Annotated in this window: 52 protein-coding genes (2 of these 52 only partly in view); 23 read left to right on the plus strand and 29 right to left on the minus strand. The window is 65.8% G+C overall.

Annotation, left to right across the window (positions count from 1 at the left end):
* Nucleotides 1-46, plus strand: partial view of an ABC transporter substrate-binding protein gene (locus HL671_RS00405; RefSeq protein ID WP_172235301.1) — the final stretch only. The gene continues 1142 nt to the left of window position 1, outside the view; 46 of the gene's 1188 nt are visible here — the last part of the coding sequence; its start codon lies beyond the left edge, outside the window; its stop codon occupies nt 44-46.
* Between the two features lie 57 nt (nt 47-103).
* On the opposite strand, the gene HL671_RS00410 is transcribed toward HL671_RS00405, so the two are convergent.
* From HL671_RS00410 to HL671_RS00425, 4 genes are read right to left on the minus strand one after another with little or no spacing between them, the layout of a single operon-like run.
* Nucleotides 104-496 carry an MAPEG family protein gene (locus tag HL671_RS00410; RefSeq protein ID WP_012041002.1) on the minus strand — a complete coding sequence of 131 codons (393 nt, stop codon included), beginning with the start codon at nt 494-496 and terminating at the stop codon, nt 104-106.
* A gap of 24 nt (nt 497-520) precedes the next feature.
* Nucleotides 521-1603 carry a lipocalin-like domain-containing protein gene (locus HL671_RS00415; protein WP_172235302.1) on the minus strand — a complete coding sequence of 361 codons (1083 nt, stop codon included), beginning with the start codon at nt 1601-1603 and terminating at the stop codon, nt 521-523.
* Nucleotides 1593-4055 (minus strand): ABC transporter permease, encoded by a 2463-nt coding sequence (locus HL671_RS00420; protein WP_172235303.1) that lies wholly within the window; start codon nt 4053-4055, stop codon nt 1593-1595. The genes HL671_RS00415 and HL671_RS00420 overlap by 11 nt, the downstream gene beginning before the upstream one ends.
* Nucleotides 4052-4705 (minus strand): ABC transporter ATP-binding protein, encoded by a 654-nt coding sequence (locus HL671_RS00425; RefSeq protein ID WP_041750290.1) that lies wholly within the window; start codon nt 4703-4705, stop codon nt 4052-4054. The genes HL671_RS00420 and HL671_RS00425 overlap by 4 nt, the downstream gene beginning before the upstream one ends.
* Nucleotides 4706-4969: 264 nt before the next feature.
* On the opposite strand from HL671_RS00425, the gene HL671_RS00430 reads away from it, so the two are divergent.
* The gene (locus tag HL671_RS00430; RefSeq protein ID WP_012041006.1) at nt 4970-6280 is read left to right on the plus strand and encodes an MFS transporter; all 1311 of its coding nucleotides are present in this window, start codon (nt 4970-4972) and stop codon (nt 6278-6280) included.
* A 297-nt stretch (nt 6281-6577) separates the two neighbouring features.
* Here HL671_RS00430 and HL671_RS00435 read toward each other — a convergent pair whose 3' ends face one another.
* The 9 genes from HL671_RS00435 to soxX form a co-directional block, all read right to left on the minus strand.
* Entirely contained in the window at nt 6578-8296 is a 1719-nt protein-coding gene (locus HL671_RS00435; protein ID WP_172235304.1) for an N-acyl-D-amino-acid deacylase family protein, read from the minus strand.
* A gap of 147 nt (nt 8297-8443) precedes the next feature.
* A complete protein-coding gene (locus HL671_RS00440; RefSeq protein ID WP_172235305.1) occupies nt 8444-9667 on the minus strand; it encodes an MFS transporter in 1224 nt (407 codons plus the stop codon).
* 442 nt (nt 9668-10109) lie between these two features.
* Nucleotides 10110-11147 carry an MBL fold metallo-hydrolase gene (locus HL671_RS00445; RefSeq protein WP_172235306.1) on the minus strand — a complete coding sequence of 346 codons (1038 nt, stop codon included), beginning with the start codon at nt 11145-11147 and terminating at the stop codon, nt 10110-10112.
* A 102-nt stretch (nt 11148-11249) separates the two neighbouring features.
* Nucleotides 11250-13001, minus strand: a complete 1752-nt coding sequence (gene soxB / locus HL671_RS00450) for a thiosulfohydrolase SoxB (RefSeq protein ID WP_172235307.1) — start codon at nt 12999-13001, stop codon at nt 11250-11252.
* Between the two features lie 10 nt (nt 13002-13011).
* Nucleotides 13012-13314 carry a hypothetical protein gene (locus tag HL671_RS00455; RefSeq protein WP_041750291.1) on the minus strand — a complete coding sequence of 101 codons (303 nt, stop codon included), beginning with the start codon at nt 13312-13314 and terminating at the stop codon, nt 13012-13014.
* Between the two features lie 35 nt (nt 13315-13349).
* Nucleotides 13350-14198, minus strand: a complete 849-nt coding sequence (gene soxA, locus HL671_RS00460) for a sulfur oxidation c-type cytochrome SoxA (RefSeq protein WP_012041012.1) — start codon at nt 14196-14198, stop codon at nt 13350-13352.
* Nucleotides 14195-14506: a thiosulfate oxidation carrier complex protein SoxZ gene (soxZ, locus tag HL671_RS00465; RefSeq protein ID WP_012041013.1), complete on the minus strand. Its 312-nt coding sequence runs from the start codon at nt 14504-14506 to the stop codon at nt 14195-14197. Before soxZ ends, soxA begins: the two co-directional genes overlap by 4 nt.
* A 15-nt stretch (nt 14507-14521) precedes the next feature.
* On the minus strand, nt 14522-15016 hold the full coding sequence (gene soxY, locus HL671_RS00470) for a thiosulfate oxidation carrier protein SoxY (protein WP_012041014.1): 495 nt from the start codon (nt 15014-15016) through the stop codon (nt 14522-14524).
* 23 nt (nt 15017-15039) lie between these two features.
* Nucleotides 15040-15333: a sulfur oxidation c-type cytochrome SoxX gene (soxX, locus tag HL671_RS00475; RefSeq protein WP_012041015.1), complete on the minus strand. Its 294-nt coding sequence runs from the start codon at nt 15331-15333 to the stop codon at nt 15040-15042.
* A 189-nt stretch (nt 15334-15522) separates the two neighbouring features.
* On the opposite strand from soxX, the gene HL671_RS00480 reads away from it, so the two are divergent.
* Nucleotides 15523-16200, plus strand: a complete 678-nt coding sequence (locus HL671_RS00480; RefSeq protein WP_172235309.1) for a DUF938 domain-containing protein — start codon at nt 15523-15525, stop codon at nt 16198-16200.
* A gap of 104 nt (nt 16201-16304) precedes the next feature.
* Here the strand turns inward: HL671_RS00480 and HL671_RS00485 are convergent, their stop codons facing one another.
* A complete protein-coding gene (locus tag HL671_RS00485) occupies nt 16305-18371 on the minus strand; it encodes a prolyl oligopeptidase family serine peptidase (protein ID WP_172235310.1) in 2067 nt (688 codons plus the stop codon).
* Nucleotides 18372-18564: 193 nt separating this feature from the next.
* Here HL671_RS00485 and HL671_RS00490 point away from each other — a divergent pair, with 193 nt between their 5' ends.
* Entirely contained in the window at nt 18565-19794 is a 1230-nt protein-coding gene (locus HL671_RS00490; RefSeq protein WP_172235311.1) for an MFS transporter, read from the plus strand.
* A gap of 106 nt (nt 19795-19900) precedes the next feature.
* Here the strand turns inward: HL671_RS00490 and HL671_RS00495 are convergent, their stop codons facing one another.
* On the minus strand, nt 19901-20446 hold the full coding sequence (locus HL671_RS00495; protein ID WP_012041019.1) for a carboxymuconolactone decarboxylase family protein: 546 nt from the start codon (nt 20444-20446) through the stop codon (nt 19901-19903).
* A gap of 159 nt (nt 20447-20605) precedes the next feature.
* On the opposite strand from HL671_RS00495, the gene HL671_RS00500 reads away from it, so the two are divergent.
* On the plus strand, nt 20606-21790 hold the full coding sequence (locus tag HL671_RS00500) for an acyl-CoA dehydrogenase family protein (protein WP_012041020.1): 1185 nt from the start codon (nt 20606-20608) through the stop codon (nt 21788-21790).
* A gap of 146 nt (nt 21791-21936) precedes the next feature.
* The gene (locus HL671_RS00505; RefSeq protein ID WP_012041021.1) at nt 21937-23076 is read left to right on the plus strand and encodes an acyl-CoA dehydrogenase family protein; all 1140 of its coding nucleotides are present in this window, start codon (nt 21937-21939) and stop codon (nt 23074-23076) included.
* Between the two features lie 193 nt (nt 23077-23269).
* Here HL671_RS00505 and HL671_RS00510 read toward each other — a convergent pair whose 3' ends face one another.
* From HL671_RS00510 to HL671_RS00555, 10 genes are all read right to left on the minus strand, one after another.
* Nucleotides 23270-23782 carry a fasciclin domain-containing protein gene (locus HL671_RS00510; RefSeq protein WP_172235312.1) on the minus strand — a complete coding sequence of 171 codons (513 nt, stop codon included), beginning with the start codon at nt 23780-23782 and terminating at the stop codon, nt 23270-23272.
* 898 nt (nt 23783-24680) lie between these two features.
* The gene (locus tag HL671_RS00515) at nt 24681-25718 is read right to left on the minus strand and encodes an amino acid ABC transporter substrate-binding protein (protein WP_172235313.1); all 1038 of its coding nucleotides are present in this window, start codon (nt 25716-25718) and stop codon (nt 24681-24683) included.
* Nucleotides 25719-25784: 66 nt separating this feature from the next.
* Nucleotides 25785-26378 carry a L,D-transpeptidase gene (locus HL671_RS00520; RefSeq protein ID WP_012041024.1) on the minus strand — a complete coding sequence of 198 codons (594 nt, stop codon included), beginning with the start codon at nt 26376-26378 and terminating at the stop codon, nt 25785-25787.
* Between the two features lie 109 nt (nt 26379-26487).
* A complete protein-coding gene (locus HL671_RS00525; RefSeq protein WP_085972577.1) occupies nt 26488-26619 on the minus strand; it encodes a DUF2474 domain-containing protein in 132 nt (43 codons plus the stop codon).
* Entirely contained in the window at nt 26619-27629 is a 1011-nt protein-coding gene (gene cydB / locus HL671_RS00530) for a cytochrome d ubiquinol oxidase subunit II (RefSeq protein WP_172235314.1), read from the minus strand. Before cydB ends, HL671_RS00525 begins: the two co-directional genes overlap by 1 nt.
* Nucleotides 27626-29032, minus strand: a complete 1407-nt coding sequence (locus HL671_RS00535) for a cytochrome ubiquinol oxidase subunit I (protein ID WP_172235315.1) — start codon at nt 29030-29032, stop codon at nt 27626-27628. The genes cydB and HL671_RS00535 overlap by 4 nt, the downstream gene beginning before the upstream one ends.
* Before the next feature lie 373 nt (nt 29033-29405).
* Nucleotides 29406-30017, minus strand: coding sequence for a sigma-70 family RNA polymerase sigma factor (locus tag HL671_RS00540; protein ID WP_012041027.1), 612 nt, complete (start codon nt 30015-30017; stop codon nt 29406-29408).
* A 219-nt stretch (nt 30018-30236) separates the two neighbouring features.
* Nucleotides 30237-30983 carry a response regulator gene (locus HL671_RS00545; RefSeq protein WP_012041028.1) on the minus strand — a complete coding sequence of 249 codons (747 nt, stop codon included), beginning with the start codon at nt 30981-30983 and terminating at the stop codon, nt 30237-30239.
* Nucleotides 30980-32725 (minus strand): ATP-binding response regulator, encoded by a 1746-nt coding sequence (locus HL671_RS00550; RefSeq protein ID WP_012041029.1) that lies wholly within the window; start codon nt 32723-32725, stop codon nt 30980-30982. The genes HL671_RS00545 and HL671_RS00550 overlap by 4 nt, the downstream gene beginning before the upstream one ends.
* Nucleotides 32695-34686 carry a sensor histidine kinase gene (locus tag HL671_RS00555; RefSeq protein WP_049795464.1) on the minus strand — a complete coding sequence of 664 codons (1992 nt, stop codon included), beginning with the start codon at nt 34684-34686 and terminating at the stop codon, nt 32695-32697. The genes HL671_RS00550 and HL671_RS00555 overlap by 31 nt, the downstream gene beginning before the upstream one ends.
* 537 nt (nt 34687-35223) lie before the next feature.
* Here HL671_RS00555 and ugpB point away from each other — a divergent pair.
* From ugpB to HL671_RS00610, 11 genes are all read left to right on the plus strand, one after another.
* A complete protein-coding gene (gene ugpB / locus HL671_RS00560) occupies nt 35224-36549 on the plus strand; it encodes a sn-glycerol-3-phosphate ABC transporter substrate-binding protein UgpB (RefSeq protein ID WP_172235316.1) in 1326 nt (441 codons plus the stop codon).
* Complete coding sequence (locus tag HL671_RS00565) at nt 36549-37502, plus strand: aminoglycoside phosphotransferase family protein (protein WP_172235317.1); 954 nt, start codon at nt 36549-36551, stop codon at nt 37500-37502. The genes ugpB and HL671_RS00565 overlap by 1 nt, the downstream gene beginning before the upstream one ends.
* A gap of 233 nt (nt 37503-37735) precedes the next feature.
* Nucleotides 37736-39358 (plus strand): ABC transporter substrate-binding protein, encoded by a 1623-nt coding sequence (locus tag HL671_RS00570; protein ID WP_041750294.1) that lies wholly within the window; start codon nt 37736-37738, stop codon nt 39356-39358.
* A 147-nt stretch (nt 39359-39505) separates the two neighbouring features.
* Entirely contained in the window at nt 39506-40519 is a 1014-nt protein-coding gene (locus HL671_RS00575) for an ABC transporter permease (protein ID WP_012041034.1), read from the plus strand.
* Nucleotides 40516-41412: an ABC transporter permease gene (locus HL671_RS00580; protein ID WP_012041035.1), complete on the plus strand. Its 897-nt coding sequence runs from the start codon at nt 40516-40518 to the stop codon at nt 41410-41412. The genes HL671_RS00575 and HL671_RS00580 overlap by 4 nt, the downstream gene beginning before the upstream one ends.
* A 4-nt stretch (nt 41413-41416) precedes the next feature.
* Nucleotides 41417-41557 carry a hypothetical protein gene (locus tag HL671_RS00585; RefSeq protein ID WP_168167859.1) on the plus strand — a complete coding sequence of 47 codons (141 nt, stop codon included), beginning with the start codon at nt 41417-41419 and terminating at the stop codon, nt 41555-41557.
* Nucleotides 41554-43380 carry a dipeptide ABC transporter ATP-binding protein gene (locus tag HL671_RS00590; RefSeq protein WP_172235318.1) on the plus strand — a complete coding sequence of 609 codons (1827 nt, stop codon included), beginning with the start codon at nt 41554-41556 and terminating at the stop codon, nt 43378-43380. The genes HL671_RS00585 and HL671_RS00590 overlap by 4 nt, the downstream gene beginning before the upstream one ends.
* Nucleotides 43381-43392: 12 nt before the next feature.
* Nucleotides 43393-43572, plus strand: coding sequence for a DUF4089 domain-containing protein (locus tag HL671_RS00595; protein ID WP_012041037.1), 180 nt, complete (start codon nt 43393-43395; stop codon nt 43570-43572).
* A gap of 10 nt (nt 43573-43582) precedes the next feature.
* On the plus strand, nt 43583-44983 hold the full coding sequence (locus tag HL671_RS00600; protein ID WP_041750295.1) for an AtzE family amidohydrolase: 1401 nt from the start codon (nt 43583-43585) through the stop codon (nt 44981-44983).
* A complete protein-coding gene (hpxZ, locus tag HL671_RS00605) occupies nt 44964-45356 on the plus strand; it encodes an oxalurate catabolism protein HpxZ (RefSeq protein ID WP_012041039.1) in 393 nt (130 codons plus the stop codon). Before HL671_RS00600 ends, hpxZ begins: the two co-directional genes overlap by 20 nt.
* Before the next feature lie 3 nt (nt 45357-45359).
* On the plus strand, nt 45360-46091 hold the full coding sequence (locus tag HL671_RS00610) for a GntR family transcriptional regulator (protein WP_012041040.1): 732 nt from the start codon (nt 45360-45362) through the stop codon (nt 46089-46091).
* Between the two features lie 39 nt (nt 46092-46130).
* On the opposite strand, the gene atzF is transcribed toward HL671_RS00610, so the two are convergent.
* From atzF to HL671_RS00630, 4 genes are all read right to left on the minus strand, one after another.
* Nucleotides 46131-47921: an allophanate hydrolase gene (gene atzF, locus HL671_RS00615; RefSeq protein WP_172235319.1), complete on the minus strand. Its 1791-nt coding sequence runs from the start codon at nt 47919-47921 to the stop codon at nt 46131-46133.
* Nucleotides 47922-48146: 225 nt separating this feature from the next.
* On the minus strand, nt 48147-49421 hold the full coding sequence (locus HL671_RS00620) for an NAD(P)/FAD-dependent oxidoreductase (protein WP_012041042.1): 1275 nt from the start codon (nt 49419-49421) through the stop codon (nt 48147-48149).
* Nucleotides 49422-49533: 112 nt separating this feature from the next.
* Nucleotides 49534-50067, minus strand: a complete 534-nt coding sequence (locus HL671_RS00625) for a DUF805 domain-containing protein (RefSeq protein WP_041751208.1) — start codon at nt 50065-50067, stop codon at nt 49534-49536.
* A gap of 327 nt (nt 50068-50394) precedes the next feature.
* Nucleotides 50395-50901 carry a MarR family winged helix-turn-helix transcriptional regulator gene (locus HL671_RS00630; protein ID WP_172235320.1) on the minus strand — a complete coding sequence of 169 codons (507 nt, stop codon included), beginning with the start codon at nt 50899-50901 and terminating at the stop codon, nt 50395-50397.
* 77 nt (nt 50902-50978) lie between these two features.
* On the opposite strand from HL671_RS00630, the gene HL671_RS00635 reads away from it, so the two are divergent.
* The 6 genes from HL671_RS00635 to HL671_RS00660 form a co-directional block, all read left to right on the plus strand.
* Entirely contained in the window at nt 50979-52208 is a 1230-nt protein-coding gene (locus tag HL671_RS00635; protein ID WP_012041045.1) for a cytochrome P450, read from the plus strand.
* A gap of 8 nt (nt 52209-52216) precedes the next feature.
* Complete coding sequence (locus tag HL671_RS00640) at nt 52217-52540, plus strand: 2Fe-2S iron-sulfur cluster-binding protein (RefSeq protein ID WP_012041046.1); 324 nt, start codon at nt 52217-52219, stop codon at nt 52538-52540.
* Between the two features lie 51 nt (nt 52541-52591).
* Complete coding sequence (locus HL671_RS00645) at nt 52592-53809, plus strand: ABC transporter substrate-binding protein (protein WP_012041047.1); 1218 nt, start codon at nt 52592-52594, stop codon at nt 53807-53809.
* A 398-nt stretch (nt 53810-54207) separates the two neighbouring features.
* A complete protein-coding gene (locus HL671_RS00650; RefSeq protein WP_012041048.1) occupies nt 54208-55380 on the plus strand; it encodes an ABC transporter substrate-binding protein in 1173 nt (390 codons plus the stop codon).
* Nucleotides 55381-55522: 142 nt separating this feature from the next.
* A complete protein-coding gene (locus tag HL671_RS00655) occupies nt 55523-56440 on the plus strand; it encodes a branched-chain amino acid ABC transporter permease (protein ID WP_012041049.1) in 918 nt (305 codons plus the stop codon).
* Nucleotides 56437-57130, plus strand: the 5' portion of a protein-coding gene (locus tag HL671_RS00660; protein ID WP_012041050.1) for a branched-chain amino acid ABC transporter permease. 254 nt of this gene lie beyond the right edge of the window; only the first 694 of its 948 coding nucleotides appear in the window; the start codon lies at nt 56437-56439; its stop codon lies off the right edge, out of view. Before HL671_RS00655 ends, HL671_RS00660 begins: the two co-directional genes overlap by 4 nt.

Here is a 57130-nt window from a genome sequence, read left to right on the forward strand (position 1 = left end):
GGCGTTCTTCTCCGCCAAGGACAGCGGCTGCCCGCTGACGAAGTAAGCCGCCTCGCCCCGCTGTCGTCCCGGCGAATGTCGGGACGGCAGCCGTGTGTGGCAATCAGCCCTGCAGCATCCGCCAGACGATGGCGATCAGCGCGCCCACCAGGAGCGCCAAGGCGGCGAGCGCCTGCACGCCGAAGCCGGTGCCGCGCTTCTCCGCAGCCTTGGCGTAGGAAGTCATGTACATCGCGCGGCCGACGATCCAGGCCAGGCCGAGCAGCGCCGCGATCGCGTCGCTGACATAGATCGCGAACAGCCACAGCGCCGGCAGGAAGATCGGCAGCCATTCCAGCGTGTTCATGTGGATGCGGAAGACGCGCTCGAACTCGGCATTGCCGGTCGTGGCCGGCGCCTTGATGCCGAACTTGCCGCGGGCCTGCCCGACCAGGATCGACATGTAGAAGTACAGCAGCAGCGCGAGCACGGTGACGATCGCGGTGAAGTGGTACATGCTTGTTTCCCCCGTTAAGCCTTCTCAATATCCGGTCAGCTCGAGATAGCCCACCCCGCTGTGGCTGCCCCTGAAGCTGATCGGCCCCTCCCAATACGGAACGCGCGTGCCCATCCAGGCCTTCGGATTGAGCGGGGCGGTGTCGATCGCAATGCCGAGCGCCGCAATCTCGACGCGCCAGCCGACCGGCAGTTTGCGCTCGCCGATCGCGACCGTCTCCGTCGGCCTCATCGCGATGCCGTCGGGACCGAGCTGACGCGCGGCGCCGTCGGCGGTGATCCAGGTGCCCGACGTGTAGTCGCCGTTTCCCTGCCGCATCCGGTACAGCATCAACTTCTCGCCGCCCGCAAAATGCAGCGCGAACCAGTCCCAGCCGCTCTGGTCGGACGCCAACGGCTGGCTGCTCCATTCGCGGTCGAGCCAGGCCATCCCTGTGACCTCGACCGGCGTGTCGTCGAAGATGATGCGGCCGCGCGCGCGATAGAAGGGTTGGCTGTAATAGTAGGACGCCTGGCCGCGCTCGGATTTGCGGCTGTAGCCGCCGATGCCCTGCAGCACGACCGGACGGCCCGCCTCCAGATGCAGCGCATAGGAGAAGTCGGCCGTACTCGCCGTCATGTCGAGGGGGGCCAGCGTCTGATCATCAGTTGCGCCGGTGCCGCGCAGCTGCCAGTCGTCGATCCAGGCCTGGAACGGCTTGCCCTCGACGCCGGCCTGGCCGATGCCGCCGCGCGCGAATTTCTCGGTCGAGCGGTGGCTGTCGGCGCGCGTCACCGCCGCATGCGCCATCCAGAGCTGCTGATTGTCGAAGCCTTCGGCCTGCGGCCCGGGCCGCGCCGCTGAGCGGAACAGCGTCCATTGCAGGCCGTAGGCCCTGCCGCCGGCGTCGCTGAGATTGGCGGTGACGTACCACCATTCGATGCGGAAATCGTCATGCGGAGCGTGGTCGGCGGGGAAGCTGAAGGCCTTGCCCGGCGTGACCGGCGTAAAGCCGTCCGCGCTATCGCTCAGACCCGCAAAGCCCTGTGCCCGCGCAAGGCGCGGCAGCGCCAGCAGGCCGAGCCCGCCGATCAGGTGGCGTCGCGTCAAGGTGGCTCTAGCGCTCAATGGTGAAGGTCCTGACCAGTTGGGCCGGCTGCATCCGCGCCAGCCGCAGCACCGGCAGCAGCGAGGCGATCAGCGCCGCGACCAGCGTGACGATCAACAGCCGGATCAGCTGCAGCGGAAACACGTCGAATGGCAGCCGCCAGCCGAACGCCTTCACATTGACGATGGCGATCAGGCACCATGCCACCATAAGCCCGAGCGGCAGCGCCAGCAGCGCGGTGAGGCCGGCGAGCGACAGCGTCTTCAGCAGTTCCACCTCGGCCAGGCGCCGGCGCGTCAGCCCGATCGCCCAGAGCGGCGCGAGCTGTGGCAGCCGCGAGTTGGCGAGGGTCAGCAGGCTGGTCAGCAGCGCGATCGCAGCGACGCCGAGCGTGAAGGTGTTGAGCGCGCCGGTCACCGCAAAGGTGCGGTTGAAGATCTGCTTCGATTCCTGCTTCACGGTGGCCTGATCGACGACGTTGCGGCCATCGAGGCCGAACCTGTCGGTCAGCGCCGCGATCAGCCCCGGCACGTCGGCCGGCGCCGCACGCACCGCCATGCGGGTGATCGGCGTCGCCGGGAAGCGCCGCGTGAGCGCGGCGACGTTCACCGTGACCTGTCCCTTCGGATTGCCATAATCAGCATAGATGCCCGCGACGTTGATGCGCCAATCGCCGGTCGGCGCGGGAATGTCGATCCAGTCGCCGATCGCGAGATGCAGCCGACGCGCAAGCTGCTCGCTGACGAAGCCGCCGTCGCCGCGCACCAGCTGTTTCCAGGCGTCGCTGCCGGCCTGCAGCAGCGGCCAATGCTCACGGTAGGTGTCGTGATCGGGCAGGCCGAGCACGTCGATCGGGGCGCCGGCGAGCTGGATCTCGGCGCGGCCGCCCGGCAGCACCGCCCGCACCTCGGGCCGCGTGCGCAGCCAGGCCTGGATGTCGCGCGCCTGCGCTTCGTCGGCCGCGCTGATATAGACGTCGGCCGCGAGCCGGCCATCGAGCCAGACCAGGAAGGTGCGGCTGAAGGTCTCCACCATGGTGGCCACGCCGACATTGACGGCGAGCGCCAGCAGCAGCGCCATCAGCGCCAGCGACAGGCCCGAAATCTGCTGGCGGCTGTCGGCCCAGAACCATTGCGCCAGTGCGGCGCGTGCGCCGCGCTCGCCGAGCCGCAGCACGATCTCCAGGATCGCCGGCAGCAGCAGAGCGGCGCCGAGCATCAGCGCCGCGAGCACGCCGAAGCCGGCCAGCAATGACTGACCGAGCCACAGCAGCAGGCCGGCAGCCACGAAGAAGGCGAGCGCCGCGGCGCTCTGCAGCTTGAGCCAGCGCCGCTGCGCCTCCTGCCAGGCATAGGGTTGCGCGGTCGACAGGATCGGCAGCCGCATCGCCTTGATCAGGCTTGTCGTTGCGGCGGCGAGCGCGCCGACGACGCTGATCACGAGGCCGGCCACCCACCATTCCGGCCGCAAGCTGAGCTCGCCAGGCACCTGCGCGCCATAGAGACCGCGCAGCGACGCGGCGACATTCGGCAGCAGCGCCGCGGCGATGATGTAGCCGCACACCAGGCCGACAAGACCTGCGACGAGCGCGAAGGCGACGAGCTCGCCGATCAGCACGCTGTTGAGCTGCCGGGCCGAGACGCCGCAGGCGCGCAAGGTGCGCAGCACCGGCAGCCGCTGCTCGAAGGCGAGGCCGATCGCGGAGTTGACGATGAAGAGACCGACCACGAAGGACAGCAGCCCGAAGGCGGTGAGGTTGAGGTGGAAGCTGTCGGTCAGCCGTTCCAGATCGGTCTCGGCCTCGGGCTGCACCAGTTGCAGCCGGCCGCCTGCGAAGCTCTTCAGCGGCTCCCGCTTGCCCGGTGTTTGACCGACGAGGAGCCGGGAGATCTGGCCCTGTTTGCCGAGCAGCCGCTGCGCGTCGCCGATGTCGACGACGAGCACGCCGGGCGCGAGCTGCTGCTGCGCCATCAGCGGCGGCAGCAGGGCGTCGTTGCTCAGCCGCGGCGCCGTGCCCTCCTTCAGTCCGAAATCCGCCAGCGTCTCCGGCGAGATCAGGGTGCGATGCGGCGGCGTCAGAAACGCCTCGAGCTCGCTGCGTCCGACCCTCGGCGCGTCGCCGACCTCGCGGGGAATGCTGAACGGCTCGATCCCGAGCAATCGGATGGAATGTCCATCGAACTGCACGCGGCCCTCGACGACCGGCGACACCGGCCAGCCGGCGCGGCGCAACTCGGCGAACACGCTCTGCGGCAGCATCTTGCCGTCGCTTGCGACCAGCATCGGCGTGCGCGCGCCGCCGAAGATCGCTGCCGCCCGGTCATAGGAATTGCGCGCCTGCTGGTTCAACGCCTGCACACCGCTCCACAGCGCCGTCGCCGAGATCAATCCGATCAGCAGCGTCGCGAGCTGCATCGGATGCCGGCGCCAATGACTGAGCAGCACGGCAAGAATCCACAATGCGCGTCTCATGCGACGCGTCCGGCATGCAGGTGAACCTGGCGGTCGAGCATCGCCGCCAGCCGTGCGCTATGCGTCACCATCAGGAAGCCGCAGCCGGTGCGCGCGACGAGGTCGCGCGTCAGCGCCATCACCTCGTCGGCGGTGTCCTCGTCGAGATTGCCGGTCGGCTCGTCCGCGAGCAGCAGGCTGGGCCTGACCGCCAGCGCGCGGCCGATCGCGACGCGCTGCTGCTGGCCGCCCGACAATTGCTCCGGATAACGCTTGAGCAATGGCTTGAGCCCGAGCCGCTCAACCAGCTCGGTGTGCCAGGCGGGATCGTGGCGTCCGGCGAGCCGGGCCTGAAAGTTGAGATTGTCTGCCACCGACAGGCTCGGCACCAGATTGAACTGCTGGAACACGAGGCCGAGCCGTTCGCGTCGGATCGCTGCGCGCGCCGCGTCGTCCAGCGTGCCGATCGAGGCGCCTTCGAGCAGGATGTCGCCGCCATCGGCGGCGTCGAGCCCGGCGATCAGATGCAGCAGCGTGCTCTTGCCGGAGCCGGATTCCCCCGTCAGCGCCACGCGCTCGCCCGCGGCGACCGTGAGGTCGACGCCGCGCAGGACTTTGACCGGCTCGCCGCCGGATCGATAGGACTTGGTAAGATGGCGGATGTTGAGCACGAGCCTGATCGCGGTTGTTGCGTCACAACATAACAAGGGCCAACGCGAACATCATCCGCTCGTTCTTGGCAACGCCCATGATGTGATGGCAGCTCGCTCGTGACCAGGTTGCGCAAGTTCCCCTGCGCAGCCCCAGAGGGATGATTCTTGCGTTGCAGCAACAACTTAGCTCGCGAGCTGGTTGCTTGTGGCGCCGCTTCGTGGGTAGCATCGGCAAAACGCCCGAACAACAGGGGCGGATCATAACAATGACGGGGAAGAAACATGGCCGCGCCGACGACGCTTCAAGGCACATCCCGTACGAGACCGGCAGCGACGCCGAAGGGAGCCTGGAAGGTCACCTTCCTGCTGTTCCTGTTCATGCTGGTGAATTTCGCCGACAAGATCGTGGTCGGCCTCGCTGGCGTGCCGATCATGACCGAGCTCAACCTCTCAGCCGAGCAGTTCGGACTGCTGGGCTCCTCCTTCTTCTTTCTGTTTTCGATCTCGGCCATCGTCGTCGGTTTCATCGTCAACAAGGTGCCGACGCGCTGGGTCCTGCTCGTGCTGGCGCTGGTCTGGGCGGTGGCGCAGTTTCCGATGGTCGGCAGCGTCGGCTTCACCACGCTCCTGATCTGCCGAATCATTCTCGGCGCCGGCGAGGGGCCCGCGGCCTCGGTGGCCGTCCACGCGATCTACAAATGGTTTCCCGACGAGAAGCGGGCGATGCCGACCGCGATCCTGTCGCAGGGCTCCGCCTTCGGCGTCATTCTCGCAGTGCCCGCGCTGAACTTCGTGATCGTGAATTATGGCTGGCATTACGCCTTCGGAGCACTCGGCATCGTCGGACTGATGTGGAGCGCCGCATGGCTGTGGCTCGGCCAGGAAGGGCCGCTGGCCGAGATCGAACTTGCCGGATTGCGCGAGCAGCGCGTGCCCTATCTGCAGCTCCTGACGTCGCGCACCTTCGTCGGCTGCGTCGCCGCGACCTTCGGCGCCTATTGGGCGCTGTCGCTCGGGCTCACCTGGTTCACGCCGTTCCTGGTCAAGGGGCTCGGTTTCTCGCAGCAGCAGGCCGGCTTCATCTCGATCCTGCCCTGGGTGTTCGGTGCGTGCGTGGTGATGACCACGGGCTGGCTGTCGCAGCGGCTGATGGCGCGGGGCGTCTCGACGCGCATGGCCCGCGGGGTGCTCGGGGCGACGCCGTTGATCTTCGGCGGCATGCTGATGGCAGCGATGCCGCATGTCGACGGCGCCACCACGCGGATCGCGCTGCTCGTCGTCGGCTCGGGGCTGTGCGGGTCGATCTATGTCGTCTGCGCGCCGATGATCGGTGAGTTCACGCCGGTGTCCCAGCGCGGCGCCGTCATCGCCATCTATGGCGCGCTCTACACGCTCGCCGGCATCATCGCGCCGGTGGTGATGGGCAAGATGATCCAGGCCTCGGGCAGTCTGCTCGACGGCTACATGTCCGGCTTCACCATCAACGCCGTGATCATGGTGATCGCCGGCCTCACCGGGCTTGCGCTGCTCTGGCCGAACACCGAGCGCGCGCGCCTGCAGGCGCATCAGGCTGTCGCGCCGGAATTCGCCTGAGCCGTAGCTGGGCGGGGCGCGACAGATGAGTATCGTGGAGCTGCGGGCGAGAGGCTGCCAACCACGTTCTCGGCGTCGTGCCGGACAAGCGCGCGCGACGCGCGCGCAGATCCGGGATCCATAACCTCAGGGACTTGTTCGAGTCACGGTCGCCGACCATTTGCGTCCCAGCCACATCCGCTGTGGTGTAGGGGGCCGGGGCGGCATCCGCCAACGCTTTCGCGTTGCCGGACTTGCCCGGAATGACATCGAATGTGAGACGCGCATCTTGACGATGCGGCGGGAGGTTGGCTCCCTCTATTGCACGCCGCTGCGCGCGCCCTTGACCAGCCGCCCCGGCCTCGCACCGGTGGCTTCGCCGTGCCGGCGCGTCACCACCCCCGAGACGATCGTCGCGTCATAACCGTCGACCTCCTGCATCAGCCGCCGGCCGCCGACCGGCAGGTCGTAATGGACCTTGGGCGGATGCAGATGCAGCCGGCCGTAGTCGATGACGTTCACATCCGCCTTGTAGCCGGGGGCGATCAGGCCGCGATCGTCGAGACCGACCGAGAGCGCGGTCTTGCGCGACTGCGCCGCGACGACGAAGGGAATTGAGAGCTTGTCACCGCGCTTGCGGTCGCGCGTCCAGTGCGTCAGCAGATAGGTCGGGAAGCTCGCATCGCAGATGATGCCGCAATGCGCGCCGCCATCGCTGAGGCCGGGCACGCTGCGCGGATCGCGCAGCATCTCATAGGTGGCGTCGAGATTGCCGTCGGAATAGTTCAGGAACGGGACGTAGAGCATGCCGCGCCCCTGGTCTGACAGCATCGCGTCGTAAGCCAGCTCCTCCGGCCGGCAGCCGCGCGCACGGGCCTGGGCGCCGAGCGACTGTTCCGGCGGCTGTTCATAATCCGGCGGATCGCCGAGCAGATACATTTTGTCGTAGTTCGGCCTGAAGAACAGCGGATCGTCGGTCGCGCGGGCCTGTTCGCTCAGGATCGCTGCGCGCAGCTGCGGATCGCGCATCCGCGCGACACGCTCGGCCAGCGGCAGATGCGCGATCGCCTGATAGCTCGGATGGGTCTGCAGCGGGTTGCGCGACAGCTCCAGCCCGAGCAGCAGGCCAACAGGGCGCGCGGCGATCTGTGCCGTCACCGACAGGCCGCGCGCGGCCGCGCTGTTGATCTCGGCCAGGGTCTGCCTCCAGCGCTGCGGCGCGCGGTCGTTCTGCGTCACCGAGAACGAGATCGGGCATCTCGTTTTGTCCGCGATGCGCAGCATCATCGGCAGGTCTTCATGAATAGTGGAGATGTCCAACACGAATTGCAGCACGCTGCGCCCGGCGCTCTGCATCGCCTCGGCGATCGTCGTCAGCTCGTCCTCGCCGGCTTTCAAGGTCGGCGTGTAGTCGCCGGTCGATGTCCGGTGGTTGAGGGTACGTGAGGTCGAGAAGCCGAGCGCGCCGGCCTTGACTGCATCGCGCGCCAGCACGGCCATCGCGCGGTTGTCGTCGGCCGTGGCAGGATCGCGTCGCGCGCCGCGCTCGCCCATCACATAGACGCGCAACGCTGCATGCGGCAGCTGGGCGCCGATGTCGAGATCGAATTCGCGTCTGCCGAGCCACGCCATGTAGTCCGGGAAGCTTTCCCATTCCCAGGGAATGCCGGCCTCGAGCACCGGCTCGGGAATGTCCTCGACCCCTTCCATCAGCTGGATCAGCCGCTGGTGATCGGCCGGCCGGCATGGCGCGAAGCCGACGCCGCAATTGCCCATGATCGCCGTGGTGACGCCGTTCTGCGACGATGGCGAGATGTCGTGGCTCCACGTCACTTGGCCGTCGTAATGGGTGTGAACGTCGACGAAGCCGGGCGTCACGAGCTTGCCGCGTGCGTCGATCTCCTCGCGGCCGGACGCTTGGATCTTGCCGACTTCGACGATGAGGCCGTTCGCGATTGCGACATCGGCCTCATGGAGCTCGCCGCCCGAGCCGTCGGCGATGGTTCCGCCGCGGATCACGAGATCTGGCTGCGTCATGGCGTGTCTTCCCCGGATCGTGTTGTTCTGGGGATATCATCGGCGGACGAGAGATGATGTCAACATGCGCGAGCGGACGGCAGCATTGCGAGATGACGCTGACACGCGAGCCAGCATCCGTTGCGCTCATGCCCGTCGCAGCGAGACTTAAGGCTTCGCCTTCTTTGGCTCGGTGAAGAACGCGAGCACGATGGTCAGCAGCATGAACACGACCGAGGTGCCGAACACCCAGCGCGGCGCGTTCATGTCCATGATCCAGCCGAACAGCAGCGGGCTGACGACGCCGGCGAAATTGAAGCCGGTGGAGACGATGCCGAAGGCGCGGCCGGCCGCGCCTGCAGGCGCCGCATTGCGCACCAGCATGTCGCGGGATGGTGCGATGACGCCGCTCATGAAGCCTGCGACCAGCATGATCGCGATCAGCAATGCAGCGGGCAGGCTCACGAAGGTGATGATCAGCACCAGCACCGCATTGATCGCATAGGCGACGGCCGCGACAAGGTTGTGATGACGTATGCGATCGGCGAGCTGGCCGCCGGCGAGCACGCCGATGGCGCTGGCGCCGAGGAACGCGGTCAACGCGATGTTGGCGGTCGAGAACGAGATGCCGTAGCCGTTCATGAAGGCCACGACGCCGAAGCTGGAAATGCCGGCGTTGGACAGGCTGAGCAGCATGAAGAACACGGTCAGCAGCATCAGCATCGGCGTCAGCAGGCTAGGCTGCTTGGCCCGGGTGCCGTCGGCCTTGGTGTGATGCGGATGCGGCGGCACCTCCGGCACATTGCCGGCGAGCAGCAGCAGCGCTGCCAGCGGACCGACCAGGCCGGCCGCGATCAGCGCGCCGGAGCCGCCGACCGTGGTGACCAGGGCCGCCGTGATCGCGGGCGCGACGGCGCCGCCGAGATAGCCGGCGAAGGTGTGCACGCCGAAGGCGCGGCCCATCCGGCTCTCCTCCATGTGCGCCGACAGCAGCGCGTAGTCGGAGGGATGATAGACGGCATTGGCGAGGCCCAGCAGCACGGCCGAGGCGACGAGGCTGGCATAGGTCAGGTAGATCCCCAGCAACGCGAGCGACAGGCCGCCGAGCGTCAGGCCGAGCAGCAGGATCCGGCGCGCGCCTGCGCGGTCGACGAGATAGCCGACCGGAGCCTGGGTCAGCGCGGAGACGACGGCGAACACCGTGAGCGGAAAGCCGAGCTCGACATAGCCGACGCCGAGCCTCTCCTTCAGGTAGGGAAACAGCATCGGCAGCACCAGCATGTGCAGGTGGCTGACCCAGTGCGCGAGCGAGATCAGCGCCAGCGTGCGCAGCGAGGAGGCGGCCCGGACCGGAGCACCGGTATGTTGCGATGCGGCGAGAACGTCAGCCATGGTCGATCCGTTTGGCTCCCGGCGTCAGCGATGGAACTGGAGGGCGCGTTGCCGGCAGATCGCCAAGAGACCGCCGAGAAACCGCCAAGGCCCCTCGCAAAGGGCGCGCGACACAACGCCACACTATCGGATTGCGGTTCATTGTCCATGAACGCGGGCGCATGGCACCTGCGCGGGCCGGCTGGCGTTCGCGACAATCGCCAAGCGATCCGCGCCGTTGCAGCGTCCTGAGTGGCAGGCCCATCGCCCCTCCGACAGAGGTTCATCCCCACCGGCGGATATCTGTGGCACGACAGGCTCAACATGCAGCGTGCCACAAGACAGATCACGCGGTATGGGCCTCCGGTCTGCGCCCGCCGACGCTTCGCGTCATCGGACTTGCCCGGGACGACAGCGCAATGTGCGGTGCCGTCGGGGGGACAGTCCAGAGTTCATTGACCGCTTACTGCTCGACCGGTCCGCCAGCCTTCCTCCACGCATCGAGCCCGCCCTCGATATGCGCGGTGTTGGCAAGCCCCGCCGCTTGCGCGCTCTGCACCGCCATCGCCGAGCGCTCGCCATAGGCGCAGAAGAACACGATGCGGCGGCCGGTGGCGGCGGCGACCTCGCGCAGCATGCCGCCGGGCTTCAGACTGTCCTCGATCGCGGGATAGGGCGCATGCAGCGCACCCGCGAGGGTGCCGTGCCTGGCGCGCTCCGATGCCTCGCGCAAATCGACCAGCAGCACGTCGGGGCGTCCCAGGCATGCGATGGCCTCGCGCGCCGACAGCGCCAGGCCCTGTTTGGCAAGCTCGTCCTGGTGCAGGCCGACCCGCATATTGGCGGGAACCGCGACGTCCATCATCTTCGGATTGGGAAGGTTCAGCCCGGCCATCAGCGCCACGTAGTCGTCGACGGAGCGCACCTGCAGGCGCGGATTGTAGCGACGCTCCTCGCCGATGGTGGAGACGGTATCGCCCTTGTAGTCGTGCGCGGGATAGACCAGCGTGTCGTCCGGCAGGCGCAGCAGCTTGTTGAAGATCGACTCATATTGCTGGCGCGCATCGCCGTTCTGGAAATCCGTGCGGCCGGTGCCGCGGATCAGCAGCGTGTCGCCGGTGAAGACGCGGTCGCCCATCAGGAAGCTGTAGGAATCGTCGGTGTGGCCCGGCGTGTAGATCACCTTGAGGCTGATGCCCTCGATCGCGATCCTGTCGCCTTCGGCCACGCGCATCGCCACCACATCGGCCTTGGTCTGCTCGCCCATGATGGTGACGCAATGGGTGCGGTCGCGCAACGCGCCGAGGCCGGTGACGTGGTCGGCATGCAGATGCGTGTCGACCGCCTTGACCAGGCGCAGATCGAGCTCGCGCAGCAACTGGCAATAGCGATCGACCTTCTCCAGCACGGGATCAATGATCAGCGCCTCGCCGCCGCTGCGGCTGGCGAGGATGTAGCTGTAGGTGCCGGAGACGCTGTCGAACAATTGGCGGAAGATCATGACGCATCCTCCGATTCGGATTATGCGGCCGATTACAGCACGCTGTGCGCCGCGCCACCAACATCCTTCGATGACGCGCTCCGCGTTGCGGCGCAGCGCGCCTCAGGACGGCGCTGCAAAACCGGGATTGCCGTCCACGCCGGACAGCGTGACGGTGCTTGTTCCCGCCGAGGTCAGGCCGACGCTGCGCAGATGCGTCGCGACGACCTCCCATACCGGCTTGCCGTCCTGCGCCGTCATCGACGCCCAGCCGGCAACCTTGTAGGTCTTGCCCGGCTCCAGCGCCCGGCCATTGGCGAGCGTGAGGTCCGAGATGCGCCGGCCGATCGCCTCGGCGGGTGCGCAGCGGTAGGACAGGCCTTCGAGCCGCACCATGTCGCCGCCCTGCTGCAGATACGGGTCGGCGTTGAACAGGTTGTCGCAGACGTCTTCCAGCACGTCCTTGATCTGCGCGCCGGTCAGCCGCTGCACATAGGTCTCGGGATAGCTGATCGCCGTCTGCGCCAGCACGTCTTCCAGCATGATGGATTGGCCGGCGATCAACGTCGTGCCCCAGCGGAACCCGGGCGACAGCGCGATCTCCGCATCGAGCTGGCTGCGCAACGCCTCGCAGATCATGTCGTCGGTCGGGCCCTCGAAATTGCCGCGCCGATAGAGCAGGCGGTCCGAGGTCGCGAGCTTCTCGCTCCAGGCGGCGACCTGCGGCTGCTGGGTCTGGTCGATCAGCGCCTGCATGGCAGGGTCGGGTTTCAGCAACTCCGAATAGACCGGCAGCAGCCGGTAGCGCGCATCGGCGACGCGGCCCTTGCCGACGTCGAGATCGAGCACCGCGAGGAATTTGCCGTTCGAGCCGGCATTGGTGACCAAGGTCGTGCCCTTGGCGTTGCTGACCGCGACCGGCTGCGGCACGGCATCATGGGTGTGGCCGCCGAGAATCACGTCGATGCCGGTGACCCGGCCTGCCAGCTTGAGGTCGACATCCATGCCGTTATGCGACAGCAGGATCACGGCATCGACCTTGTCGGCGCCGCGCAATCCGTCGACCAGTTTCTGCAACTCCTCCTCGCGGATGCCGAAGGTCCAGTCCGGCGTGAAGCGGCGCGGATGCGCGACCGGCACGTAGGGGAAGGCCTGTCCGATCACGGCGATGCGCGCGCCGCCGATCTCCTTGATCATGGACGCTTTGAAGACGCGTCCCGATCCCGGATCGAACGCCTTGGCGTCGTTGAAAGCCGCCTCCTCGGTCAGGAACACGTTCTGCGCAAGGAACTCGCCCTTGAAGCGCGCGAGGTTGGCGCGCAGCGCCTCCTCGCCATAGGTGAACTCCCAATGTCCGGTCATCGCGTCGATGCCGAGCAGGTTGGCCGCGCTCACCATGTCGGCGCCGTGCATCGCGTTGGCGAGCCCGCTGCCCTGCCAGAGGTCGCCGCCATCGAGCAGCAGCGCGCGCCGGTCGCCGACATCGGCGCGGAGCTTGTCGATCAAGGTCTTCAGATGCGCGAAGCCGCCCATGCGGCCGAACCGGCCGGAATATTTCTCGAACTCGAACGAGGTGAAGGCATAGGCCTCGGCGCTGTCGGGCCGGATGCCATAGCGTTCGAGAAAGGCGCGCTCGACCAGATGCGGCGGCCGTCCCCACATCTCGCCGATGCCGATATTGACGCTGGGCTCGCGGAAATACACCGGCTTGAGCTGCGCATGCGTGTCGGTCATGTGCAGGATGCGCGCATTGCCGAACTTTTCGACGTCGTAGAGGCTGACGGTCTCGGCGGCGCGGACGCTGCGCAGCAGCGCCGGCGCGGCCAGCGCAGCGGCACCCGACACTCTAAGAAAATCACGGCGCCGCATCGTCATGGCCAGCGTCCTAGCGGATCTCCATGTCCTTCCAGCGCTGCTTTTCGCTGGTGGCCTGGACGATCGAGGCCTTGGCGAGCGCCTCCGCCTCCTGTGCAGCCTTGACGGCCTGATCGAAATTGCCGGCATCCGCCGCCTTCTTGGCAGCGGTGAGGGCGGCCTGGGTCACTGTCCATTGGTTGCGCAGACGTCCGGCTTCCTTGTTGGCGCTCTCGGCCGCCGCGACAGCCGTGAGATAGTCGGCTTCCGACGCGGCCCGCGCGGAGCCGGCGCCGACCGCGACCACCATCAAGGCGAAGACGATCTTTTTCATGACGTGTGGAGTCATGGCAGCTTTCATGGCAGCTCTCACGGCCGCGCTCCCGGTCCTGAAACCGGCAGGCCGTTTGACACGTAGGAGAGATAATATTCGAGGTTGCGATATTCGTCCGACTGCGGCTCCAGCGGCACGGCGCGGGTCTGGCTGTTGCAGGTGACGATGCGCCGGCTGATCGTGCCCATGCCGCTCCATTCCGAGCGGTAGATCGGCATCGCGTTGAGGATGCCGAGCGCCGGCGCCAGGATCTCGGCACGGATGCGCTCCCCTGGGCTCTGTACGTGGCAGCTCGCGCAGGAGAAGTTCAACTGGCCGCGGCGGGTGTAGAAGTACTCCTTGCCCTTCTCATAGGCTTCCAGCGCGCGCGGATCATCCGGGATCTTGATGTCGAAGCGCTTGCCGCGCGAGGTGAACGCCATGTAGGCGGTCAACGAGGCCATCTCGTCCTTGACGTAGGAGTAGGGCGCCTCGCCATTGGCTTCGCGGCAGCGGTTCAAGGCCAGCTCGAGGGTGATGACCTTGCCTTCCTTGTCGTCGAAATACGGATAATTCTGCCGGATGCCGATGCCGCCATTCGGGAAGCAGTCGGCATAGGTCTTGCCGTTCTTGAACGGCTTGGCGAACATCTCCTTGCCGGCCTCGAGCGCGAACTCGTAAGGCGGAAACTGCTCCTTCTCCTCCCACTGGCGGCGCATGTCGGCGTTCATCGAGTATGGGCCGTTGACGAAATCGTCGAACGCGACCTTCGGGAACTTCTTGACGAAGTAGTCCTGGAACGCCTTGGCATCGGCGACCGGATCGGGCCTGTCGGCCGCCGCAACGGCGGATGCACCGAGACCGAGAGCCAGCGCGACAGAGAGAATGAGGCGCGTCGCGCTCATTGGATGGTCGCCGTCAGGCTGTCGGTGGCGCCCTTGTTGTCAACCCAGCTCACCTTCAATTCGTCGCCTTTGGCGGCGCCCTTGAAGGCGAATTTGACATAGGGGTCCTTGGAGACCGCGGTGCCCCAATCGGCCAGGAACACGGTCTTGTCCTTGTGCACGAAGGTCAGCTGCTGGATGTAGTGCGCCGGGATCAGTTCGCCCTTGGCGTCCTTGACGAGGCCGGTATCCATCGGATGCTGGATCAGGGTCTGCACCTCGGCGATCTCGCCGTTCAGGATTGCGCGGACGCGGATGCTCGATGCCATGATGATCTCCTGTCCCTAGCCGCCGCAGCCGCCGACGGTGACCTTGACCTCCTTGGTCGCGCTGTAGAGCTTGCCGCCGGATTCGACGAGCGCGATCACGCTGGAGGTCTTGGCCATCTTGAGCCGGTTCGCCACCGCCGGCACCGTGCCTTCGGGGATCTTGTAGGACGCCGCCAGCGCATTCGGATTCTCGGCGACGATGAAGGCGATCGAGGTGACGTCGGGCAGGGTCGTGGTGACCGCGATCGGCACCACGCCGCCATTCTCGGCGATCTCGGGCGCGTCCAGCTTGATCTTGTCCGAGGCCTCGTGGTCGCGGCCATACAGCGCCTTGATCGCGTCGGTCGCGTTCTTCTGCCTGAAGGCGTCTTCCGGATATTTGTTGTCGTTGGTCGCGGCAAATGCCGGCGCCGCGTGCAGCACGGCATTGCCGAGGCCGATCAGCGCGACCAGGCCCGCGCCCTTCAGGAGCAGGCGGCGGTTGGCCAACGGGCCGAACGAGGCAGTCATGGCAGGGTCTCCAAAGCGCAGAATCAGAGGGTCTGCAGGAAATCGACGATGGCGCTGATTTCCTGCTCGGTCAGGATGCGGTTGCGGCCGAAGGGCGGCATCACCGTCAGCGGATTGCGCGTGGTCTCGTCGTTGAGAATCGCGGTCAGCTCGGCGCGGTCATATCGGCCCTTGAGGTTCTCCAGCTTCGGGCCGATCGAACCGGGCAGGTCGCCGCCCTTGATCTCGTGGCAGGTCAGGCAGTTGCCCTTGCCGCGGTCGAAAGCGAGCTTCTGGCCCTCGGCGGCCCCGGATTGGGCGTGCGCCGCCGCGGACATGGCGAGCGAAAGCCCCAGCGCCAGGGCGGTACGCAGAACGGATGTGATCAAGGTGAAGTTCCGACGTCTCGGTGATCGCGGCAATATAGGGGCTGCAAAGCATAAAGACCATCGGCTGACAATGCGGGTATGGTGCCCCGCGCAACGCGGTTAATGGCGCCGTTCATCCGGCGGCCGGGAGGTTCGGGCATGGCGGAATATGTCGTGGAATTCGGCCGGGACGGGCGGCCGGTGGAACCGGACGGACGGCTGGACGCGGCCGCCTTCCACCGCAACCACCAGCCGATCTGGGCGGTGCTGGCGCGTCTGCTCACCGGACGTTCCGGCGACGTGATGGAGGCCGGCAGCGGCACTGGCCAGCACATCGTGCAGTTCGCCTCGGAGCGCCCCGATCTCGTCTGGTGGCCGAGCGACCTCAACGACAGCCATCTCAAGAGCATTGCGGCCTGGCGCAAGCATGCGGGCCTGGCCAACATCCGCGACGTGCAGCGCATCGACCTCGCCGACCCCGGCTGGGTCGCGGCGTTCCAGGCGGCGGGCGGGCCTGCGTCGCTCTCCGCCATTTTCTGCGCCAATGTCATTCACATCGCGCCGTGGTCCGTGGCCGAGGGATTGTTCGCCGGCGCCGGACGATTGCTGTCGCCGGACGGCCTGCTCGTGCTCTACGGCCCGTTCAAGCGCGACGGCAAGCACACCGCCGTCAGCAATGCGGTGTTCGATACGTCCTTGCGCGAAGGTAATCCGCAATGGGGCGTGCGCGACATCGCCGATGTCGCAGCGCTCGCCGCGCGTCATGGCCTCGCTTTGCGCGAGACGGTCGAGATGCCTGCCAACAACATGATCCTGGTGTTCGCACGTGGGTCCTGACCCACTCACCGTCATTGCGAGCGGAGCGACGCAATCCAGGGCCGGGTCGGGACTCTGGATTGCTTCGTCGTTTCGTTCCTCGCAAGGACGGCGGAGAGGTCAGCTTAATCCATCTCCAGCCCGACATGCCGCGCCAGGAACCGCGTGCCCAGCGTGATGAAGCTGGCGCGCTCGCGGTTGTCGGTGCCGTAGCCATGGCCGCCGGCGGCGGGCTCGTAGAAGGAGGTGTCGTAGCCCATCGCCTGCAGCTTGGCCGTCATCTTGCGGGCGTGGCCGGGATGCACGCGGTCGTCGCGCCGGGTGGTCGCGATCAGGATCGGCGGATAGGGCTGACCTGGCTGCGCCATGTGATAGGCCGAGTAGGTCTGCAGCCAGCCCCAATCCTCGTCCTTGTCGGGGTCGCCATATTCGGCGATCCAGCTCGCACCGGCGAGCAGCTTGGTGTAGCGGCGCATGTCGATCAGCGGGATGGTGCAGAACAGTGCGCCGAAGCGCTCGGGATAGCGCACCAGCATGTTGGTGATCAGGATGCCGCCATTGGAGCCGCCTTGGGCTGCGATGCGCTTCGGCACTGTGACGCCGCGGCGGACGAGATCGGCGGCGACGGCGGCGAAATCATCATGCGCCAGCCGCTTGCCGGCGAAGCGGCCGGCATCGTGCCAGGCGGTGCCGAATTCGCCGCCGCCGCGGATATTGGCCTCGACGACGGTGCCACCGCGCTCCAGCCAGAGCTTGCCGAGCGCCGCATTGTAGACCGGACGGATGCTGTGGCCGAAGCCGCCATAGGCGCTCATATACACCGGCGCGTCGCCGGTCGGCCTGGCCGGTCCGGTGAGCGTATAGGGAATGCCGACACCATCCACCGAGATCGCCTCGTGCCGCGTGACGACGCAGCCCTCGGCGGTGAAGGTGCGCGGCGCCTGCTTCAGCACGGCCGGCGCGCCGAAGCCTTCGATCAGCTGCAGCGAAGGCGGGGTCAGCGGATCCTGGATGCTGGCGAGCAAGTCGCCATTGCCGGTCAGCTCGTAGGCATCGAGCGGCCAGACGTTGACGGTGGCAAGCTCGGGCAATCCGGGAAGCCGCTGACAGCTCCAGCCCTGCGCCGACGGCGTCCACACTTCGGATTGCGGCTTGAGCTCGTCGAGGATCGACAGCACCAACCGACCGCCGGCCCAGCAAAGACCCTGCAGCGCGCGGCGCGGGCCGGGCTCGAACACCCGAACGAAATCGCGCGCGCCGTCGAGAAACGCCGACAGCCGGATGCCGAGCACCACATCGGCGCCGTGAGTCACGTCGCCCACGGTCCAGGGCTGGCGCAGCTTGACCGCCATAAAGTTGCCATCCGCCGTCATCCAGCAATCGGTCGGCAGGTCGAGCTTGATGCCCGCGCCGCTCGCGTCGCCGAGCCACAGATGATGGTTGAAGAAGTCGAGCCCCTCGGTGAACCACACCCGCGCTGGCGTCACGCTGCGATCGATGCCGGCGCGCACCCAGACCGACTGGCTGTTCTCGGCCGCGAAGATCACCTTCGCGGCTTCGATCGGCTCGCCGCGCCGCCACAGCCGCATGGTGCGTGCATAGCCCGACGGTGTCGCCATGCCCTGGCCAAAGGCGCTCGCCAGCAGCAGCGTGTCCTGATCGAGCCAGTCGACACCGCCCTTGGCCTCGGTCAGCGTGAAACCATCGGCGACGAAGCGCTTCGCCGCAAGATCGAACTCGCGCAGCACCACCGCGTCGCTGCCGCCGCGCGACAGCGCCAGCATCGCGCGCCCGTGCGCGGGCGGCAGGGTCGAGACCCAGTTCAGCGCCCAGTCCTCGCCTTCGTCGGCGGCCAGGCGGTCGAGGTCGAGCAGTTCTTCCCATTGCGGCTCCGCCTTGCGGAATTCGGCCAGGGTCGTGCGCCGCCACAAGCCCCGTGGATGCGCCGCGTCCTTCCAAAGATTGTAGAGCAGGCCGCCGCGGCGGCTGACGAACGGGATGTTGTCGGGGCGATCGAAGATCGCAGCCAGCATGTCGCGATCGCGTTCGAAACCCGCACCGCCGAACGCGGCGAGCGTGCGCTGATTCTGCGCCGCGACGAAGGCCAGCGCGCGTTCGCCCTCGATGTCCTCGAGCCACAGATACGGATCATCGTCCGGCGCGGCGAGGGTGGGACGATCGTCGATTGACATGGCTCAACCTCCGCAGGCGCCATTGACGCGAGAATACCGCCGGCTTGATTAGCCGCGCCGGCCGGGGCTGTCGAATCACGCATCTCGCCGCATGGCTTGTCTCCGTTGCGGGCGGTTGCCTCGGGCGCGGGCTTCCCGCAATAGTGCGGCCACTCCATGCAGCAGGAGCGCGCCAGCGCATCCGGACACCGACATGATCGACCTGACCGTGACCGAAGACACCTCCGACGATGCCCGCGCGGCGCGCAATGTGGCCCGCCTCGCGGTTGCACAGGCCCTGACGGGCGCCAATTCGGCCGTGATCTTCGCCACCGGTGCGATCGTCGGCGCCACCATCGCGCCCAGCATCTCGCTCGCGACGGTGCCGATCTCGATGTATGTGGTCGGTCTCGCGGCCGGCACGCTGCCGACCGGCGCGATCTCGCGCCGCTTCGGCCGCCGCGTCGCGTTTCTCATCGGCACCGGCTGCGGTTTCCTCACCGGCGTGCTCGGCTGTCTCGCGGTGCTGCGCGGCTCGTTCGCGCTGTTCTGCCTGGCTACGTTCCTGGGCGGGCTTTATGGCGCCGTCGCGCAATCCTACCGCTTCGCCGCCGCCGATGGCGCCAGCGCCGCGTTTCGGCCGAAGGCGGTGTCCTGGGTGATGGCGGGCGGGATCTTCGCCGGGCTGCTCGGTCCGCAGCTTGTGCAATGGACCATGGATGTCTGGGCGCCCTATCTGTTCGCCTTCAGCTACCTGGTGCAGGCTGCGATTGCGCTGATCGCGATGGGCATCGTCGCCGGCGTCGATCTGCCCAGGCCGGAGGCGGCCGATCTGCATGGCGGCCGGCCGCTGTTCGAGATCGTGCGCCAGCCGCGCTTCTTGGCTGCGGCGCTGTGCGGCACCATCGCCTATCCGGTGATGAACTTGGTGATGACCTCGGCGCCGCTCGCCATGCAGATGTGCGGGCTCACAGTGTCGGATTCCAATTTCGGCCTGCAATGGCACATCGTCGCGATGTACGGCCCCAGCTTCTTCACGGGATCGCTGATCGCGCGCTTCGGTGCGCAGACCATCGTCGCGCTGGGCCTGGGGCTGGAGGCGGTCGCGGCGATGATCGGCCTGTCGGGCCTCACCGCCATGCATTTCTGGTCGACTTTGGTGATGCTCGGTGTCGGCTGGAATTTCGGCTTCGTCGGCGCCTCCGCGCTGGTGCTGGAGACGCATACGTCCGCCGAGCGCAACAAGGTGCAGGCCTTCAACGATTTCCTGATCTTCGGCCTGATGGCGCTGGGCTCGTTCTCATCCGGCCAACTGCTCGCTCATTTCGGCTGGTCCGCGGTGAACATGGTGGTGTTCCCGCCGGTGCTGCTCGGCCTCTGCGTGCTGGCGCTGGTGTGGTCGTCGAAGCGGCGGGTGGTGGCGGCGGGCGCGGCGGAACGCTGATAGCGATGAACATCAGTCGAGCGGCACGCTCAGTGCGATCCCCTCCCCGCCGGGGGCAGGGGAGCGCACCGGCGTCGTCGCAATAGGAGTGGCTGACCGACGCTGACTACTTCAGCTCCGACACCTCGCCCTCCGGCAGGTCGAACTCGAACGCGTTCAGCGTCATCGACACCATGGTGTAGTAGCCGCACAGGCCGATGATCTCGACCAGGCCGCGCTCGCCGAGCAGGGCGATCGCCTCGGCATACAGTGCATCCGTCAGGCCATGACCCTCGTGCAGCGACTTGGCGACGTCGTAGATCATCTGCGCCTTGGGATCGGAGAACTCCGGCGTACGGCGGTCGCGGATGGCGTCGATAATCTTGATGTTCAATCCGCCAGCCAGCGCGAGGCGCTTATGGGCGTACCATTCGTAATGCGCGGTCCAGTGCCGCGCCGTCACCAGGATCGCGATTTCCGACAATGCAGCCGGAAACACCGTGTCGTAGCGGAGGAAGGCGCCGAGCCGTGTCGCGTGCCGCGCCATCTCCGGGCTGTTCAGCCAGGCCATCATCGGCGGCGGCGGCGAGCCGCGCTTGCTGGCGATCGACTCGTCATAGGTCTGGCGCTGGTCGGCGCTCATTTCGCCAGGCGAAAGAAGTTTCAGGCGCATGGTCGTGTCCTCATATTTCGGGCGGCGGCATCATGATCATAGAACGCCTGATAAGGCGAGGGCGCGGCCCGATGCGGCGACATCGATGTTGAATTCCAACAAGGGCTGAGGTTAGGTCTCGTCAACGACAGCCTTCATGGAAACGCGCGAGGACCAGACATGGCCGATCTCGACACATTCCGCCGCGAAACGCGCAACTGGCTCGAGGCGAATTGCCCGCCGGAGATGCGCCAGCCGATGACCTCCGAGGAGGACACGTTCTGGGGCGGCCGCAACGCGAAATTCTCCTCCGAGCCGCAGCGCATCTGGTTCGAGCGCATGCGCGACAAGGGCTGGACCGTGCCGCATTGGCCCAGGGAATATGGCGGCGGCGGTCTCGATGGCGAAGAGGCCAAGATCCTGCGCCAGGAGATGGCCGCGATCGGCGCCCGCGCACCGATCACCTCGTTCGGCATCTCCATGCTCGGGCCGGCGCTCTTGAAATACGGCACGGACGCGCAGAAGCGCGAGCATCTGCCGAAGATCACCGCCGGTCTCATCCGCTGGTGCCAGGGCTATTCCGAGCCGAATGCCGGCTCCGACCTCGCCTCGCTGCAGACCCGTGCCGAGAGCGACGGCGACGACTACATCATCAACGGCCAGAAGATCTGGACCTCCTACGCAAACTACGCCGACTGGATCTTCTGCCTGGTGCGCACCGATCCCACGGCCAAGAAGCATGACGGCATCAGCTTCATCTTGTTCGACATGACCTCGAAGGGCGTGTCGACCAAGCCGATCCTTCTTATTTCCGGCCGCTCGCCGTTCTGCGAGACCTTCTTCGACAATGTCCGCGTGCCCAAGGCCAACGTGGTCGGCACCGTCAATCGCGGCTGGGACGTCGCGAAATATCTGTTGCAGCATGAACGCGCGATGATCTCCGGCATGGGCGAGCGCGGCGGCAGCCGGCCGCTCGGCCAGGTCGCGGCGGATTCGGTCGGCAGCGATGGGCAGGGACGGCTCGACGACGCATTGCTGCGCGCTCAGATCGCGACCTTCGATGTCGACGAGGCCGCGCTGGCGGCCGCCGCCGAGCGCATGGTCGATCTCGCCAAAGCGGGGCAGGGCCATCCGGCCTTCTCATCGGCGATGAAGTACTACGGCACCGAGCTCAACAAACGCCGCCACGAGATCCTGATGTCGGCAGGCGGCATCGACGCGCTGGAATGGGAGAGCGAGCGCTCCGGCGAAGGCGCCCGTCCGCGCGCCTGGCTGCGCACCAAGGCCAACTCGATCGAAGGCGGCACCTCCGAGGTCATGCTCGGCATCGTCGCCAAGCGCATCCTCGATCTGCCGGGGGCATAGTTCGCCGCACACTCCGTCATGCCCGGGCTTGCCCCGGGCATCCGCGTTCCTCCGCGCGAGGAAAGACGTGGATGGCCGGGACAAGCCCGGGAATGACGCGCTGAAAGAGCTTCGCTTACAACCAACACCGACACTGGACAGCCGCCATGCCTCTCCTGCTCACCGAAGAACAATCGATGCTGCGCGACAGCGCGCGCGGTCTGATTTCCGATCACGCGCCGGTGGCTCATCTGCGCAAGCTGCGCGACACGCGCGACGCGACCGGCTTCTCCAGTGAGCTCTGGGCCACCTTCGCCGAGATGGGCTTTGCCGGCCTGCTCGTTCCCGAAGAACACGGCGGCTCCGGCCTGGGCGCGGTCGAGGCCGGAATCGTGATGGAGGAGATCGGCCGCACCTTGATGCCGTCGCCGTTCCTGGCCACCTCGGTGCTGTCGGCTTCCGCGCTCACGCGCGCCGGCTCCGCGGCGCAGAAATCGGAATATCTGCCGAAGATCGCCGGCGGTCAGCTGATCGCCGCGCTCGCTCTCGACGAGGCCGCGAAGCATCGCCCGCTGCATACGGCGCTGCAGGCGACGCGCTCAGGCAACGGCTTCAAGCTGAGCGGCAGCAAGGCGATGGTGGTCGACGGCCATGTCGCCGATCTGCTGCTGGTGGTCGCGCGCAGCGCCGCCACGCCCGGCGAGCGCGAGGGTCTGACGCTGTTCCTGGTCGATCCCAGGGCCAAGGGCATTGCGGTCGAGCGCACCATCATGGTCGACGCGCACAACGCGGCGCGGATCAGCTTCGACAATGTCGAGGTCACCGCGGATCATGTGCTGGGCGAGGTCGATGGCGGTGCGGCCGTGCTGAGCGGCGTGCTCGATCTCGGCCGGGGTGCCGTGGCCTCCGAGATGGTCGGCCTGAGCGAGGAGGTGTTCGGCCGCACGGTCGCCTATCTCAAGGAGCGCAAGCAGTTCGGCAAGGCGATCGGCGAATTCCAGGCGCTGCAGCATCGTGCGGCGCAGCTCTATATCGAGATCGAGATCACCCGCGCCGCGGTGCTCAAGGCGCTGCAGGCGCTCGATGCCGATCCCGCGGGTGCGACCGCAGCCGTCGCCGTGGCGAAGGCCCGTGCCGGTACGACCGCGACCCGTGCGGTGCAGGAGGGCGTGCAGATGCATGGCGGCATGGGCATGACCGACCAGTTCGACATCGGCTTCTTCATGAAGCGCGCGCGGGTCTGCGAGGAACTGCTCGGCGACGCCAACTATCACGCCGCGCAATTGGCGCAGCTCAGGGGGTATTGAAATCTAGCCGCTGGTCATGCCCGGGCATCCACGTCCATTCGCGATCGCCGGTCGACGTGGATAGCCGGGATGGGCCCGGCCATGAGGTAGAGAGAGTTGAGATCAAAGCAATCGACGCTACGGAACGATCTACTGTCAGCGCCGAACGTCGCAGAGAGCGCGCCATCATCGATGGCGCGCTTTCGTCAGACGATCAATGATGCATCGGCGCCTTGGCAGGCGGCAGCAGGACCTTGTCGATCACGTGGATGACGCCGTTGGAGGCGACGATATCGGCCTGCACGACATGGGCATCGTTGACCTGCACGCCGAAGAAGGTGCCGTCGACGTCGACCTTCTGGCCCTGCGCGGTCTTGACGCTGAGCTTCTTGCCGGCGACGTCGCCCGACTTCACCGCGCCCGGGATCACGTGATATTTGAGGATCGCCGCGAGCTTGCCCTTGTTCTTCGGCTTCAGCAGATCCTCGACCGTGCCGGGCGGCAGCGCGGCAAAGGCTGCGTCGGTCGGCGCGAACACGGTGAACGGGCCCTTGCTCTTCAGCACTGGAACGACCCCCGCAGCCTTTGCTGCAGCAACCAGCGTCTTGAACTGACCCGCGGCGACCGCCGTATCGACGATGTCGGCAGCGCGTGCTGCGGTTGCGGAAACGGAGAGAGCGCCCAGCATGATCGCGCCGGCCACGAACGAACGAAATCCCAGCGTCATTCGAATTTTTCCTTGTGACTAGAACTGATGAGTTGGCTGATGCGCAAAAAGGATCAGCGGCCCTTCTTCGCCCCGTTGTCCAGGTCGCATCACCCTGACCGGAGTGGTCGAATTCGTTACGATCGCTGCGGTCGGATGGATTTGAGATCGCGTTCACGAACTCGTGAGTTCGTGAACGGCACCACGTGCGAAGCGCGGCAGAGGCCTGAATCAGCGCGACTCATCGTGCCGTCCGAGCATTCGCTGTGCCCGTCGTGCCATTTTGTCGCAACCCGACGGGCGTTGTGCCGTCGGGCAAATCGGCCGCACATTCGGGGCCGTCACCGCCCACAAGAGGGACGCTTCGCGATCGTTACGAAACGTGGGCCGGTGATGCGATGGCCGTGTCGGATCGCAGCGCGAGGGATCGCGCCGACGAACGATTGCGATGCGGACGTGAAAGCGCGTGGTCCCGGCATCCCGATGCTGATGCCAAATCGGCGGCGATGATCCGCGCCGGTGACGGTGGCCAGAAAGCCGGCGCACCGAGGAGAGCGCGCCATAAGCGTGAAAACCATCGCGCAGGGAAGGCCGGGTCGCACCGGCTGAGCCCGTGGTTCCTGCCGCCTGCATTTTTTTCCGCAGGCGGGCCGCAGGTGTCAGTCGGCACCTGGCCTTCCCTGCGCCCTCGAATTTCGGAAGGGTGCGAGAATCTGGCAAAGCTCGGACGCGGGGCGTCGCGAGGACGATGATGGCTGTCGTGTGGGGTTCGACGTGGTGTCGTACTCACAGCGCGCCAAGAGCAAAGGTCAATCGCGGTGCTCATGACTGCGCCCTCTCCCCTTCTGGGAGAGGGCGAACCGAGCGCGCGGCGAGAGGCGCGCGAATCGTGAAGGGGCCGACGATCGAAATCCAACCCCTACCTGATCGGAGGTGCGTACTGGATGCCGCCGGCGTTCCACAACTGGTTCATGCCGCGCGGGATCTTCAGCTTCGACTCGCTGCCGATGTTCCGCTCATAGACCTCGCCGTAATTGCCGACGTGACGGATGATTCGCGCGGCCCAGTCCTTGGCCAGGCCGAGGTCCTGGCCGTAGGTCCCCTCATTGCCGACCAGCCGCATGACGTCCGGCTTCTTCGACTTCAGCGCCTCGTCGATGTTCTTGGAGGTGACGCCGAGCTCCTCGGCGTTGATCATCGCGTACAGCGTCCATTTCACGATCATCATCCAGTCGTCGTCGCGCTGGCGCACCACCGGCGCAAGCGGTTCCTTGGAGATCATGTCCGGCAAGATGTCGTGGTCGTTCGGCTTGGTCAGGACCAGACGCAGCGCGTAGAGCTGCGAGACGTCGGCGGTGAAGGTGTCGCATTTGCCGCTGTCATAGGCCTTGAGGACGTCGTCGAGCTTGGGAAACTTGATCTCCTCGTACTTCATGTTGTTGGCGCGGAAATAATCCGCGAGATTGAGCGCGTTGGTGGTCGAATCCTGGACGCAGACCTTGCTGCCATTGAGATCGAGCGCCGTCTCCAGCTTGCGCGACCGCGGCACCATGAAGCCCTGCCCGTCATAATAGGCGACAGCGGGGAAATAGAGATCGTAGTTCTGCTCGCGCGCCATCGACCAGGTGGTGTTGCGCGAGAGGATGTCGACCTTGCGGCTCTGCAGCTCCTTGAAGCGCTCATTGGCGTCGAGCGGGACGAACTTCGCCTTCTTCGGGTCGTCGAAGATCGCGGCCGCCACGGCGCGGCAGAAATCGACGTCGAAGCCGGTCCAGTTGCCCTTGTCGTCGGGGATCGAGAAGCCCGGCAGGCCGGCATTGACGCCGCACAGCACCTCGCCGCGGCGCACGGTGCGCTTCAAGGTGCGGGTGTCGTACATCTCATAGGTGACGGCGAGGGCCGCAACGAGGACAGCGACGGCGAGCCCGATCAGCAGGCCGCCTCGGAAACTGCGCATGATCAATCTCTTTCGAAAAATGTCAGGACAAAGCGATGGCTGGATGTTCGGCGGCCGTGGCCGCCGTCACAGCTCCGGCTTCTGCTTCACGACGACCTTGGTACCGACGGGGACGCGGTCGTAGAGGTCGGCGACATCGGTGTTCACCAGACGGAAGCAGCCAGAGGAAATCTTGGTGCCGATGGTCCAGGGCTGGTTGGTGCCGTGAATGCGGTACACGGTGGTGCCCAGATACATCGCGCGTGCGCCCAACGGGTTGCCGGGGCCGCCCGCCATGAAGCGCGGCAGATAGGGCTGGCGCTGGATCATCTCCGGCGGCGGCGTCCAATCCGGCCATTCCGCCTTCTTGGTGATCGACAGCAACCCCTGCCACTGGAAGCCGTCGCGGCCGACGCCGATGCCGTAGCGGATGGCGCGCCCGCCAGGCTGCACCAGATAGAGGTGGCGCTCGGACGTCGAGACGATGATCGTGCCCGGCGGCTCGGTCGTGCGGTAGTAGACGACCTGCTTGCGCCATTCGGGGTCGAGCTCGTAGCCGTCATCGGCCACCAGGCCGGGCTGGTCGCCGGGATCCTCGGACTGCGCGAAACTATGCGATGTCGACAGCGCCAGCGCGATGATGGCGCTGGTGGCCCACAGCAGGCGACGAAAACTCGGCATTCAAAGCTCTCCTCAACGGACCCCTGCGAAGCTCGCCCGATCAAATCCACCCGCCAAATTTCAGGAACATCTTGGCAGCAAAGTCAAGGCGAGCGAAGCGGCCCATCTGTCATCCCAGCTTCATCCAGAGCCGCAGCACGAACGCCACCGCGGCGACGGTGGCCACGCCGGCAAGCCACAGGCCTGCGAACCAGGCGAGACGCCAAGCGAGCGGCGCGGGTGGTGGAGCTGGGCGCGGCATCAATGATAGCCCGCGTCGTGGCCGACCTTGCCGCGAAACACCCAATAGGCCCAGGCGGTGTAGCCGAGGATCAGCGGCACCAGCACCAGCACGCCGGGCAGCATCATCAGCTGGCTGCGCTCGGGCGCCGCCGCCTGCCAGATCGTGATGCTCTGCGGCACGATAAAGGGATACATGCTGATGCCGAGACCGGCATAGGACAGGAAGAACAGTGCCAGCGCGAGGAAGAACGGCCAGCCGTCGTGCTTCTGGGCCAGATTCTTCATCAGCAGCACGGTGACGCCGATAACGGCGAGCGGCACCGGCGCGGTCAGGATGATCGCGGGCCAGCTGAACCAGCGCTGCGCATATTGGATCGTCAGCAAGGGCGTCGCCAGGCTGACTGCGGCGATGGCCAGCAGCATCAGGACCAGCAGAATCCAGCTGATGCGGTAGGCCTTGTCGCGCAGATCGCCTTCGGTCTTCAGGATCAGCCAGGTGGCGCCGAGCAGCGCATAGCCGACCACCAGCGAAACGCCGGTGAGAATGCTGAACGGCGTCAGCCAGTCCCACCAGCCGCCGGCATAATGCCGGCCCTCGACATGCACGCCCTGCAGGATGGCACCGAGCGCGATGCCCTGCGCCAGCGCCGCGACCCACGAGCCGCCGGCAAAGGCGATGTCCCAGAGATTGCGTGTGCTGCGGGTGCGCCAGCGGAATTCGAAGGCGACGCCGCGGAAGATCAGGCCGATCAGCATCGCGATCAGCGGCGCGTACAGGGCCGGCAGCAGGATGGCGTAAGCGAGCGGAAAGGCCGCCATCAGCCCGCCGCCGCCGAGAACGAGCCAGGTCTCGTTGCCGTCCCACACCGGCGCAACGGTGTTGGTGATGACGTCTCGGTCCTGCTTGCCCGGAAACAGCGGAAACAGGATGCCGAGGCCAAGATCGAAGCCGTCCATCACGACATAGATGAACACCGTGAGCGCGATGATGAACGCCCACAGGGTGGCGAGATCGACGGCGACGCTCATGATCCGATCGCTCCCTGCACCACGCCCGCCGCCGGCGTCACGCCGGCGCTGCGGAGCGGCGGCTCGCTGCTCGGCCCCGCCTCGCCGGCATGCGGCGGCTCGGCCATCAGGCGCAGGATGTACAGCACGCCGGCTGCGAAGATGATGAAATACACGATGATGAAGGCCAGCAGCGACGCGCCGACGGCCGGTGCGGCCAGCGGCGACACGGAATCGGCGGTGCGCAGCAGCCCGTACACGGTGAAGGGCTGGCGGCCGGTCTCGGTGGTCACCCAGCCGGCGATCACAGCGACGAAGCCGGCCGGCCCCATCGCGATCGCAAAGCGGTGCAGGCCGCGATTGATGTACAGCCGCCCGCGCCAGCGCTCCCACAGGCTGAACAGGCCGAGCGCCAGCATCAGCATTCCCAGCCCGACCATGATGCGGAACGACCAGAAGGTGATCGGCACCGGCGGCCAGTCCTGGCGCGGCACGGTGTCGAGCCCGGCCATCGGCGCGTCGATCTGGTGCTTGAGGATCAGCGAGCCGAATTTGGGAATGCCGATCGCCCATTTCAGTTCGCCCTTCGCCTGGTCGGGCCAGCCGAACAGATACAGCGGCGCGCCGTCCTTGTGGCTCTCGAAATGGCCCTCCATGGCCATGATCTTCACCGGCTGGTGCTCGAGCGTGTTGAGGCCATGCTGATCACCGACCAGGATCTGCAGCGGCGCCACCAGCGCGGCCATCCACATCGCCATCGAGAACATCACGCGCGGCCCCGGCAGATGCGGATTGCGCAGCAGGTGCCAGGCGCCGACGGCGCCGACCACCAGCGAGGTGGTGAGATAGGCCGCCAGCACCATGTGGACGAGGCGGTAGGGGAAGGACGGATTGAAGATCACCTTGAGCCAGTCGACCGAGACGAACTGGCCGTCGGCGTTGACGGCATAGCCGGCCGGCGTCTGCATCCAGGAATTGGCCGAGAGGATCCAGAATGCCGAGATCAGCGTGCCCACCGCGACCATCAAGGTGGCGAGGAAATGCAGCTTGGGGCCGACGCGCTTGAGGCCGAACAGCATTACGCCGAGGAAGCCGGCTTCGAGGAAGAACGCGGTGAGCACCTCATAGGCCATCAGGGGGCCGATCACCGGTCCGACCTTGTCGGAATAGACCGACCAGTTGGTGCCGAACTGATAGGACATCACGATGCCGGACACGACGCCCATCGCAAAGGCGATGGCGAAGATCTTGAGCCAGTAATTGAAGACGTTGAGATAGCCGTCGCGGCCGGTCCACAGCCACAGCGCCTCGAGCACCGCAAGGTAGGAGGCAAGCCCGATCGAGAAGGCGGGGAAGATGATGTGGAAGGTGACCGTGAAGGCGAATTGCGCGCGCGCCAGCTCCACCGCATCCAAACCGAACATCCGCACCGTCCGTCATTGCCGCTGGAGCTCTTAGCATGGCCCCATGACGGAAGATTGCACCGCTGACGGTCGATATCAAATGGTCAAATCGCCCTACGCGGACATTGTGCGGACCTCATGGATCCACAACGACGAAGACCCGGCGGGGGCATCCGCCGGGTCTTCTGAGCAACCTGGAAGGTGGAGGTATCCTCGAATTTGCTCGCTCAAAACCGAGATCAGCTGGGGGACTGACGCTCGGTCGATGGGGGATCTTGTAGCGGCCGAAGTTTTCGAGGTGATTTCGCCGATTGTTTCAATTGTTTCGTTCGGCGATTTTCTTGGTGTCGTCACGGGAACCCGCCGGGACCGCAGCCCCGACGGTCATCAACGTTCAGGCGGCGATGCTGTGCACGCCGGCGCCGCGGAGGAGTTCGGCAAGGTGCTTGCGGGCATAGAACATGCGCGTCTTTACCGTGCTCTGCGGGATGCCGATGATCTGGCCGACCTCCTCCACCGACTTCTCATGATAGTAGATCAGGGTGATGATCTCGCGATGGGCCGGCGACAGCTTGGCGACACAGGCGCGCAGGATCGCGCTGGTGGTGGCGCGCTCGAGCGAGGTTTCCGGCGTGTCGGCGTCGTCGGCAATCTCGCGCACCTCGTCCTGGTCGATGTCTTCGAAGCGGCGCTGACGCAGCGCGGTCAGCGCCTTGAAGCGGGCGATCGACAGCAGCCAGGTCGAGACCTGCGAGCGGCCCTCGAACTGCTTGGCGGTGCGCCAGACGTCCAGGAACACCTGGCTGACGAGGTCCTCGGCAATGGTGGTGTCGCGGACGATGCGCAGGATGAAGCGATAGACCCGCACATTGTGGCGCGCATAAAGCGTATGCATCGCGGTGCGATCGCCATCGGCAATGCTCTCAAGGAGCATGTCGTCCGTGGTCGCCTGGGCCGCGATGATGCCCTGGCTGGCAGCGGAATTGATGGCAACGACGTTCTGCATGGCACTCTCCCGTTCCGCCGCCCCCTTGCGGCGTTTCGACGGGGCGGATTGTTACGGAGTGCCGGTTTCGGGACGTCTGCACGAAAATGGGAAAATGGTTTCGTCGCAGCGAAGAAATGTTTCGTCGTGCCGCACATCGCGAAACACACGTGGCGGAATTGTGCCCGATTCCAATATACGGAACTGCGGTCCGGCTGCGACCGACGGTTCGCGGCCGCTTCAGGCCTTCTCGCCGGCCGGCGAAAACAGGTAACCGCCGCCGCGGATGGTGCGAATCACGGCCGGTTTGGCCGGATCGGGCTCGATCTTGCGGCGGATCCGCATGATTCGCAGGTCGACGGCCCGGTCGAACGCCTCGGCATCCCTGGCATTGGCGAGTTCCAGCAGCCGTTCACGCGACAGCACCCGCTTCGGATTGGCCGCGAACACCTTGAGCAGGCCGAACTCGGAGGCCGTCAGCGGATGCTCATTGCCTTCATCGTCGCGCAGCGCCTGGGCGTCGAGGTCCAGCCATTTGGTGCCGAATCGGACCAGCTGCGGATCCTTGGCCTTGGCCTCGACAACCTCCGCACTGGCGGATGCGGCAGCCTTGGCCGGGCCGCTGCGACGCAAGACCGAGCGGATCCGCGCCATCAATTCGCGCAATTCGCACGGCTTGGCGACATAATCGTCGGCGCCGAGCTCAAGGCCGACGACGCGGTCGATGGGGCTGGCGGTCGCCGTCAGCATGATGACCGGGATGTTGGTGCGGCCCTTGAGGTCGCGGATGATCGACAGACCGTCCTCTTCGGGCATGTTGAGGTCGAGCACGACGAGATCGGCGGGCCCGGTGTCGATGGCGCTGCGCAGGCTCTTTCCGCCATCGCACAGGGTCACCGTGAAGCCGTGCATCTTGAGGTAATCGCCCACCATCTCCCGGGCAGGGGCCTCGTCGTCGACGATGATGATGTGCTGGCTCTGACTCATGACAACTCGGCCGCAGGCAGTGTGATGGTGAAGGTTGACCCCGATCCCGGCCCATCGCTCTTGGCCGTTACCTCTCCACCATGCATGTCGACGATGCGTTTGACAATCGACAGGCCTAGGCCGGTCGAGCTCTCGCCGGCGGTCGGTTTTGCCGACAGCCGCTGGAACCGGCCGAACAGCCGGCCGAGATCCTCCGGTGACAGGCCGGCGCCCTCATCGGTGACGGCGATGAAAGTGTTGTCGCCATCATCTGCGGCATTCACGGTGATCCTGCCGCCGATCGGGCTGTATTTGATGGCGTTGCTGAGCAGATTGTCGATCGCCTCGCGGATGCGATCGATGTCGCACATGGTCGACAGATGCGGCGGCGCCGACACCGCAATCACCTGCTGCTTGTTCAGCGCCAGCGGCTGGTTGGCCTCGGCCACTTCGCGCACGAGCGCGGCGATGTCGACCGGCTCGCGTCGGATGGTGATGTCGAACGCATCGGCCATGGCATCCGAGATCAGGTGGTCGACCATCGAGGTCAGCCGCTTGGCGGCGTCGCGGATGTGCTCGATCTGCGTGGTGACGCCGTCCCTGGAGGCGCCGGTCGCGATCAGCTCGGTCAGCATTTCGGTGCGGCCGAGGATCACGCCGAGCGGATTCTTCAGGTCGTGGGCGACGGTGCCGAGGATCTCGTTCTTGAAGCCGTTGGCGCGCTGCAACCGCAGCCACTGTGCCGAGAGCCGCCGATTGGCCTGCATCAGCGCACGGGTGCGCTGGGCGACGCGGTCTTCGAGCTGGGTGTTGGCCTCGTGCAGCTGCTGATAGAGGATCACATTGTCGAAGGCGATCGACAGCCGGCTGGAAAAGATCTCGACCAGCGAGCGGTCGGTCTCCGACAGTTGCCGCTCCGCCTGAAGCAGCACCACGACCTCGCGGCCGGAGCCGGTGCGGACATAGAGCACGGTGCGCTGGTCGGCGAACTCGTTCGCGCGCTGCCGGAACGCGGCTTCGACCATGTCGCGCAGCTCGGGATCGAGCGCGCGCGAGGTCGCCGCGCCGGAGAAGCGGCTGTAGCAGCCGGAGCCGGCCAGCACCGAGAAATCCTCCGCCTGGCTGCCGTCGTCGCGCAGCACCAGGATGCCGGCGCAATCGACGTTCAGCAGCGACGCCATCTGCGTCAGCACGCCCTCCGCCAGCCGCTGCATCGACTTGAAGTCGTAGAGCGTCGATGCGGCGTCGATGATGATTTCCAGGCCGCGCCTTGTCTGCACCATGCGCTCGAGCTGCTGATAGCTGCGCAGCGCCGCGGTCAGCGAGGTGAACAGCTTGTCGGCGGTGAGCTCGGTCTTGGCCTTGTAGTCGTTGATGTCGTACTGGACGATGACCCGTCGCTCCGGCGCCTGGCCCGGCTGTCCCGTGCGCAGGATGATGCGCACCGTCTCGTTCCGGATCTCATTGCGGATATATTCCACGAGCTCGAGGCCGGCGACGTCGGTTTCCATGATGACGTCGAGCAGCACGGCCGCGACGTCCGGATGCTCCCGCATCAGGGTGCGGCCTTCCGCTGCGGAATAGGCCGACAGGATCTCCAGTCCCTGTCCGTTCAGATTGTAGTCGGACAGCGCAAAGCGGGTGCCCTCATGCACCGCATGATCGTCGTCGATGACGGCGATCTTCCACTTCCGGGCCGAATGGTCGTCCTGGTCAACTCCGCTATCCTCGATCAGGTGGAGGACATCGTCCTGTTCGGCCATTGCGTCGTTCCGTCACCTATTGCTGTCTCGGCGCCGCCCTTGGCGACCCTCGGCATGGTAATCCGAAAGGTGGTGCCTTGTCCCACCCGGGACTCCAGCATCATGCGGCCGCCGAGCTGCTGCGTTACCAGATTGTAGACGATATGCAGCCCGAGCCCCGTCCCGCCTTCATTCCGGCGCGTGGTAAAGAACGGATCGAAGGCTTGGCGCTGCACGTCGGGCGTCATGCCGGCGCCGTTATCGGCAAAAATGATCTCGATGTCATCTGCGCCGCGCGGCCGCGCGGTGATCGAGATGGTGCCGGCGCGGCCGTCGGCGAAGGCATGGTTGACCGCGTTGAGAAACAGATTGGTCAGGATCTGGCCATAGGACCCCGGATAGCCGTCGATCGGCAGCCCCTCGGGCACGTCGACCGCAAGCGTGATCGCCGCCCGCTTGAGGACCGGCTTCAGACTCGTGATGATCTGGTCGGTGGCCTCGCCCAGCATGAAAGTCCGTCGCTCGGCATGCGAACGGTCGACGGCGACCTGTTTGAACGACTGGATCAGCTCGCCGGCGCGCTGCAGGTTGGCGACCAGCTGTTCGGACGCGTCGCGTGAGGAGCGCACGAATTCCTCGAGCTGCGATCGCCGCAGGCCACCCTCCGGCGACTTCAGCATCGCTTCGAACATCTCCGCCCGGCGCGCAAAGCTGGAGGCCACCGTCAGGCTGATGCCGATCGGATTGTTCACCTCATGCGCCACTCCGGCGACCAGCCCTCCCAGCGCCGCGAGGCGCTCGGCATCGATCAAATTCCGTTGCGCGGCATTGAGCTCGAGCAGGGCGCTCTCGGCCTTCTCCTTCGCGTTGCGCAGCTCGTCTTCGGTCTTGCGCTTGGCGATCGCGTTCTGGCGGAAGATCTCGACGGCGCGGGCCATCGAACCGACCTCGTCGCGCGCCTCGGTGCCCTGAACCTTTCGGTCGTAGTCGCCGATGGTGATCGCGCGCATCGACGCCATGATCTGCTGCAACGGCAGGCGGATCGAGAGTGCGATCAGCACGCCTGCGGACAGGATGATGCCGAGAAAGATCACCGCGATCGACAGCACGCGTCGGGAAATATCGCTCAATGTCCGATCGAAGGTCGCCTGGGCCTTCTGCTCATGCTGCCGCATCTTCACCGACAGGCCGTCGATGGCGGCGATGGTTTCGGCCTGACTGGCGTCGATGGTGTTGCGCAGCAATTCCGTGCGATTGGTCAGCTGTCCGGTCAGCTTGGAAAAGCCTTCCCGGAGCGCCGCGGTACGGGCCGACAGCCGCTGCAGCGCAAGGCGCTGCAGGTCGTTGTCGGCAAGCTCCGACATCACCGGAATGGTCTTCTCGATCGTCTCGGTGTTGCGGCGCGCATCCTCCGCCGACGCCGGGGCCAGCGAGAGGTAGTAGGAATTGGCCGCGACCAGCATCGCGGTGAAGGCCTCCCGCGACTTGCCGAGCGATGGCCAGATCTGCGCGTCGCGATGACCGGTCGCGCCTTCGATCACCGAATAGAGCCCGGCGATGTCTCGGGCGGGACCGAGCACCTCCTCGTCATAGGTCTTGGCAATCGTCGCCTGCAGGCTGCGCAACTCGCCGAAACCGTCGAGAAAGCGCACCGTGACGCGTTCGAGCTCTTCGGCCGATCCCGACAGCATCGGGTCGGTCGACGCGCGCGTGGTGAGGGTGCCCAGCACCGCCTCGCGCAAGAGCAGGATCTCGGCGAACAGCTCTGGACTTGGCTGATTGATGTAGCGGTGAATGAGGTTCTGCAGCCGGCTGGTCTCGCTTTCCAGCAGTGCCAGCACCTTGTCGGATTCGCGGACCTGGCGGACATCGTCCCAGGCGGTTCCCAGCACCTTCGCTCCGTTCCAGATCAGCGCCGCGAGGACGATCACGACAGCGGAGTTGAGGGCGGCAATGGACAGGATACGCCAACGGATCGGCACCGCCCGCAGCACGCGAACGACCCTGGCCCGGCCCGATGCGATCAGGCTGACCGATGGTCCGACGGAACTCCGCGTCTCGGCTGGTTCCACGACGTTACCTCGCGCTGCCCGGTGCGAACCGAGGCGGACGCGGCACTCGCGGCGTTGGACCTGCATGGTGCAGCGCAGCCAATCGCGTTGCACACTGGCAGCCGTGACGGCCGCCGCGCGCAGCCAGCATACGACGCTCCGCTTTCGTCCCGCCCCGTCTCCACACCGGCGTCACGTTCATGATCGAGATCCGCGGAAGGCAGGCGCGGTACACAGGCAACATGTTCCCCTTGCTGTTGAGGTCGGCCTGACGATGAAAAGGTTCAATGCGTCCACGAACAGGTGCTATAAGGCCACTCTGACGCGTGTGCGATACGCGTCAATGGTTTGTTCATAAGTTGTTGCAGCTGTTGGTTGATAGTTCGCCGGGCCGGCCGGATGGGGTTTAGGCATGGGGCGCGGTTGCTTATTTTAGCAGCTGATTATTTGAAATGGAGTTGGCCTCCGGTGACGATCGTCCTGCGTCTTCTCTGCGTCGTTGTCTTGCTCTGCAATGCGCTCGGGGCGGTGTCGGCTCAGGCCGCGACCGAGATCATCTGGTGGCACGCGATGTCGGGGGAGCTCGGCAAGCAGGTCGAGAGGCTCGCAGCCGATTTCAACGCGTCGCAACACGACTATCATATCCAGCCGACCTATAAGGGGACGTACACGGAGACCGTCACCGCCGCCATCTTTGCGTTCCGGTCGCGGAGCCAGCCGGCGATCGTGCAGGTGAATGAGATTGCAACGGCCACGATGACCGCAGCCAAAGGCGCGATCTATCCCGTGTTCGAGCTGATGCAGGACGAGCAGGAAGCCTTTTCGCCATCGGCCTATTTGCCGGCGGTTGCCGGCTACTACGCCGATGCCGACGGCAACATGCTGTCGTTTCCGTTCAATGCCTCCACCCCCATCCTGTACTACAACAAGGATCAGTTTCGTGCCGCTGGGCTCGATCCCGATGTCCCTCCCAAGACGTGGCCGGAGCTTGGCAGGGCGGCCAAGCGGCTGCGCGAGCACGGCATGGCCTGCGGTTTTACGACCTCGTGGCCGGCCTGGATCAACATCGAGAACTTTTCTGCCTTCCATAATTTGCCGATCGCCACGCGGGCCAATGGCTTTGCGGGACTCGACGCCACCTTGATCTTCAACAATCCCCACGTCGTCCGCCATATCGCTCAGCTTGCCGAATGGCAGAAGAGCAAGGTCTTCGATTACGGCGGTCGCGGCCAGGCGGCCGAGCCGCGCTTTCAGAAAGGCGAATGCGGCATCTTCATCGGGTCCTCGGCGACACGTGCCGACATCAAGGCGAATTCGAGATTCGCGGTTGGTTACGGCATGATGCCGTATTGGCCCGATGTCGCCGGTGCGCCGCAAAACTCGATCATTGGCGGTGCAACGCTCTGGGTGCTGCGCGACCGTCCGGCCGCCGAGTACAAGGGGGTCGCCAGGTTCTTCGCCTATCTGTCGCGGCCGGACATCCAGGCGGCCTGGCATCAGAACACGGGCTATCTGCCGATCACCCAGGCCGCGTTCGATCTCACGCGTGCGCAAGGGTTCTACGATCGCAATCCCGGCACCGCGATCTCGATCGAGCAGGTGACGCTGCATCCGCCGACCGAGAATTCGCGCGGGCTTCGGCTCGGCTCCTTCGTGCTGATCCGCGACGCCATCGAGGACGAGATGGAGCAGGCCTTCAGCGGCCGCAAGTCGGCCCACGCCGCGCTCGACGCCGCCGTCGAGCGCGGCAACCGTCTGTTGCGCCAGTTCGAGCGCGCCAGCCCGGATCGTTGATGACGACGCTGCCGCCGATTGCCGATGTTGCGCAGCTCAAGCGCCTGCGTGCCAACGAGGCGCATTGGCTGCCGGCCGCACAGCAGATCGTTCGCGCTGAGGGCTACGACGGCGCGCAGCTGGTGCCGTTCGGGGCGGGAACGAATCTCGTCGCCGCATTGAACGACCAACTGGTCCTGAAGATCTTTCCGTCCTTCCATCGGGCCAAGTTTCTCTCGGAGCGCGCAACGCTGCGCGTCCTCGGCGGTCGCGTCGGTGATGTCGCCACGCCTGAGCTGCTGCATCATGGTGAATGCGAGGGGTGGTCCTATCTGATCATGAGCCGGCTCGAAGGTGTTGCTGCTTCGGAGGTCTGGCCGCTCCTTGCAGAAGCGGATAAGCCGCGTCTCTTGCGGCAGCTCGGCCGCCTGATCGCCGATGTGCAACAGGTCTCGCCAGGCGAACTGCTCACGCTCGGCCCGCGCTGGTCTGATTTCCTGCAGATGCAGCTGGCCGGGTGCCGCGCCCGCCATCAGCGGCTCGGGCTGCCGCAGGCGCTGCTTGCAGTCCTGGATGATCTGCTGAACGAAGCCGTCGATGAGCTGCCGCGAGATCCGCAGTCCGTCATTCTCACCGGCGAGTACATTCCTGAGAATTTCATGCTCTCGCCTGTCGGCGATGGCTGGCGCGTGAGCGGCCTGTTCGACTTCGGCGACGTCATGACCGGTTTCGGTGAATACGACCTGCTCGGGCCGAGCGCGTTTCTCGCGGCTGGGCACGCGGCGCGCATGCGCGCCTTGTTCGAAGGCTATGGCTTGGCTCCGGGTCAGGTCACCTGGCAGCTGAAGCGGCGGCTGTTGCTTCTGATGCTGCTGCATCAGGCCAGCGATCCGCTCCGGCACATCGCCATTCCTGACTGGCCGCTCCGGGCTGGGACTTTCGACGCATTGCAGGCGCTGATCTGGCCGGAGTGATCTGACACCAGAGGTGGCTCAGCAGGCGGCCTGCAGCCGGTGCGTAGATTCGACGCGGTCGGCAGCGTCAGCTCAATAACTATGCAATTCTGTAGCTTTGTATGCAATTGTTCCGGGGGGAGCCCAGAGACGGCAACTCGTATCTCGAATTTTCAATGACTTAGCCATGATGGTGGATTGGCACGAAGCTTGCGACCTCTTGCCCCGTCGGTTGTATTCCGTGGGAGCATTTGATGAAGCGTCGCGATTTTCTGAAGTCCGTATCCGGTCTGGCTGCCGGCGCCGCGCTGCCCGTGGCGCCCGCGGTGATGTCCGCTGCGAAGGCCGATGCGCGATCCGAGACGCTGCTGATCGTGTCCGAGGGCGGGCCGAACAATCTCGATATTCACGGCGTGGGCACCAACGTGCCGGGCTACGAGGTCTCCTGGAACTGCTACGACCGCCTGATCAGCCATGAGATGAAAAGCGGCCCGGGCGGCGTGCCGTATTACGACCGCGACAAGTTCAAGCCCGAACTTGCGGAGGACATGACCATCGGCGACATGTCCGCGACCTTCAGGCTGCGGAAGAATGCCAAATTCCACGACGGCACGCCGGTCACCGCGAAGGACGTCAAATGGTCGCTTGACCGGGCCGTCAGCGTCGGCGGCTTTCCGACCTTCCAGATGAGCGCGGGCTCGCTGACCAAGCCTGAACAGTTCGTCATCGTCGATGACCACACGGTGCGCGTCGACTTCCTGAAGAAGGATCGCCTGACGATCCCCGATCTCGCCGTGATCGTACCCTGCGTCGTCAACTCGGAACTGGTGAAGAAGAACGCCACCGACAAGGATCCCTGGGGCCTCGAATTCACCAAGCAGCAGACCGCGGGCTCCGGCGCCTACAAGGTGACGAAGTGGACCGCCGGCACCGAAGTCGTCATGGAGCGCAACGACGACTGGGTGTGCGGGCCGCTGCCGAAGATCAAGCGCGTGATCTGGCGCATGGTGCCGCAGGCCGGCAACCGGCGGGCCCTGCTCGAGCGCGGCGACGCCGACATCTCCTATGAGCTGCCGAACAAGGACTTCCAGGAGATGAAGGCGAACGGCAAGCTGAGCGTGGTCTCGCTGCCGATCTCGAACGGCATTCAATACATCGGCATGAATGTCACCAAACCGCCATTCGACAATCCCAAGGTGCGCCAGGCCCTCGCTTATGCGATGCCCTATCAGAAGATTATCGATGCCGTGATGTTCGGCCTCGCCAATCCGATGTTCGGGGCTGCCGCCGACAAGGCCACCGAGGTGGCGTGGCCGCAGCCGACCAAATATGCCACCGACATGGAGAAGGCGAAGGCGCTGCTGGCCGAGGCCGGCTACGGCAACGGCTTCGAGACCACGATCTCCTTCGATCTCAATTTCGCGCAGGTCAACGAGCCCTTGTGCGTGCTGGTGCAGGAAAGCCTCGCCCAGCTCGGCATCAAGACCACGATCAACAAGGTGCCCGGCGCCAATTGGCGCACCGAGCTGAACAAGAAGGAGATGCCGCTCTTCACCAACATCTTCTCGGGCTGGCTCGATTATCCCGAGTACTTTTTCTACTGGTGCTATCACGGCAACAATTCCGTGTTCAACACGATGAGCTACAAGTCACCGGAGATGGACAGGCTCATCAACGGCGCGCGCGACGCCGCCGCGACCGGCGACAAGGCGACCTACGATGCCGACGTGAAGGGTTTCGTTGATCTGGCTTTCGCCGAGGTGCCGCGCATCCCGCTGTACCAGCCCTTCGTCAACGTCGCGATGCAGAAGAACATCTCCGGCTATCAGTACTGGTTCCACCGCCGGCTGGACTATCGTGCGCTGGTGAAGGGGTGAGATGGGCGAGGAGCGAGTGGCGAGCAGCGAATAGGGCAATGGAGAGCGGCGAATGCTAAGGGAGGATGATCCGCAGCCGAGCGCTCTGGACCGCTATTCGCCACTCTCTATGCGCCATCCGCAGGCCAAGTGCGCGGAGCGATCGACATGTTGAGTCTCATCGCCAAGCGCCTCGCTTTCGCGATTCCCTCGCTGATCGGCGTCGTGATCGTCACCTTCCTGCTGACGCGCGCCTTGCCCGGCGATCCCGCGGCGTATTTTGCCGGTCCTGCGGCCACCAAGGAGGCCGTCGAGCAGATTCGCAAGAAGCTCGGTTTCGACAAGCCGCTGGTCGAGCAGTTCTTCCGCTACACGGTCGATCTCGCCCATGGCGATCTCGGCAGCTCGCTGACGACAGGCCAGCCGGTCGCGACCGAAATCCGCAACCGCCTGCCGGCCTCGGCCGAGCTCACCCTGCTCGGTCTTCTCGTGTCGGTCGCGATCGCGCTGCCGCTCGGCGTGCTCGCCGCGACGCGGCCGGGGTCATGGATCGATCACACCTGCCGTGTCGTCACCACTGCGGGCGTCTCGCTGCCGGTGTTCTTCACCGGGCTGGTGCTGGTCTACGTGTTCTATTTCCGGCTCGGCTGGTCGCCGGCGCCGCTTGGCCGTCTCGACGTGTTCTATAGCGCCCCGAACGCCGTGACCGGCTTCTATCTCATTGACACGCTGATCGCAGGCGACGCCGAGGCGTTCCGTTCCGCGCTGAGCCAGCTGATCCTGCCGGCTGCGACCCTGGCGATCTTTTCGCTCGCGCCGATCGCGCGCATGACGCGCGCCTCGATGCTGCAGGTGCTGTCGTCGGAGTTCGTGCGGACGGCGCGGGCCTCCGGCCTGTCACCCGCCACGGTCACGGTGACCTACGCGTTCCGGAACGCGATGCTGCCGGTCATCACCACGCTGTCGATGGTGTTCTCGTTCCTGCTCGGCGCCAACGTGCTGGTCGAGAAAGTGTTTGCGTGGCCCGGCATCGGCTCCTACGCGGTCGAGGCGCTGATCGCCTCCGACTTCGCGCCGGTGCAGGGTTTCGTGCTGACGATGGCCGTGATGTACGTCCTCCTGAACCTGGTCATCGACATTCTGTATGGCGTCATCGACCCCCGTGTGAGGCTGGAAGGATGAGCTCTGTCGCGCCGACCGTCGAACCCGCCGTCGCCCGCACCTCCGGCTTGGCCGCCCTGATCGGGCACACCCGCTATGTGCTCGCCGAGAACAAGGTCACCGGCTTTGCCTTCGGATTGCTGGTGCTGATCCTGTTCGCCGCGATCTTCGGTCCGTGGATCGTGCCGTATGATCCGCTCGCCAGCGACACAGCGTCGGCGCTGAAGCCGCCGTCTGCGGCGCATTGGTTCGGCACCGACCAGCTCGGCCGCGACATCTTCAGCCGTGTCGTGGTGGCTGCCCGGCTCGATACGTTCATCGCGGTCGCCTCGGTCGCGCTGGTGTTCTTCATGGGCGGGCTTGCGGGAGTCGCGGCCGGCTTTTTCGGCGGCTGGACCGACCGCATCGTCGGCCGCATCGCCGACACTATCATGGCGTTCCCGCTGTTCGTGCTGGCGATGGGGATCGTGGCCGCGCTCGGCAACACCGTGCAGAACATCATCATCGCCACCGCGATCGTGAACTTTCCGCTTTATGCCCGTGTGGCGCGTGCCGAGGCCAATGTCCGCCGCAACGCCGGCTTCGTGCAGGCGGCGCGTCTGTCGGGCAACAGCGAGATGCGCATTCTGCTGGGTCATATCCTGCCGAACATCATGCCGATCATGATCGTGCAGATGTCGCTCACCATGGGCTACGCGATTCTCAATGCCGCCGGCTTGTCTTTCATCGGCCTTGGCGTGCGGCCGCCGACCGCGGAATGGGGCATCATGGTCGCCGAGGGCGCCTCCTTCATGGTGTCGGGCGAATGGTGGATCGCGCTGTTTCCCGGCCTCGCGCTGATGATCGCGGTGTTCTGCTTCAACCTGCTCGGCGACGGCCTGCGCGACATCGCCGACCCGCAGCGCAGGACGTAAGGCGATGAGCTACCTGCCAAGGAATAACCTCGTCATTGCCGGGCTTGACCCGGCAATCCATCCCTTCAAGCAAACCTTCGTCAGTCTGACGGATGCGCGGGTCAAGCCCGTGCATGACGGTCTGTGTGATTGGAGAGCATCATGACCGCCCAGCCGCTGCTCGATGTCCGCGATCTCACCGTGGAGTTCTCCACCCGTCGCGGCATCGTCAAGGCCGTGCAGCATGTCGACATCTCCGTTGCCAAGGGCGAGACCCTGGCGATCGTCGGCGAATCCGGCTCGGGCAAGTCGGTGACGTCGTATGCGGTGATGCGCATTCTCGACCGTGCAGGCCGGATTGCCGAGGGCTCGGTGATGTTTTCCGGCGTCGACGTCAAGGCGGCCGACGAGAGCGCGATGCGCGACCTGCGCGGACGCGAGATCTCGATGATCTTTCAGAACCCGCGCGCAGCGCTCAATCCGATTCGCAAGGTCGGCCAGCAGATCGAGGATGTGCTGAAGCAGCACGCGCAGGCCGCGGCCAGCGATCGCGGGGAGAAGGCGATCGCTGCCCTCGAGCAGGTCAAGATCGCCCGTCCGCGCGAGCGCTACCATGCCTATCCGTTCGAATTGTCCGGCGGCATGTGCCAGCGTGTCGTCATCGCGCTGGCACTGGCTTGCAATCCGCAGCTTCTGATCGCCGACGAGCCGACCACCGGCCTCGACGTCACCACCCAGAAGGCGGTGATGGATCTCGTCGTCGAGCTGACCAGGAGCCGCGGCATGTCGACGATCCTGATCACGCATGATCTGGGACTTGCCGCCGCCTATTGCGACCGCGTCGTCGTAATGGAGAAGGGGCGGGTGGTCGAGACCGCCAAGGCTGCCGACATCTTCGCCAACCCGCAGCACCCCTATACGCGCAAGCTGATGCGTGCGACGCCGCGTCTCGGCGTGTCCCTGCGCGAACTGCTGCCGGAGGAGGAGACGTCGCCCAATGCACAGTCCGTCATCGCCGGGCTTGACCCGGCGATCCATCCCGTTGCGCAAGAGTCGTCGAAGCTGATGGACCCCCGGGTCAAGCCCGGGGGGGACGAGCGAAGTGGTGCGGACGAGCAGTGCGGGAGGGACGAGGCGCGTGCCGGAATTGCGCGGCCGCTCCTTCTCATCGACAAGCTCATCAAGGAATATCCGCGCCAGGGTGGATCGCCGACATTGTCAAGACTGTTCGGCCGCAAGCCGGCGGTCGAGCCCGAGATGTTTCGTGCCGTCGATGGCATCAGCTTCACCGTCGGCCATGGCGAGAGCGTCGGCCTCGTCGGCGAGTCCGGCTGCGGCAAATCGACCACGTCGATGATGGTGATGCGTCTGCTCGACCAGACCTCGGGCCGCATCAGCTTCGACGGCGAGGAGATCGGCAACATCCTGCCGCAGGCCTTCGCCCGGCTGCCGCTGCGCAGCCGCATCCAGATGGTGTTCCAGGATCCGACCGACAGCCTCAACCCGCGCTTCACCGCGGCGCGTGCGATCGCCGATCCGATCCTGCAACTCGGCGACATCAAGGGGCGCGACGCCCTGCGCGGGCGGTGCGAAGAGCTCGCGCGCATGGTCGGTCTGCCGCTCAACCTGCTCGACCGCTTTCCGCATCAACTCTCGGGCGGCCAGAAGGCGCGCGTCGGCATCGCACGTGCGATCGCACTGCACCCGAAGCTCGTGATCCTCGACGAGCCGACGGCGGCGCTCGACGTCTCCGTGCAGGCGGTCGTGCTGAATCTGCTGCAGGACCTCAAGCAGCAATTGGGCATGAGCTATCTGTTCGTCTCCCATGATTTGAACGTGGTGCGGCTGTTGTGCGATCGTGTGATCGTGATGCGGTCGGGTCGAATCGTCGAAGAAGGCAGCTCCGAACGTGTGCTAGGAGATCCGCAGCATGACTATACGCGCGAGCTGCTGACCGCGATTCCGCATCCGCCGCTGCCGGTGCATTGAGGGGAGAGGTGCATGGCCGAGCCATGGGATGACTACATCGACGCGGTCGGGCGCGCCTTGGGGCTGCCGATCGAAGAGGCTTGGCGTCCGGCGATCCGCGCCAATCTCGACGTGTCGCTGAAAATGGCGAAGCTGGTCGACGAATTCCCCCTGCCTGATGAAGCCGAGCCTGCCAGTGTCTTCACCGCTTGATCCTGCCGACATGACCGCGAGCGCCATCGCCGCCGCGGTGGCCACCCGCAAGCTCTCCGCCAAGGAGGCGACTGAGGCCGCGCTGTCGCGGATCGCTGCGCGCGATGGCGTGCTGAACGCCTTCACCGATGTCACGGCCGAGCGCGCACGCGCCAAGGCGGCTGAGATCGACGCGGCGATCGCGGCCGGCAAATCTGTCGGCCCGCTCGCTGGCGTGCCGTTCGCCGTGAAGAACCTGTTCGATGTCGAGGGGCTGCCGACCCGTGCAGGCTCCAAGATCAACCGCGACCGTGCGCCGGCCGCACGCGACGCCACGCTGATCGCGCGCATGGAGGCCGCAGGCGCGGTCCTGGTCGGCGCGCTCAACATGGGCGAATACGCCTACGACTTCACCGGCGAGAACGTGCATGATGGCCCGTCGCGCAATCCGCATGATCCGACACGGATGAGCGGCGGCTCGTCGGGCGGATCGGGCAGCGCCGTGGGCGGCGGCCTGGTGCCGATCGCGCTCGGCTCGGACACCAATGGCTCGATCCGCGTGCCCTCGTCGTTCTGCGGCATCTTCGGTCTCAAGCCGACCTATGGCCGGCTGTCGCGCGCGCGCTCGTTTCCGTTTGTGATGAGCCTGGATCATCTCGGCCCGTTCGCGCGCTCGGTCGAGGATCTCGCGCTCGCTTATGACGCGATGCAGGGGCCCGATCCGGACGACGCCGCGTGCACGACGCGCCCTGCGGAGCCTGTGTCCGGATTGCTGTCGCAAGAACTCGACGGTTTGCGCATCGGCCTTGCTGGCGGTCACTTCCAGACGAACCTGTTTCCCGAAGCCGCCGAAGCGGTCGCTCGTGTTGCGGCGGCGTTGAAGGTGACCGAGGTGATCGAGGTGCCGGAAGCCGCGCGCGCCCGCGCTGCGGCCTATGTCATCAGCACCACCGAAGGGGCCTCGCTGCACCTCGACCGGCTGCGCACGCGCCCTCATGATTTCGATCCGGCGGTGCGCGACCGTCTCATCGCCGGCGCGATGATTCCGGCGCCGCTGGTCGACCGCGCGCAGAAGTTCCGTCGCTGGTATCGCGCCAAGGTGCTGGAGCTGTTCACATCGGTCGACGTGTTGATCGCGCCGGCAACGCCCTGCATCGCGCCGAAGCTCGGGCAGGCGACCTTCATGCTCGACGGCGTCGAGCTGCCCGTGCGCGCAAATATCGGCATCCACACGCAGCCGATCTCGTTCATCGGGCTCCCGGTCGTCGCCGTGCCGATTCCGCTCGAGCCGATGCCCATCGGCGTGCAGATTATCGCTGCGCCCTGGTGCGAACATGTCGCATTGCGCGTGGCCCACGCCTTGCAACAGCGTGGCGTCGCCGCTGCGCCGGCCCCGAGAGGAGTCCTGGAGAATGGAAGTCGATCTGCCTGACGTCGTTGCCGAAGTCACGGCGCAGTTCCAGCGCTATGAACAGGCGCTCGTCAGCAACGACGTCGCCGTGCTCGACGAGCTGTTCCGGAAGGACGCCCGCACCTTGCGCTACGGCATCGGTGAGAACTTGTACGGCTATGGCGAGATCGCGGCCTTTCGCGCCGCGCGCTCGCCGGCGGGCCTGATGCGGCGCACCGCGCGCACCATCATCACCGCCTATGGCCGCGACACTGCGGTGGCCTCGACCCTGTTCTATCGCGACAGCGCGCCCGGCAAGGTCGGGCGCCAGATGCAGACCTGGGTTCGGTTCCCGGAGGGCTGGAGAATCGTCGCTGCCCATGTCAGCATCATCGATGAAGCAAAAGGCGGCTGAGGCATGAGCCTGGACGATCTTCCGCCGCGGACGCAGCAGCGGCCCGCCCGCGATCCTGATGGGCCGCGCGCCGATCGCGCGCCGCCAGCGGTCGCAAAGATCACTCGCGCGGAGGAGCTGCGCCTGCAGCTCGCCGACGATATCGTGCGCGGTGCGCTGGCGCCCGGTGCGCCGCTCGACGAAACCGAGATCGCCAAGCGCTTCAACGTCTCGCGCACCCCGGTGCGCGAAGCGCTGCGCCAGCTCGCGGCATCCGGCCTGATCGAGGCGCGCGCGCATCGCGGCGCAGTGGTGGCGCGGCCCTCCGTCGATCGGCTGACTGGGATGTTCGAGGCGATGGCCGAGCTCGAAGGCCTGTGCGCCGGCCTCGCAGCGCAACGTATGACGCCGGTCGAGCGGCAGCGGCTCGAAGCCATTCACGAGGAATTGCGCAATCTCAGCCATGCCGGCAATCCCGAGCGCTTCCACGAGGTGAACGAGCGCTTCCACAACGCGATCTATGCCGGCGCGCACAATGCCTATATCGCCGAGATCACCTTGGCGACGCGGGTGCGCGTGCAGCCGTTCCGCCGGGCCCAGTTCCGCAATCTCGGCCGCCTCGCCAAGTCGCATGCCGAACACGATCGCGTCGTCGTGGCCATCCTGCGTGGCGACAAGGCTGGCGCGGCCAGCGCCATGAAAGCCCATATCGAGCTGGTGCGCGGCGAGTACGAGATTTACGCGGTGTCGGTGTAGACGAGCTCCACCGCAATAACGGTGCTAAACTAACGTCGATCAGCTCTTCTGCGCCATATACGCGCGCCAGCCGCCGAACTCCGAGATGTCGCGTGCGCCATCAAGCGCTGCAGGCTCGACCAGGAAGCCCTTGGCACTGCGGCCGTCGGCGAGCCGGATCGTGCCGATCGACAGCGGCGGCGGGATGAGGTCCACAAACTTGCCGAAGCCGGCGGCTGACAGCGCCCAGAGCTCGACCTCCATCGCCGCCCCCTTGCCGGCCTCGATGCGCAGCATGCCGGGCTTGGGCGGCGTGGTCGGCAGCGCATAGAGCTTGTAGTCCGGTGCGGTCCTGGCTGCTTCCAGCAGACGGCCACCGAGACGGGTCAGCTCGTGATTGAGCGCCATGCCGGAGAGATGCGCGCCGACCACCACGATCGCGATCTCGTCGCCATGTAGCGATGGCGATACGGCCGCGAGCGGTGGCTGCGGTGTCGCTTTGGCGCCCACCGGCAGCGCGGTGTCGGCATGGAAGGCGCGCCCGAGGCTCGCGAGCGCGGCGTCGTGTCCGGCCGGCGCCAGCAGCGTGATGCCGAACGGAATGCCATCGCTGCGCATCGCAGCCGGCACCGCCAGTCCGCACAGATCGAGCAGATTGACGAAATTGGTGTAGGTGCCGAGCCGGCTGTTGAGCAGGATCGGATCGGCCAGCACCTCCGCAGTGGTGTAGGCGGTGGGCGCGGTCGGCAGCACCAGCGCATCGACAGCGGCGAAGGTGCGCTCGGCCACTTTGCGCAGCGCCTGCAGCCGATACAGCGCGGCGAAGGTGTCGGCCGCGCTGCCGCGTGCGCCGCCGATGGTGATCTCGCGCGTCACCGGATGGATCGCGTCGGGATCGGACGCCAGGAGATCGCGGATCACGAGATAGCGTTCGGCGACCCAGGGGCCTTCATAGAGCAGCCGTGCCGTCTCGTAGAACGGCTCGAGGTCGAATGCGACGAGTTCGGCGCCGAGCTTGACGAAGCGCGCCACGGCGGCGCCGTAAGCGGCCTCGGCGGCTTTGTCGCCGAAGAAGATCAGTTGTCCCGGGCGGGGAATGCCGAGCTTCACGCCGCGCGGAAATGCCGTCATCGCGCCGAGCGGCCGGTCGCGCGAGAACGGATCGAGCGGATCCGGCGCGGCCATGACGTCGAGCGCTGCGACCGCATCATCGACCGTTAAAGAGAACACCGAGATGCAGTCGAGGGTGCGGCAGGCCGGCACCAGGCCGGCGGTCGAAATCATGCCGAGGCTCGGCTTCAGCCCGACGATGTTGTTGAGCATGGCCGGAACGCGGCCGGAGCCCGCCGTATCCGTTCCGAGCGACAGCGGCACGAGCCCTGCCGAGACCGCGACCGCCGATCCGGAGCTCGATCCGCCCGGCACCAGATCGCCGCGTACCGGATTGGTCGGGATGCCATAGGGCGAGCGCACGCCGACGAGGCCCGTGGCGAACTGGTCGAGATTGGTCTTGCCGATGATGATGGCGCCGGCGGCGCGTAGCCGCGCCACTGCGGTGGAATCGCGGGTCGGCGTGTAGGCAAAGGCCGGGCATGCGGCTGTCGTCGGCAGTCCCGCGACGTCGATATTGTCCTTGACCGCAACGGGCACGCCGAACAGCGGCAGTGCCGCGGCGTCCTGGCCGGCAAGCCGCTGCGCCTCGGCGATCGCATCCGCTTCGTCGCGCAGGCTGATGAAGATGGCAGGGTCATCATGCGCGCGAATCCGCGCGTAGCAGCGTGCGATCGTATCCTTGGGGGTCGTCAGGCCGGCCCGATGGGCGGCGACGATCTCGGCGACGGTTTCGGTCACGAAGCGCTCCGCCGTCGAGAGCCCGATGTCTGGCTTGCCATGTCCTTGCGCTCCGCTTCGCCGATCCTGCTGCGAACGTAGCAAGCCACGTGCCATTGTGTACATTGGCCGGAACTGGCAGCTCGTTGAAAATTGTTCGTTTTCAGTGATTTGCAGCAACCGCTCGGCACGAGCTTGGCAGAATTGTCCTGCGAAGCAGGCGATTTGCCTAAATAATAATCGGCTTCAATCCATCACCTTGCTGCTGCCCTGGGTGATCAGGCGGGCCGCGCGCTGGTCGCGGGCGTGAATCCATAGCCAGCTCAGGGCGACACTGAGCCGATTGCGCAGGCCGATCAGAAAATAGATGTGGGCGAGCCCCCAGATCCACCATGCCAGGGCCCCGCGCAGCTTGATCCAGCCGAAATCGATCACCGCGAGCCGCTTGCCGATCTGGGCGAGACTGCCGGCGTGATGGTAGCGGAACGGCCGCAGCGTGCGGCCGGCAAGCCGCGCCTTGATCGCCTCCGCGACGTAGCGGCCTTGCTGCTTCGCGGCCGGCGCGATGCCGGGCACCGGCTGGCCGTTCCAGGCGGCGATCGTCACTGTGTCGCCGATGGCGAAGATCTCGGGGTGGCCCGGCACGGTGAGGTCCGGCGCGACCTGCAGACGGCCGGCGCGATCCGCCGGCGCGCCGAGCCATTCCGCCGCGCGCGAGGCGCGCACGCCGGCCGCCCAAATAAGGGTGCGCGTATCCAGCCGCTTGCCGCCATAGACGACGCTGTCCGCCGTGCATTCGGTCACCGCCTGGCCCAGCACGACCTCGACGCCGATGCGCTCGAGCGACGTCAGCGTGTAGGCCGAGAGGTCTTCCGGAAAGCCGCCGAGCACCCGCGGTCCCGCCTCGATCAGCACCACGCGGGCTTCGTGGGTATCGATGCTGCGGAAATCCGGCGGCAGCGTCGAGCGCGCCAACTCGGCGATGGTGCCGGCGAGTTCGACGCCGGTGGGCCCTGCGCCGATGATCACGAAGGTCATCCAGGCCGCGCGCCGGGCCGGATCGCGCTCGCGCTCGGCGCGCTCGAATGCGACGAGGATGCGCCGCCGCAAGGTCGTCGCGTCCTCGAGCGTCTTCAGGCCCGGTGCGAACGGCTCCCATTCGTCATGACCGAAATAGGCGTGGCGGGCGCCCGTCGCGAGCACCAGCGTGTCATAGGCGACGTCAGTGTCGTCTTCCAACAGCACGCGGCGGCCGGCCGCGTCGATGCCCTTGACGCTCGCGAACAGGGTGGTCACCTCCGGCCGGTTCCGCACCAGCGACCGGATCGGCCAGGCGATCTCGGAGGTCGCCAGCGAGGCCGTCGCCACCTGGTAGAGCAGCGGCTGGAACAGATGGTGGTTGCGGCGGTCGATCAGCGTGATGCGGACGGGCGCGCCGGCCAGCCGGTACGTCGTTTCGAGGCCGCCAAAACCGGCGCCGACGATGACCACGTGATGCGGATTCTGGGCCTGACCCGTCATGAAGCTGGTTCTCGCTGCTGCGCCCCGGCTTCAATTCAACACGCCAAGCCTGGGTTGCTTCAAGCCCGTCTTGGCTATGGTGCGATAGCGCCCGACTATCGGGCCGGCGTGATCAGTAGAGGCCGCGGCCGGCGTCGCCGCCGGTGATGCGCGCGAGCCGCGCCTCGGTGGCCGGGACCCGGCTACCGCGGCCCGACGTCGGTGGCGTGCGGGTCATGGAGGGGCCGCCGGACGATGCGTCGTCGGCGCCGCTCGGGAAGAACAGCAGCGCAATGCTGAGGCCGAGATTGATCAGCGCGCCGACCCATGTGCCGTGGTGTGATCCCGGCAACGCATAGTCTGGAAACCGGCCGGCGACGACATAATCCAGCACCATGGCGGCGATCCAGCCCGGAATCACGCAGACCGGGTCCCAGCCGATGTCGCGGAAGCGCATCGCCTGCAGCATCACGTTCGCCCACAGGAACAGGGCGATCAGCACCACGATCGTCCCGCCCAGGACCAGGCCGGGCATTTTGGGAATTGCGGCCAGCGCAACGACCACCACGGTCGCAACGATCGCCGAGCCGACCCCGAGGCCGAGAGAGGCCAGGAAGTACTGCAACCGTCCGAGACGCGCATTGAAACCGAAGAAGAAGCCCAACATCCGCTGCTCCCGCATTCCGCGCCGCAACGGGCGGACCTGATCGACAGTCGTAGCAACGCGACATTTCCGGCCGCCTTCGCGGATGGCTAAAAGTTGAGACATCGCGCCGCAGCGGTCCCTCCGCTGCAAAGTTTATAGTTGCCAAAGCAACCAATATGTGGAACGTTCGAACCGTGAAGAAAAGAAGGCGCAGGAGGGCTTGCGCCTTGCACAGGGAATGGAAACGTCATGCGCTGCCTGCTCGCGGCAGGCGCGATCGCTTGCGTGCGCGCCGACAGGCGGCCAAGCTGCGGTGATCCGCTCCGGGACCGATCGATCCGAGACGGCTCAGCTCGCGCCGGTGACGGCGTCGAGATTGTCGTGAATGCGGCGGAGCAGCGCGATCAGCATCTCCTGCTCATTCTTGTCGAGACATGCCAGCAGTCGCCGCTCGCGCTCCAGTGCGGCGACAATGACCTTGTCATGGGTGGCGCGGCCCTTGGCCGTCAGCGATATCGAATGGCTGCGGCCGTCCTGCGGATCGTTGCGGATCGCGATCAGGCCGCGGTCCTTCATCAGCGCAAGGGTGCGGCTGACCGGACCCTTGTCGAAACCGATGACGCTGCAGATGCGCGACGCCGGAATGCCGGGTTCGATCGCCAGCAGCGACATGATCCGCCATTCGGTGACGTTGACACCGAAATTACGCTGATAGAACGCGGTCGCGCTGTTCGACAGTTTGTTGGCGATGAAGGTGATGAAGGCCGGCACATAGCGGTCGAGGTCGAGCGTGAGGCCGTGTTCCTCAGGCTCGCGCGGCGGCGCTTTGCGCGGCGTTCTGATTTTCTCGCTCATGACCCCCAACGTCCATGCATCGCCAGTCATAGGGATAGGAAAAGCCGCATGACAAGGCCAAACTTCGGGAGCAACGCATGAACCCACCAGGTCTTTCCGCAGGCGCGGCCGGCACGTCGCCGCCCGCGATTCCGCATCTCGGCATCGATCCGTTTGCGATCTCGTTCTTCGATGATCCCTATCCTGCGCACCAGCAGATGCGCGAGGCGGCCCCCGTGGTCTACCTCGATCGATGGAATGTCTATGGCGTCGCGCGCTATGCCGAGGTCTATGCGGTCCTGAACGATCCCTTGACCTTCTGCTCCAGCCGCGGCGTGGGCCTCAGCGACTTCGCCAAGGAGACGCCGTGGCGTCCGCCGAGCCTGATCCTGGAGGCGGATCCGCCGGCGCATACGCGCACGCGCGCGGTGCTGAGCAAGGTGTTGTCGCCGGCGGTCATGAAGCGGCTGCGCGACGGCTTCATGGCCGCGGCCGAGGCCAAGGTTGACGAACTCGTGGCCCGCGGCTCGTTCGACGCCATTCCCGATCTCGCCGAAGCCTATCCGCTGTCGGTGTTCCCCGATGCGCTCGGCCTCCAGCCGGAGGGCCGCGAGCATCTCATTCCCTATGCCAGCCTGGTGTTCAACGCGTTCGGGCCGCCGAACGAGTTGCGCCAGCAGGCGATCGAGCGCTCGGCGCCGCATCAGGCCTATGTCACCGCGCAGTGCCAGCGCGACAATCTCACGCCGGGCGGCTTCGGCGCCTGCATCCACGCCTTCAGCGACAGCGGCGAGATCACGCCGGCCGAGGCGCCGCTGCTGGTGCGTTCGCTGCTCTCAGCCGGCCTCGACACGACCGTCTACGGCATCGGCGCCGCGGTCTATTGCCTCGCCCGTTTTCCCGATCAATGGGCGCGATTACGTGCCGACCCGGCGCTGGCCCGCAACGCGTTCGAGGAGGCGGTGCGCTTCGAAAGTCCGGTGCAGACCTTCTTCCGCACCACGACGCGCGATGTCGAACTCGGCGGTGTCGTGATCCCCGAAGGGGAGAAGGTGCTGATGTTCCTGGGCGCGGCCAACCGCGACCCGCGCCGCTGGGAGCGGCCGGACAGCTATGACATCACCCGAAAGGTCTCCGGCCATGTCGGCTTCGGCTCCGGCATCCACATGTGCGTCGGCCAACTCGTCGCGCGCCTCGAAGGCGAGGCGGTGCTGACCGCGCTCGCCCGCAAAGTCGGCGCGATCACGATGAGCGACGAGCCGAAGCGCCGCTACAACAACACGCTGCGCGGGCTGGAGAGCCTGCCGGTCACCTTCACTCCAGCCTGAGCTGTCCCATGACCACGATCACCTTCATTCATCCCGACAACCGCAGCGAGACGGTCGAAGCCGAGGACGGCGCCACCGTCATGCTGGCTGCGCTCACCCATGGCGTCGACGGCATCGTCGCCGAATGCGGCGGCAACGCCGTCTGCGCCACCTGCCACGTCTATGTCGACGACGCCTGGACCTCGAAACTCGAGCCGGTCTCCGACGACGAGGATGCGCTGCTCGACGGCACCGCGGCCGAGCGCCGGCCGAACAGCCGGCTGTCCTGCCAGATCAAGGTGCAGCCGGCGCTCGCCGGGCTCGTTGTCCGCATTCCGGACCGGCAGAGCTGATTTCTTTCGGCACCGACAACAATGAAAACAAGCAAGAGGGGAAGGAACATCATGACGCAATTCAAGACGTGTGCGCTCGCGCTGGTCGCATCGTTCGGCGTGGCGGCAGCATCCGCCGGCGAGATCTCGGACAATGTCGTGCGCGTCGGTGTGCTCAACGACATCTCCGGCATCTTCCAGGACACGAACGGCATGGGCTCGGTCGAGGCCGCGCGCATGGCGGCCGAGGATTTCAACGGTGGCGGCAAGGGTATCAAGGTCGAGATCGTCTATGCCGATCACCAGAACAAGGCCGATGTCGGCTCGGCGATCGTCCGCAAATGGCTCGATGTCGACAAGGTCGATGCTGTCGTCGACGTGCCCAACTCAGCCGTGGGGCTCACCGTCAACGAGCTCCTGCGCAACAGCCGCATGACCTTCCTGGCTTCTTCCACCGCGAGCTCCGATCTCACCGGCAAGGCCTGCTCGCCGAATACGATCCAGTGGGTCAACGATGCCTGGGCGACCGGCAACACCACGGCGGCCGCGATGATGGGGCGCGGTGGCAAGGACTGGTATTTCATCACGGTCAACTACGCGCTCGGCCAGGGCATCGAGGCGGAAGCCACCAGCTACATCGAGAAGCATGGCGGCAAAGTGCTGGGCTCGGCCAAGCATCCGCTCGGCACCACAGACTTCGCCTCGTTCCTGCTGCAGGCGCAGGGCTCGAAGGCCAAGGTGATCGGGCTCGCCAATGCCGGCGGCGACACCATCAACGCGGTCAAGCAGGCGTCCGAGTTCGGCATCCAGCAGGGCGGCCAGTCGCTGGTCGCCTTCCTGCTGTTCATCAACGACATCCATGGCATGGGCCTGAAGGCGGCGCAGGGCCTGCAGCTGCTCGAAGCCTTCTACTGGGACATGGATGACGACACCCGCGCCTTCGCCAAGCGCTTCGCGGCGCGTCCCGGCATGAACGGCAAGATGCCGAGCGGCAACCAGGCCGGCGTCTACGCCTCCACGCTCGCTTATCTCAACGCCGTCGCGGCGACCGGCAGCGATGATGCCAAGGACGTCGTACCTCAGATGAAGACGGTGAAGGGCAAGGACAGATTGTTCGGTGACGTGACCATCCGCGCCGACGGCCGCGTCGTGCATCCGATGTACCTGTTCGAGGTCAAAAAGCCCGAGGAGTCGAAATATCCCTACGACTACTATCGGCTGGTCTCGACGATCCCGGCCGACCAGGCGTTTCGGCCGATCGCGGACGGTGGGTGCGCGCTGGTGAAGTAGAGCGGTTCGTCTTCACCCCGTCGGAAGAGCACATGACATCTGAAACTGCTGATCAGTTGCTCCGTCATGCCCGGGCGTGTCCCGGGCATCCACGTCGTGCGGCGGTCCTCGAAAGACGTGGATGGCCCGGACACGCCCGGCCATGACGGCTCCTGGGCGTGATCTCGCCCCTCCTGGGCTTTTGCCTCTGCGGCCGACTGTACTGTGCTGCAGTATCCTTAACAGGCACTATAGTTCTTGCCTTTGCCCGTTTCCGGGAATTATGGTGCATGGATCGAGGGTGCGCGAAACGACGATCGTGCTATGAAGCGCTGCGACGAAACGTCGCCGCTTGTCGCTCTGCCGCGTGCCAGTGACGTAACAACGATAAGAACGACGTGATGAGGGGAGGGAAGATCATGAAGACGAGCTTCTGGCTGGCAGGTGCCGCGGCGCTGCTGTTTTCGAGCACGGCCTTTGCCGGCGACACCATCAAGATCGGCTTCGTCTCGACGTTCAGCGGTCCCACGGCGGTGATCGGCAACGACATGCGCAATTCGTTCGAGCTCGCGCTCGACCATCTCGGCCGCAAGATGAACGGCAAGCCGGTCGAGGTGATCTACGAGGACGACCAGCAGAAGCCCGACGTCGGCAAGCAGAAGACCGAGAAACTGGTGCAGTCCGACAAGGTCGACTTCATCGTCGGCTACATCTGGTCGAACGTGCTGCTGGCCTCGCTCAAGACGGCCGTGGATTCCCAGACCTTCCTGATCTCGGCCAATGCTGGGCCGTCGCAGCTCGCCGGCGAATTGTGCTCGCCTTACGTGTTCTCGACCTCCTGGCAGAACGACCAGACGCCCGCCGCGATGGGCCTCTATATGAACCAGAAGGGCGTCAAGTCGGTGTTTTTGATCGGCCCGAATTATGCGGCTGGCAAGGACATGCTGGCCGGCCTGAAGAGCACCTTCAAGGGCCAGATCGTCGGTGAGGAATATACGGTGTGGCCGAGCCAGCTCGACTTCTCGGCCGAGCTGTCGAAGGCGCGTGCCTCGGGCGCAGAATCCATCTTCGTATTCTATCCTGGCGCGGCCGGCGTGCAGTTCCTCAATCAATACGTGCAGGCTGGCCTGAAGGAAAAGATGCCGCTCTATACGGCGTTCACCGTCGACGAATTGTCGCTGCCGCTGCAGAAGGACAATGCGATCGGCGTGCCCGGCGCCCAGGAATGGGTCAACGACCTGCCGAACGAGCAGAACAAGACCTTCGTCGCCGACTATCGCAAGAAGTACACCGGCCTGCGCCCGACCTATTACGGCGCCCAGGCCTATGATGCCGCGCAATTGATCAACAGCGCGGTGGTTGCGGTCAAGGGCGATACGTCCAAGAAGGACGCTATGAAGGCCGAGATGGAGAAGGCCAACTTCAAGTCGCTGCGCGGCGCGTTCAAGTTCGGCAACAACCACATCCCGATCCAGAGCTTCTACCTGCAGGACGTTGTCAAGGACGCCGATGGCCAGCTGTCCCTGAAGACGGTCGCCACCATCGTCGAGAACGACCAGGACCGTTTCCACGACAAGTGCCCGATGAAATAAGCAGAAGAACTCCCGGCCGGAGCGTGAACCGGCCTGGAATTTGCTTGAAGCTTAAAACATCTCCGTTCTAAGATCCGGACGGGCATGGCGGCAGCTCCTGACACGGTTCTGCCGCCGTCTTTTTGAGCGTGAAGTGAGGGGCATGCTTCTCGTCGTCGAACAATTCCTGAACGGGCTGCAGTTCGGACTGCTGCTGTTTCTGCTGGCTGCCGGCCTGACGCTGGTGTTCGGCATCATGGATCTTGTCAACCTCGCCCATGGCTCGCTCTACATGATGGGCGCCTATTTCGCGGCGACCTTCGTGGCCTGGACCGGCAGTTTCGTGCTTGGCGCCGTGATGGCGCTCGGTGCCACGCTTCTGCTCGGCATCGTGCTCGAATTCACGGCACTCCGGCATCTTTATGGGCGCGACCATCTCGACCACGTGTTGGCGACCTTCGGCCTGATCCTGTTCTTCAACGAGGCGGTTCGGCTGATCTGGGGGCCTGCGGGACTGGCGCTGCCGCTGCCGTCGTGGCTTGCGTTCCCGGTCACGATCATGCCTGGCATTCAATATCCTGCCTATCGGCTGGCGATCATCGTCGTGGCGCTGCTGGTGGCACTGCTGCTGTATCTCGGCGTGATGCGGACGCGGATCGGCATGCTGATCCGCGCCGGCGCCTCCAACCGCGAGATGATCGGCGCGCTCGGCATCAACATCAAGCTGCTCTACACCCTGGTGTTCGGGCTCGGCGCCGCGCTCGCCGGCCTCGCCGGGCTGATGCAGGCGCCGATCCTCACCGTGCAGATCGGCATGGGTGAGAACATCCTGATCCTCGCTTTCGTCGTGATCGTGATCGGCGGCATCGGCTCGATCCGCGGCGCCTTCATCGCGGCGATCATGATCGGCCTCATCGACACCATGGGCCGCGCCTTCCTGCCCAATTTGCTGCGCCAGGTGCTGAACTCGGCCGCGGCCTCCACTGCGGCGCCGGCAATGTCGTCGATGCTGATCTATCTCCTGATGGCGATCGTGCTGGTGGCGCGGCCTGAAGGTCTGTTCCCGGCCAACCGCAGATGAAATCCCAGCTCAACGTCTCGACCCTCGTGGCGGTCCTCGTCGTGGCCGGCCTCGTGCTGCTGCCGGTCTATTCGAACCTCACCGGCAACATCTTCATCCTCACGCTGTTCACCCGCATCGTGATCCTGGCCTTGGCGGCCGTCAGCCTGAACCTGATCATGGGCTATGGCGGCATGATGAGCTTTGGACATGCCGCCTATCTCGGCATCGGCGGCTACGCCGTCGGCATCCTGGCGCAGGAGGGCATCGGCTCCGGCTGGGCCCAGTTCGCGGTCGCGATCGCGGTTTCGGCGCTCTATGCGCTGGTGATCGGCGCGCTGTCTTTGCGCACCCGCGGCGTCTATTTCATCATGATCACGCTGGCCTTCGCGCAGATGGCCTATTACGTCGCCTCGGGCCTCGCCCGCTATGGCGGCGACGATGGCCTGACCGTCTACAAGCGCAGCGATTTCGGCGGCCTGATCAATCTCGGCAACCGTGTGCAGTTCTATTATCTCTGCCTGTTCTGCCTGCTCGCGGTCGTGGTGCTGATCTGGCGCATCGTCAATTCGCGCTTCGGCCTGGTGCTGCAGGGGCTGCGCTCCAATGAGCAGCGCATGCAGGCGATCGGCTTCCCGTCGAAGCGCTACAAGCTCGCCTGCTTCGTCATTGCCGGCATGCTGTGCGGACTGTCCGGCGCGCTGCTTGCCA

The sequence above is a fragment of the Bradyrhizobium denitrificans genome (assembly GCF_013179005.1).
In the GTDB taxonomy this organism is placed as follows: Bacteria; Pseudomonadota; Alphaproteobacteria; order Rhizobiales; family Xanthobacteraceae; genus Bradyrhizobium; species Bradyrhizobium denitrificans.

Coding starts and splice junctions, on each gene's coding strand:
- HL671_RS00455 (WP_041750291.1), bottom strand. CDS start 13,314: ATGAAAAAGATCGTCTTCGCCTTGATGGTGGTCGCGGTCGGCGCCGGC.
- HL671_RS00435 (WP_172235304.1), bottom strand. CDS start 8,296: ATGACGCAGCCAGATCTCGTGATCCGCGGCGGAACCATCGCCGACGGC.
- HL671_RS00550 (WP_012041029.1), bottom strand. CDS start 32,725: ATGGCCGAACAGGACGATGTCCTCCACCTGATCGAGGATAGCGGAGTT.
- HL671_RS00500 (WP_012041020.1), top strand. CDS start 20,606: ATGGCCGATCTCGACACATTCCGCCGCGAAACGCGCAACTGGCTCGAG.
- HL671_RS00585 (WP_168167859.1), top strand. CDS start 41,417: ATGAGCTACCTGCCAAGGAATAACCTCGTCATTGCCGGGCTTGACCCG.
- HL671_RS00485 (WP_172235310.1), bottom strand. CDS start 18,371: ATGTCAATCGACGATCGTCCCACCCTCGCCGCGCCGGACGATGATCCG.
- HL671_RS00625 (WP_041751208.1), bottom strand. CDS start 50,067: ATGTTGGGCTTCTTCTTCGGTTTCAATGCGCGTCTCGGACGGTTGCAG.
- HL671_RS00575 (WP_012041034.1), top strand. CDS start 39,506: ATGTTGAGTCTCATCGCCAAGCGCCTCGCTTTCGCGATTCCCTCGCTG.
- soxY (WP_012041014.1), bottom strand. CDS start 15,016: ATGACTGCCTCGTTCGGCCCGTTGGCCAACCGCCGCCTGCTCCTGAAG.
- HL671_RS00655 (WP_012041049.1), top strand. CDS start 55,523: ATGCTTCTCGTCGTCGAACAATTCCTGAACGGGCTGCAGTTCGGACTG.
- HL671_RS00630 (WP_172235320.1), bottom strand. CDS start 50,901: ATGAGCGAGAAAATCAGAACGCCGCGCAAAGCGCCGCCGCGCGAGCCT.
- HL671_RS00610 (WP_012041040.1), top strand. CDS start 45,360: ATGAGCCTGGACGATCTTCCGCCGCGGACGCAGCAGCGGCCCGCCCGC.
- HL671_RS00620 (WP_012041042.1), bottom strand. CDS start 49,421: ATGACGGGTCAGGCCCAGAATCCGCATCACGTGGTCATCGTCGGCGCC.
- cydB (WP_172235314.1), bottom strand. CDS start 27,629: ATGAGCGTCGCCGTCGATCTCGCCACCCTGTGGGCGTTCATCATCGCG.
- HL671_RS00505 (WP_012041021.1), top strand. CDS start 21,937: ATGCCTCTCCTGCTCACCGAAGAACAATCGATGCTGCGCGACAGCGCG.
- HL671_RS00420 (WP_172235303.1), bottom strand. CDS start 4,055: ATGAGACGCGCATTGTGGATTCTTGCCGTGCTGCTCAGTCATTGGCGC.
- HL671_RS00635 (WP_012041045.1), top strand. CDS start 50,979: ATGAACCCACCAGGTCTTTCCGCAGGCGCGGCCGGCACGTCGCCGCCC.
- HL671_RS00595 (WP_012041037.1), top strand. CDS start 43,393: ATGGCCGAGCCATGGGATGACTACATCGACGCGGTCGGGCGCGCCTTG.
- soxX (WP_012041015.1), bottom strand. CDS start 15,333: ATGTCCGCGGCGGCGCACGCCCAATCCGGGGCCGCCGAGGGCCAGAAG.
- soxB (WP_172235307.1), bottom strand. CDS start 13,001: ATGACGATGCGGCGCCGTGATTTTCTTAGAGTGTCGGGTGCCGCTGCG.
- soxZ (WP_012041013.1), bottom strand. CDS start 14,506: ATGGCATCGAGCATCCGCGTCCGCGCAATCCTGAACGGCGAGATCGCC.
- HL671_RS00570 (WP_041750294.1), top strand. CDS start 37,736: ATGAAGCGTCGCGATTTTCTGAAGTCCGTATCCGGTCTGGCTGCCGGC.
- HL671_RS00565 (WP_172235317.1), top strand. CDS start 36,549: ATGACGACGCTGCCGCCGATTGCCGATGTTGCGCAGCTCAAGCGCCTG.
- HL671_RS00410 (WP_012041002.1), bottom strand. CDS start 496: ATGTACCACTTCACCGCGATCGTCACCGTGCTCGCGCTGCTGCTGTAC.
- HL671_RS00545 (WP_012041028.1), bottom strand. CDS start 30,983: ATGAGTCAGAGCCAGCACATCATCATCGTCGACGACGAGGCCCCTGCC.
- HL671_RS00510 (WP_172235312.1), bottom strand. CDS start 23,782: ATGACGCTGGGATTTCGTTCGTTCGTGGCCGGCGCGATCATGCTGGGC.
- hpxZ (WP_012041039.1), top strand. CDS start 44,964: ATGGAAGTCGATCTGCCTGACGTCGTTGCCGAAGTCACGGCGCAGTTC.
- HL671_RS00535 (WP_172235315.1), bottom strand. CDS start 29,032: ATGTTCGGTTTGGATGCGGTGGAGCTGGCGCGCGCGCAATTCGCCTTC.
- HL671_RS00520 (WP_012041024.1), bottom strand. CDS start 26,378: ATGCCGAGTTTTCGTCGCCTGCTGTGGGCCACCAGCGCCATCATCGCG.
- HL671_RS00580 (WP_012041035.1), top strand. CDS start 40,516: ATGAGCTCTGTCGCGCCGACCGTCGAACCCGCCGTCGCCCGCACCTCC.
- HL671_RS00490 (WP_172235311.1), top strand. CDS start 18,565: ATGATCGACCTGACCGTGACCGAAGACACCTCCGACGATGCCCGCGCG.
- HL671_RS00590 (WP_172235318.1), top strand. CDS start 41,554: ATGACCGCCCAGCCGCTGCTCGATGTCCGCGATCTCACCGTGGAGTTC.
- HL671_RS00440 (WP_172235305.1), bottom strand. CDS start 9,667: ATGGCTGACGTTCTCGCCGCATCGCAACATACCGGTGCTCCGGTCCGG.
- HL671_RS00540 (WP_012041027.1), bottom strand. CDS start 30,017: ATGCAGAACGTCGTTGCCATCAATTCCGCTGCCAGCCAGGGCATCATC.
- HL671_RS00480 (WP_172235309.1), top strand. CDS start 15,523: ATGGCGGAATATGTCGTGGAATTCGGCCGGGACGGGCGGCCGGTGGAA.
- HL671_RS00640 (WP_012041046.1), top strand. CDS start 52,217: ATGACCACGATCACCTTCATTCATCCCGACAACCGCAGCGAGACGGTC.
- HL671_RS00525 (WP_085972577.1), bottom strand. CDS start 26,619: ATGCCGCGCCCAGCTCCACCACCCGCGCCGCTCGCTTGGCGTCTCGCC.
- HL671_RS00445 (WP_172235306.1), bottom strand. CDS start 11,147: ATGATCTTCCGCCAATTGTTCGACAGCGTCTCCGGCACCTACAGCTAC.
- HL671_RS00430 (WP_012041006.1), top strand. CDS start 4,970: ATGGCCGCGCCGACGACGCTTCAAGGCACATCCCGTACGAGACCGGCA.
- HL671_RS00600 (WP_041750295.1), top strand. CDS start 43,583: ATGACCGCGAGCGCCATCGCCGCCGCGGTGGCCACCCGCAAGCTCTCC.
- HL671_RS00495 (WP_012041019.1), bottom strand. CDS start 20,446: ATGCGCCTGAAACTTCTTTCGCCTGGCGAAATGAGCGCCGACCAGCGC.
- HL671_RS00515 (WP_172235313.1), bottom strand. CDS start 25,718: ATGCGCAGTTTCCGAGGCGGCCTGCTGATCGGGCTCGCCGTCGCTGTC.
- soxA (WP_012041012.1), bottom strand. CDS start 14,198: ATGAGCGCGACGCGCCTCATTCTCTCTGTCGCGCTGGCTCTCGGTCTC.
- HL671_RS00645 (WP_012041047.1), top strand. CDS start 52,592: ATGACGCAATTCAAGACGTGTGCGCTCGCGCTGGTCGCATCGTTCGGC.
- HL671_RS00650 (WP_012041048.1), top strand. CDS start 54,208: ATGAAGACGAGCTTCTGGCTGGCAGGTGCCGCGGCGCTGCTGTTTTCG.